This window comes from Cryobacterium sp. M91, assembly GCF_002929615.1.
GTDB classification, from domain to species: domain Bacteria; phylum Actinomycetota; class Actinomycetes; order Actinomycetales; family Microbacteriaceae; genus Cryobacterium; species Cryobacterium levicorallinum.
The window spans coordinates 1-46,422 of record NZ_PJJT01000070.1; the positions used below are offsets into that span (position 1 = coordinate 1).

The 46,422-nt window shown below is 61.3% G+C and carries 52 protein-coding genes and 1 pseudogene; 26 read left to right on the forward strand and 27 right to left on the reverse strand.

The annotated features are described in order from the left end of the window. Nucleotides 1-41 precede the first annotated feature (41 nt). Nucleotides 42-182: a hypothetical protein gene (locus CXY80_RS19355; protein ID WP_158251549.1), complete on the reverse strand. Its 141-nt coding sequence runs from the start codon at nucleotides 180-182 to the stop codon at nucleotides 42-44. An 11-nt stretch (nucleotides 183-193) separates the two neighbouring features. Between CXY80_RS19355 and CXY80_RS03195 the strand changes: the two genes are divergently transcribed. Further along, entirely contained in the window at nucleotides 194-1,210 is a 1,017-nt protein-coding gene (locus CXY80_RS03195; protein ID WP_104131578.1) for a zeta toxin family protein, read from the forward strand. A 105-nt stretch (nucleotides 1,211-1,315) separates the two neighbouring features. On the opposite strand, the gene CXY80_RS19055 is transcribed toward CXY80_RS03195, so the two are convergent. The 4 genes from CXY80_RS19055 to CXY80_RS03210 all read right to left on the reverse strand — a co-directional run bounded on the left by CXY80_RS19055 (nucleotide 1,316) and on the right by CXY80_RS03210 (nucleotide 2,573). Continuing rightward, entirely contained in the window at nucleotides 1,316-1,519 is a 204-nt protein-coding gene (locus tag CXY80_RS19055) for a DNA-binding protein (RefSeq protein WP_146070655.1), read from the reverse strand. Next, on the reverse strand, nucleotides 1,516-1,719 hold the full coding sequence (locus CXY80_RS03200; protein WP_104131579.1) for a hypothetical protein: 204 nt from the start codon (nucleotides 1,717-1,719) through the stop codon (nucleotides 1,516-1,518). The genes CXY80_RS19055 and CXY80_RS03200 overlap by 4 nt, the downstream gene beginning before the upstream one ends. A gap of 6 nt (nucleotides 1,720-1,725) precedes the next feature. Then, nucleotides 1,726-2,016 (reverse strand): glutaredoxin-like protein NrdH, encoded by a 291-nt coding sequence (nrdH, locus tag CXY80_RS03205; protein ID WP_104131580.1) that lies wholly within the window; start codon nucleotides 2,014-2,016, stop codon nucleotides 1,726-1,728. Between the two features lie 248 nt (nucleotides 2,017-2,264). Further along, a complete protein-coding gene (locus tag CXY80_RS03210; RefSeq protein ID WP_104131581.1) occupies nucleotides 2,265-2,573 on the reverse strand; it encodes a hypothetical protein in 309 nt (102 codons plus the stop codon). Nucleotides 2,574-2,754: 181 nt separating this feature from the next. On the opposite strand from CXY80_RS03210, the gene mobC reads away from it, so the two are divergent. From mobC to CXY80_RS03225, 3 genes are read left to right on the forward strand one after another with little or no spacing between them, the layout of a single operon-like run. Continuing rightward, the gene (gene mobC, locus CXY80_RS03215; RefSeq protein ID WP_104131582.1) at nucleotides 2,755-3,198 is read left to right on the forward strand and encodes a plasmid mobilization relaxosome protein MobC; all 444 of its coding nucleotides are present in this window, start codon (nucleotides 2,755-2,757) and stop codon (nucleotides 3,196-3,198) included. Then, nucleotides 3,195-4,832: a relaxase gene (locus CXY80_RS03220; protein WP_104131583.1), complete on the forward strand. Its 1,638-nt coding sequence runs from the start codon at nucleotides 3,195-3,197 to the stop codon at nucleotides 4,830-4,832. Before mobC ends, CXY80_RS03220 begins: the two co-directional genes overlap by 4 nt. Nucleotides 4,833-4,845: 13 nt before the next feature. Further along, nucleotides 4,846-5,706, forward strand: a complete 861-nt coding sequence (locus CXY80_RS03225; RefSeq protein ID WP_104131584.1) for a hypothetical protein — start codon at nucleotides 4,846-4,848, stop codon at nucleotides 5,704-5,706. Between the two features lie 170 nt (nucleotides 5,707-5,876). On the opposite strand, the gene CXY80_RS03230 is transcribed toward CXY80_RS03225, so the two are convergent. Continuing rightward, the gene (locus CXY80_RS03230; protein WP_104131585.1) at nucleotides 5,877-6,275 is read right to left on the reverse strand and encodes a hypothetical protein; all 399 of its coding nucleotides are present in this window, start codon (nucleotides 6,273-6,275) and stop codon (nucleotides 5,877-5,879) included. Nucleotides 6,276-6,448: 173 nt separating this feature from the next. Here CXY80_RS03230 and CXY80_RS03235 point away from each other — a divergent pair, with 173 nt between their 5' ends. Further along, on the forward strand, nucleotides 6,449-6,919 hold the full coding sequence (locus tag CXY80_RS03235; RefSeq protein WP_104131586.1) for a hypothetical protein: 471 nt from the start codon (nucleotides 6,449-6,451) through the stop codon (nucleotides 6,917-6,919). 165 nt (nucleotides 6,920-7,084) lie between these two features. Here the strand turns inward: CXY80_RS03235 and CXY80_RS03240 are convergent, their stop codons facing one another. From CXY80_RS03240 to CXY80_RS03280, 8 genes are read right to left on the reverse strand one after another with little or no spacing between them, the layout of a single operon-like run. Then, entirely contained in the window at nucleotides 7,085-7,498 is a 414-nt protein-coding gene (locus CXY80_RS03240; protein WP_233194893.1) for a DUF4913 domain-containing protein, read from the reverse strand. Beyond that, a complete protein-coding gene (locus CXY80_RS03245) occupies nucleotides 7,495-9,315 on the reverse strand; it encodes a type IV secretory system conjugative DNA transfer family protein (protein ID WP_104131587.1) in 1,821 nt (606 codons plus the stop codon). The genes CXY80_RS03240 and CXY80_RS03245 overlap by 4 nt, the downstream gene beginning before the upstream one ends. Next, on the reverse strand, nucleotides 9,312-10,988 hold the full coding sequence (locus CXY80_RS03250; protein WP_233194894.1) for an ATP/GTP-binding protein: 1,677 nt from the start codon (nucleotides 10,986-10,988) through the stop codon (nucleotides 9,312-9,314). The genes CXY80_RS03245 and CXY80_RS03250 overlap by 4 nt, the downstream gene beginning before the upstream one ends. Continuing rightward, the gene (locus tag CXY80_RS03255) at nucleotides 10,988-12,487 is read right to left on the reverse strand and encodes an SCO6880 family protein (protein ID WP_199182217.1); all 1,500 of its coding nucleotides are present in this window, start codon (nucleotides 12,485-12,487) and stop codon (nucleotides 10,988-10,990) included. The genes CXY80_RS03250 and CXY80_RS03255 overlap by 1 nt, the downstream gene beginning before the upstream one ends. A gap of 15 nt (nucleotides 12,488-12,502) precedes the next feature. Next, nucleotides 12,503-14,089, reverse strand: a complete 1,587-nt coding sequence (locus tag CXY80_RS19360; RefSeq protein WP_158251550.1) for a hypothetical protein — start codon at nucleotides 14,087-14,089, stop codon at nucleotides 12,503-12,505. Between the two features lie 2 nt (nucleotides 14,090-14,091). Beyond that, nucleotides 14,092-14,823 carry a hypothetical protein gene (locus CXY80_RS03270; protein ID WP_104131589.1) on the reverse strand — a complete coding sequence of 244 codons (732 nt, stop codon included), beginning with the start codon at nucleotides 14,821-14,823 and terminating at the stop codon, nucleotides 14,092-14,094. Between the two features lie 30 nt (nucleotides 14,824-14,853). Continuing rightward, the gene (locus CXY80_RS03275; RefSeq protein ID WP_104131590.1) at nucleotides 14,854-15,156 is read right to left on the reverse strand and encodes a hypothetical protein; all 303 of its coding nucleotides are present in this window, start codon (nucleotides 15,154-15,156) and stop codon (nucleotides 14,854-14,856) included. Between the two features lie 11 nt (nucleotides 15,157-15,167). Beyond that, nucleotides 15,168-15,788 (reverse strand): DUF6668 family protein, encoded by a 621-nt coding sequence (locus CXY80_RS03280; RefSeq protein ID WP_104131591.1) that lies wholly within the window; start codon nucleotides 15,786-15,788, stop codon nucleotides 15,168-15,170. 166 nt (nucleotides 15,789-15,954) lie between these two features. Here CXY80_RS03280 and CXY80_RS03285 point away from each other — a divergent pair, with 166 nt between their 5' ends. The 9 genes from CXY80_RS03285 (at nucleotide 15,955) to CXY80_RS03325 (ending at nucleotide 23,603) form a co-directional block, all read left to right on the forward strand. Next, complete coding sequence (locus tag CXY80_RS03285; protein ID WP_146070656.1) at nucleotides 15,955-16,233, forward strand: helix-turn-helix domain-containing protein; 279 nt, start codon at nucleotides 15,955-15,957, stop codon at nucleotides 16,231-16,233. After that, nucleotides 16,230-17,558 carry a cobalamin biosynthesis protein CobQ gene (locus tag CXY80_RS03290; protein WP_104131593.1) on the forward strand — a complete coding sequence of 443 codons (1,329 nt, stop codon included), beginning with the start codon at nucleotides 16,230-16,232 and terminating at the stop codon, nucleotides 17,556-17,558. Before CXY80_RS03285 ends, CXY80_RS03290 begins: the two co-directional genes overlap by 4 nt. Next, a complete protein-coding gene (locus tag CXY80_RS03295) occupies nucleotides 17,555-18,070 on the forward strand; it encodes a hypothetical protein (RefSeq protein WP_146070657.1) in 516 nt (171 codons plus the stop codon). The genes CXY80_RS03290 and CXY80_RS03295 overlap by 4 nt, the downstream gene beginning before the upstream one ends. Before the next feature lie 2 nt (nucleotides 18,071-18,072). Then, nucleotides 18,073-19,197 carry a M23 family metallopeptidase gene (locus CXY80_RS03300; RefSeq protein ID WP_104131595.1) on the forward strand — a complete coding sequence of 375 codons (1,125 nt, stop codon included), beginning with the start codon at nucleotides 18,073-18,075 and terminating at the stop codon, nucleotides 19,195-19,197. Between the two features lie 172 nt (nucleotides 19,198-19,369). Beyond that, nucleotides 19,370-19,789 (forward strand): helix-turn-helix domain-containing protein, encoded by a 420-nt coding sequence (locus CXY80_RS03305; RefSeq protein ID WP_104131596.1) that lies wholly within the window; start codon nucleotides 19,370-19,372, stop codon nucleotides 19,787-19,789. A 112-nt stretch (nucleotides 19,790-19,901) separates the two neighbouring features. Next, nucleotides 19,902-20,078 carry a toxin-antitoxin system gene (locus CXY80_RS03310; protein ID WP_104131597.1) on the forward strand — a complete coding sequence of 59 codons (177 nt, stop codon included), beginning with the start codon at nucleotides 19,902-19,904 and terminating at the stop codon, nucleotides 20,076-20,078. Between the two features lie 214 nt (nucleotides 20,079-20,292). Beyond that, entirely contained in the window at nucleotides 20,293-22,197 is a 1,905-nt protein-coding gene (locus CXY80_RS03315; protein ID WP_233194898.1) for a hypothetical protein, read from the forward strand. A gap of 160 nt (nucleotides 22,198-22,357) precedes the next feature. Then, nucleotides 22,358-23,236, forward strand: a complete 879-nt coding sequence (locus CXY80_RS03320) for a hypothetical protein (RefSeq protein WP_146070658.1) — start codon at nucleotides 22,358-22,360, stop codon at nucleotides 23,234-23,236. A gap of 97 nt (nucleotides 23,237-23,333) precedes the next feature. After that, the gene (locus tag CXY80_RS03325) at nucleotides 23,334-23,603 is read left to right on the forward strand and encodes a hypothetical protein (protein WP_146070659.1); all 270 of its coding nucleotides are present in this window, start codon (nucleotides 23,334-23,336) and stop codon (nucleotides 23,601-23,603) included. 57 nt (nucleotides 23,604-23,660) lie between these two features. On the opposite strand, the pseudogene CXY80_RS03330 reads toward CXY80_RS03325, so the two are convergent. Further along, nucleotides 23,661-24,859 (reverse strand): annotated as a pseudogene (locus CXY80_RS03330) (IS3 family transposase). 341 nt (nucleotides 24,860-25,200) lie between these two features. On the opposite strand from CXY80_RS03330, the gene CXY80_RS03340 reads away from it, so the two are divergent. The 6 genes from CXY80_RS03340 to CXY80_RS03360 all read left to right on the forward strand — a co-directional run bounded on the left by CXY80_RS03340 (nucleotide 25,201) and on the right by CXY80_RS03360 (nucleotide 28,619). Continuing rightward, nucleotides 25,201-25,416 (forward strand): hypothetical protein, encoded by a 216-nt coding sequence (locus CXY80_RS03340; protein ID WP_104131603.1) that lies wholly within the window; start codon nucleotides 25,201-25,203, stop codon nucleotides 25,414-25,416. Between the two features lie 327 nt (nucleotides 25,417-25,743). Further along, nucleotides 25,744-26,163, forward strand: a complete 420-nt coding sequence (locus CXY80_RS03345) for a DUF3846 domain-containing protein (RefSeq protein ID WP_104131604.1) — start codon at nucleotides 25,744-25,746, stop codon at nucleotides 26,161-26,163. Between the two features lie 285 nt (nucleotides 26,164-26,448). Continuing rightward, nucleotides 26,449-27,372: a ParA family protein gene (locus tag CXY80_RS03350; RefSeq protein WP_104131605.1), complete on the forward strand. Its 924-nt coding sequence runs from the start codon at nucleotides 26,449-26,451 to the stop codon at nucleotides 27,370-27,372. 185 nt (nucleotides 27,373-27,557) lie between these two features. Then, the gene (locus tag CXY80_RS20665) at nucleotides 27,558-27,764 is read left to right on the forward strand and encodes a hypothetical protein (RefSeq protein ID WP_369828612.1); all 207 of its coding nucleotides are present in this window, start codon (nucleotides 27,558-27,560) and stop codon (nucleotides 27,762-27,764) included. 30 nt (nucleotides 27,765-27,794) lie between these two features. Next, nucleotides 27,795-28,232 carry a hypothetical protein gene (locus CXY80_RS03355; RefSeq protein ID WP_104131606.1) on the forward strand — a complete coding sequence of 146 codons (438 nt, stop codon included), beginning with the start codon at nucleotides 27,795-27,797 and terminating at the stop codon, nucleotides 28,230-28,232. Beyond that, nucleotides 28,233-28,619 (forward strand): hypothetical protein, encoded by a 387-nt coding sequence (locus CXY80_RS03360; RefSeq protein WP_104131607.1) that lies wholly within the window; start codon nucleotides 28,233-28,235, stop codon nucleotides 28,617-28,619. 108 nt (nucleotides 28,620-28,727) lie between these two features. Here the strand turns inward: CXY80_RS03360 and CXY80_RS03365 are convergent, their stop codons facing one another. After that, entirely contained in the window at nucleotides 28,728-29,789 is a 1,062-nt protein-coding gene (locus tag CXY80_RS03365) for a hypothetical protein (protein ID WP_104131608.1), read from the reverse strand. A gap of 254 nt (nucleotides 29,790-30,043) precedes the next feature. Here CXY80_RS03365 and CXY80_RS03370 point away from each other — a divergent pair, with 254 nt between their 5' ends. From CXY80_RS03370 to CXY80_RS03390, 5 genes are all read left to right on the forward strand, one after another. Then, on the forward strand, nucleotides 30,044-30,604 hold the full coding sequence (locus tag CXY80_RS03370) for a hypothetical protein (RefSeq protein WP_104131609.1): 561 nt from the start codon (nucleotides 30,044-30,046) through the stop codon (nucleotides 30,602-30,604). A gap of 230 nt (nucleotides 30,605-30,834) precedes the next feature. Beyond that, a complete protein-coding gene (locus CXY80_RS19995; protein WP_233194905.1) occupies nucleotides 30,835-33,726 on the forward strand; it encodes a DNA methyltransferase in 2,892 nt (963 codons plus the stop codon). A gap of 89 nt (nucleotides 33,727-33,815) precedes the next feature. Then, a complete protein-coding gene (locus CXY80_RS03380) occupies nucleotides 33,816-34,793 on the forward strand; it encodes a hypothetical protein (protein WP_104131611.1) in 978 nt (325 codons plus the stop codon). A gap of 367 nt (nucleotides 34,794-35,160) precedes the next feature. Next, complete coding sequence (locus CXY80_RS03385) at nucleotides 35,161-35,721, forward strand: recombinase family protein (RefSeq protein WP_104131612.1); 561 nt, start codon at nucleotides 35,161-35,163, stop codon at nucleotides 35,719-35,721. Between the two features lie 267 nt (nucleotides 35,722-35,988). Beyond that, nucleotides 35,989-36,684 (forward strand): Abi family protein, encoded by a 696-nt coding sequence (locus CXY80_RS03390; protein WP_104131613.1) that lies wholly within the window; start codon nucleotides 35,989-35,991, stop codon nucleotides 36,682-36,684. Between the two features lie 267 nt (nucleotides 36,685-36,951). Here the strand turns inward: CXY80_RS03390 and CXY80_RS03395 are convergent, their stop codons facing one another. The 10 genes from CXY80_RS03395 to CXY80_RS03435 form a co-directional block, all read right to left on the reverse strand. Then, on the reverse strand, nucleotides 36,952-37,833 hold the full coding sequence (locus CXY80_RS03395) for an NAD(P)-dependent oxidoreductase (protein ID WP_104131614.1): 882 nt from the start codon (nucleotides 37,831-37,833) through the stop codon (nucleotides 36,952-36,954). Nucleotides 37,834-37,864: 31 nt separating this feature from the next. Continuing rightward, nucleotides 37,865-38,026 (reverse strand): hypothetical protein, encoded by a 162-nt coding sequence (locus CXY80_RS19370; RefSeq protein WP_158251553.1) that lies wholly within the window; start codon nucleotides 38,024-38,026, stop codon nucleotides 37,865-37,867. A 285-nt stretch (nucleotides 38,027-38,311) separates the two neighbouring features. Further along, nucleotides 38,312-38,626 carry a hypothetical protein gene (locus tag CXY80_RS03400; RefSeq protein WP_104131615.1) on the reverse strand — a complete coding sequence of 105 codons (315 nt, stop codon included), beginning with the start codon at nucleotides 38,624-38,626 and terminating at the stop codon, nucleotides 38,312-38,314. Between the two features lies 1 nt (nucleotide 38,627). After that, entirely contained in the window at nucleotides 38,628-39,260 is a 633-nt protein-coding gene (locus tag CXY80_RS03405; RefSeq protein ID WP_104131616.1) for a DAK2 domain-containing protein, read from the reverse strand. Next, complete coding sequence (locus tag CXY80_RS03410; protein ID WP_104131617.1) at nucleotides 39,257-40,261, reverse strand: dihydroxyacetone kinase subunit DhaK; 1,005 nt, start codon at nucleotides 40,259-40,261, stop codon at nucleotides 39,257-39,259. Before CXY80_RS03410 ends, CXY80_RS03405 begins: the two co-directional genes overlap by 4 nt. Nucleotides 40,262-40,374: 113 nt before the next feature. Then, a complete protein-coding gene (locus CXY80_RS03415; RefSeq protein ID WP_104131618.1) occupies nucleotides 40,375-41,199 on the reverse strand; it encodes an N-acyl homoserine lactonase family protein in 825 nt (274 codons plus the stop codon). A 39-nt stretch (nucleotides 41,200-41,238) separates the two neighbouring features. Further along, a complete protein-coding gene (locus tag CXY80_RS03420) occupies nucleotides 41,239-42,372 on the reverse strand; it encodes an ABC transporter substrate-binding protein (RefSeq protein WP_233194907.1) in 1,134 nt (377 codons plus the stop codon). A gap of 47 nt (nucleotides 42,373-42,419) precedes the next feature. After that, on the reverse strand, nucleotides 42,420-43,250 hold the full coding sequence (locus tag CXY80_RS20000; protein ID WP_104131620.1) for an ABC transporter permease: 831 nt from the start codon (nucleotides 43,248-43,250) through the stop codon (nucleotides 42,420-42,422). Further along, complete coding sequence (locus CXY80_RS03430; protein WP_104131621.1) at nucleotides 43,234-44,007, reverse strand: ABC transporter ATP-binding protein; 774 nt, start codon at nucleotides 44,005-44,007, stop codon at nucleotides 43,234-43,236. The genes CXY80_RS20000 and CXY80_RS03430 overlap by 17 nt, the downstream gene beginning before the upstream one ends. Before the next feature lie 8 nt (nucleotides 44,008-44,015). After that, nucleotides 44,016-45,194 (reverse strand): phosphotransferase, encoded by a 1,179-nt coding sequence (locus tag CXY80_RS03435; protein WP_104131622.1) that lies wholly within the window; start codon nucleotides 45,192-45,194, stop codon nucleotides 44,016-44,018. A 57-nt stretch (nucleotides 45,195-45,251) separates the two neighbouring features. On the opposite strand from CXY80_RS03435, the gene CXY80_RS03440 reads away from it, so the two are divergent. Further along, entirely contained in the window at nucleotides 45,252-45,995 is a 744-nt protein-coding gene (locus tag CXY80_RS03440) for a GntR family transcriptional regulator (RefSeq protein ID WP_104131623.1), read from the forward strand. Between the two features lie 40 nt (nucleotides 45,996-46,035). On the opposite strand, the gene CXY80_RS03445 is transcribed toward CXY80_RS03440, so the two are convergent. After that, on the reverse strand, nucleotides 46,036-46,422 hold a 387-nt coding region (locus tag CXY80_RS03445; RefSeq protein WP_146070662.1), incomplete at its 5' end, for an integrase core domain-containing protein.

Consider the following 46,422-nt stretch of genomic DNA (forward strand, 5'->3'; position numbering starts at 1 on the left):
ACAAACCTGCCGTCAAACCCATCGAGGATGAAGGGCTCGAACTAGCCGCCTAAACTCCCACTGGTCTCATTCGCCTTGACAAATTCCGGCCGGGTGAGGGCACGTGGTATGACGTCGAGGAGGCGCTGCAGCAGGGCCTGATCGATGGTGAGATTTACGAGGCCGCGCAGTTGCGCCGCCATGCTGGGAAGCAATGACGCCCGATTTGATTGAGCGCCATGAGAGCCACCTGAGCGAGTTTTCCCGCTCAGGTGGTTCTTTGTGTGCCGACGCACGGAATGCCACGATCAACAATCCGGCGTGGTTCATTGACGGTGACCTGACTTTTGAACGGCAGCAGTTTCATGCGCGCGTGCGGGCGGAGTTTCGTGAGGAACAGCCGAATGTTTTGACTGATCGTAAGGCGATTGTGTTGGCGGGTCCTCCGGGCGCGGGTAAGTCGACTGTGCTTGGCCAGGTGATCGCGGCGGCCGGAGGCAGCGCTGATCAGTGGCGGGTGATTGATGCGGATCATTTCAAGGATGTTTTGCTGCGTGAGGCGATCGCGGATGGAAGCTACGAGGGCTGGCTCGTTCCGGATGATGTGCGGGTGCTCCATGACGGGGGAGAGCGGTTCTATCCTCGAGAGCTCGCTTCTTTGGTGCACGATGAATCTTCGCAACTGTCGAAAGGCGCCAGGTCAGATGCGATTCGATCAGGCGATCGGATAGTTCTTGACACGGTCTTGTCGAACCCTGAATCGGCTGTGAAGATGGGGCAGCTGCTCGAGCGGGCCGGGTACGAAGTGACGGTGGTTGAGGTGGAAGTGGTCCTGGACGTGTCGCGTGATCGAACGCGTGATCGGTGGTTGCGCGGGTATGTCGAAGCTGAACGTGGCGCTGCGGGTTCTGAACTTGGCGGTCGGTGGGTGCCGTCGGCATATCCTGAGTCACTTTTTCCGAACGGTGCAGAGCAATCGACTTGTTTGGACGCCGCGACACGGTTGGCCACGGAGAGCGGCCACGTGACTCGGTTCGAGCGTTACCAGGTTGTGGATCCGAGCAAGCCGTCGCCGGAGAAGATTGATGTGCAGGTCCGGCTTTCGGCTGGCTCGGCGCTTCTGGACGAACGGGTTGCCTTGACTGCTAAGCGTGCTCTGGATGGGACTGCTAGCGGTCGTCCGCGACGAACGTCGCCACGGACGAACCGGGATTCCGGGCTTTCCCGGTAGTTCGATTCGAACCCCTATCGGGGTGCGAATTGAGCGCGGCAGCGCGACCGTCATGCGGGACTTGAAGAGGGCCGCTGACGATCGCACCGCAGCGGAGGCATCGGTTCAGGTTGTTGCGGTCGAGGAGGCGGACCAGGCCACGGCCGCTGCGGAGTAGCGGACTAGGTTTCCGCCGAGCGAATGGAATGCTGGCCCGGTGCCGTGTCGTCGCCAGTGGTGCAGCTCGTCGAGTGTTGCGCCGAGCGCTTGGCTCGTTTCCTCGGGTGTTAACAGAATCTGTGATGCTGCCGGGTTGGGTGTGGTGCTCATTGCTCTGTCTCCTTGGTCAGGGTGTCGATGATGGTGACGTAGTCGGTTTCCGTGATGGTGAGTGTGCTCGCCAGGATGCAGCCGAAACGCCCGTGGGCGCGTAGGTCGTCGAGGCGTTCCGCGACCTTCCCTGTTCGCGTGAGGTGCTCGGTGTCGCTGGCGGGCAGCGTCGTTTGTAGGGTGCTGAATTCCATCGTCATGGCGCCTTACTGGCCGTTCTCGCTCACCGGTTCGTCGACCGGTTCGTTGACCGGTTCGGGGACGCGTGCGGATGCTACGGCGGCGATTTTGTCGGGGCGGAAACCTGACCAGCTCGCGGCTTCGGTGATGACGACCGGGGCGGATGTGTGGCCGAGCTCCTTGACCAGGTTGACGGCTCGTTCGTCGTTTGCCAGGTCGACGAGAACGTAGGTCACTCCGGCGGTGTCGAGTGCTCGTTTGGTCATTGTGCATTGGACACAATTCGGCAGTGTGTACACGGTGAGTGGTGTGTTCATGGTGGTGGTCCTTTCTCATAACCCCATTGCCTTTTGGCGCACGCCGATTTACAGCGTCAGGGGTGAATTGGCAAGGGGCCGTGGAATACCGGAGGGAGCGCAGCGAGTGAGGATATGCCGCGAAAGCCCTTGCCAAGAGAGGAATGGTGCGTACGATAAACAGCCGAAAAGGCAACGCAAGTTGCACGAACAAGCCCCGCCGAGCTGTGCTCGACGGGGCTTGTTCGTTACAGAAAAGGAGCCGGAGGCTACACCTCAGTGTTTGGAACGGTGACCGGGGGAGTGGTGCGTCGTTTACGTGCCTTCGGTGTGGACTGGCCGGGGGCTTTGACGCCTGTAGCGCGGAGGTCCTTCTCGCTCCATCCGGAGGCTATCGCTGCACTCCACGCGTGTTCGTGCGCCGCAGTGGCGTCCTTCAGTTGTTGGTCTGCGACGTCGTACTCGTTGCCCGCATCCGCGAGAACGCGGACGGCTTCAACGCGGGCGTCCACGTTCGCTTCAATAATTGCCCGCGCACGGGCGGCCGCATCTTCTGGTTTCACATTCGCATCGTTCATGCCCTCAGATTAACAGGCAACTGCACCTCACGAACGTCGTCCTTTCGCATTTGCACGAGGAGCCGGTGCACGCGCGTTCGTTCCGTTTAGACGAAGTTGAAGCGGAGCAAGCTATACATTTACCGGTGGTAAATGGCTTTGAATTCTGGACGCTGCGCGTCGGAATTGGCATACTTGACGTATGTCCCCGTTTTTCGGGGTCGCTGCGCTGGGCCAGGAGGAGGCGAAACCGTTGACGGAGAAGAACGAGCGTCGTTTGTTTGGTCGTCAGCGCCGCGCCAATGTTGATGGTGGGCGGGAGAAGAGTTACCGGGTGTATGTGACGGCTGAGGAGGATGCTCAGTTGCGTGCTCGTGCGGTGGTTGCTGATGTGACGGTGCCGCGGATGTTGTTTGAGTCGGCGATGAACGCGAATATTGAGACGACGACGGATCGTAAGGGTGCGATTGCGGAGTTGTTCGTGATGACTCGGTTGATGGCGAACGTCTCGAACAACGTCAACCAGTTGGCGAAGTTCGCTAATACGGAGGGTGCGTTCCCCGACACGGCTGCCGCCGTTGTGGCTGAGTATCGTGTGCTCGCCGTCAAGGTTGAGAGCGTTATTGACAGGCTGGCCGAGTCATGATGCCCAACATTCGACGGGGCGGCCAAATGGGCGGCCTGATGGTGTACCTGGCTAGCGGTGGCCGGCACAACGAACATGAGGAACAGCACCTCGTCGCCGGCGATTCCGCGATCATGGCGCAGCACGGTTACAGCGTGTTGGACACCAACACAGCCCTGGCGATTGCGCGCAGCCTTGACGCTCCACGACGTGCGTTCGACGTTGAGGTGCTCCGAATGGTGAAGGATTCCGACGCGGTTACGGGCGAGGTGACGAGTAAACGTGTCGCCGGGGATGTGTGGCATTGCTCGCTGTCGTTGCGCGCGGAAGAGGGACAGCTCTCGGATGAGAAGTGGGGAACGATCGCGCAGGACTTCGCCGATCGGATGGGGTTTACCGAGAGCAGCGGAAAAGCCGCGTGCCGTTGGGTCGCGGTGCGTCACGGACTTTCCACGAACGGTAACGATCACATTCACCTGGCCGTGTCTTTGGTGCGCGAGGACGGTACCAAAGCGACGACACACAACGACTTCACGCGTGCCCAGGCGGTGTGCCGCGACCTCGAACGCGACTATGGGCTCGAGCAGTTGGAGAGCCGTGGGCTGGGACTCGGAGAGCGCGGCGTCAAGCCTGCCGAGCGCGAGCGTGCCGCGCGTTCGAGCTCCGCTGAGGTCGACGCTCACAAGATGGAGCGCACCGTCCGGGCCGCGGCGACCGCATCCGTTGACGAGGGCGAATTCGTTCGCCGGATGCGCCGTGGCGGTGTCCTCATCCGGCCTCGGTACGCCGCCGGTCGCGATGACGTTGTAGCCGGCTACTCTGTCGCGGTCCGGCCTCCGGCTGGCGAGAAGCCGATTTGGTATGGGGGTGGGCGGTTGGCCCGTGACCTCACGTTGCCGAGGCTTCGTGAGGGCTGGCCGGACAGCCCCCAGGCGGCGCAGGGAGCCGTCGATGAATGGCGGGCCACGGCGAAGAATCCATGGGAGTACCGACCTGTCGCACCGGGCCGGGAAGAGAGCACGCCGACTGCGAAGATGTGGAAGCAGTACAGCGACGAGATCGGGCAGCTTCGCAAGCAGCTCCGTGACGTTCCCGTGACGGATCGAGCCACCTGGGCGCACGTTGCCCGCGAGACTGCTGGCGCTTTCGCCGCGTGGTCGCAGCGCGTCGAGGCGACGCCGGGGCCGCTCGCGCAGACTTCTAGGGAGCTGGCCCGGTCGGCGCACCTTCGGGCATACCAGTCACGGCCGAAACCTGTTCAACTGGGGTCAGCGGCGAACGCCGCCATGATCCTCATGCAGGCGGCCAGCGGTAGCCAGGGCACGATGGCCGAGGCAATCATGCTCCGGCAGCTGGGCCGTGTCTCAGTGGCGATCCTCGACATGCACAGCGCTGTCGGAGACGCCCGCCGTGCCGAGCAAGTCACGGCAATGCTGCGCAACCAGTTCGCCGCGGTCACCGATCGACTGCCAGCAGTCCCGAGCAGGACCGCACAGCCGGACTCACGAACACAGACAGCTGACGTCCCTGGCGTCATGCGACGAGCTACCGACGGTCTCGCGGCGCCAGGTTCGCCGGTTCCGAACAAGCTGCAACCGACCAAACGCAAGACACCAGCCGTGCCATACGAGCGTGACGGTCTGGGCAGAGATTAGACGGAGGAAGATCATGGCCGAAGAGACTGATGGTGTTGGCGAGACGTTTGACGATTCGCTGCGCATCGCGCTCACTATCGCGTCGCAGTTCGGGGAACGCATCGCTCGACTGCGTGAGCAGCTGGCACGACAGCGCGAAGCGAGCGCAGTGCAGGAGGCGCGCGAACTGGAAGCACGCTTCGAGGCCGAGCGTGGAGCCGCACGAGCCAGTCTCGCGCCGGTCAAACACCCCGAGTGGTGGAACCAGGCCACCGCCGAGGACATCGCCGGCGTGCATGAGACCGCCACGGCCTGGCGTGACTTCGACGATGTTGCACGTGAGGCCGGCGACACCATTAATCACGAGGTGCAGGAACGCTATGGCATCGACATTGAAGCCCCTGGAGCGGATCCCGCTGTGATTGCAGCGGCGCTCCGGGATGCTGAGCGCGACCGTGCCGATGCCGCTATCGAGCGGCAGCGAGCTGGTGAAGACCTCACCGCGAGCCAGCTCCTCTTCGCCAACGCCGACCGTCACGGGCGCGAGGCTCAGGAAGTGGCCGACCGTGATTGGAACCACGGCGACGCCGACGAAGTCGACGTCAAAACCCGCGATGAGGACCGTAAGCAGGCCACCGAAGCAGCGGACCAGGCGCGCGTCGAGCGCGGTTCGGGGGAACTGGATTACGACAGCTCAGAGCGGCGCGAGCGATTCGCCGCGAGCCTTGAAGGCAAAGCTGATCAGAAGACGATCAACGCGCAAATCCTCGCAGACGGTGAAAACGCCAAGCACCCGCGAGAGGCAGTCATGACCCGGTCGGGCAAGGCCGCCAAACCACGCCACAGCAGCAAGGGCAGCGTGCAACAGCGCGACCGTGGCGGGCTATCACGATAAGAAGGAGTAGCCAAGAATATTTGCCAGGTCGCGTGTTGCAAAAGCCCAGCACCAGTGTTGCCCAAGGGAGTCAGGATTGACCTCCGGTGCAGTGTTCTTCCGTGATCCGGGATCATCGCCGCCCACTGTCCGAAATCCCCGCAGCAGCTCAATCGCCACTTAACTTCAGATCATTCGAGCACGGTGTACTTGATACCGCAGGCGTCCCCGGCGGTATCGATCGCGATCCGAGAGGCAAGTTCTTGCTTAGTCGAGAGTCCGCGGGTATTAGCGATCTCATCCGATGACATCGCGGCTGCCGACGACAGTTCGTAGAGTGCAATTTGTACGTCCGAGCCGTTGCCGGCATCCGAGGCTCGCTCGCCTGTATCAAAGGCAAGCGCCGTGTAGGCGGTAATGAAAGCTTCGGCTGGCGAACCGGTCGGAGCCGTCGCCATATATTTCTCCATATCGAGCTTGAATCCCTTACAAGCCTCGGTATCGAGGGCGGCCTGCTTGGCATTGAGGGCTTGCTGCGCGGTCTCCGCGGACGCCTCGCTCGTCGTTGGGGAATTCTTTTGTGCTGGCATATTTATCGTGCAGCCAGCCAGGCAAAAGGCTACCGCGACAGCGGCTATCGTGAGCGATACTCTAGCGTATGAGGGCACAGGACCAACCATACATGTGCCGTTTTATCAGGTGAAGCAGGCCGAGCTCTGATGGGCACGCGGTTGCGCTAGCAAACCGCCATTAGGCTCACGTTGTGATCCTCGCCGCTACTGTATCTGCTCTCGATCCCACTGCTCAGGTGCTCCTGACGATCTTCGGCGGAGCGCTCGTCGCGACTCTCGGTGGTTTGCTCGGTGTTTCTATTCAAGCGCGGCGTGACCACGCGAAGTGGGTGCGAGAGCGACGATACGAGGCCTTCATTACGGCGATCGTGCTCCTGCGGCAGGTGACTGTGCTGATGGAAGAGGCGAACAAGATTACCGCCGGGAGCACCGAGGGTACCGCGCGCGGCACCGACTTCACTGCTGTCGTTTCGAGGGCGAAGGAACTAAAGACAGGGTGGCCAGAGGCGTCGGCGCCGCTCGTGGTTCTCGGGCCGGACGGAGTCGACAAGGCGCTGGGCATCGCGGCGGAGGCGCTCGGCACCGACGACCCTGGGGCGCTACGTGCCGCAGAGCGGGCACTAGTGACCACCATGCGCAAGGCGCTCGCCATCAAAGAGTAGGCACGCCGACACACGGCGTCGAATCGAGCGCGGGCACTGCTCGCATGCTTCGCATCATGATTAACGGTCGATCCCCGCCCTCAAACCGGCACGACCAGCGGCCACCTAGTGAGTTCGCAGCGCACTAAATCAGCAAAAAGCCTGATCATATGCTCGTTCGTCCGTTCAGTTCTCCCGCATATCGGGGAACAGCCCTTCCGGTGGTGCCGTGTAGGGCAGCGGCTCTCCGGGTTTGTTCGTGTCCTCTGACTTTGCGAACGGTCCTTCTGTGCTCATCAGAATCGGCATGTGGTGGTCCGCATGCTCAATCCACCATGTACTTGACCCGGTAGCGCCGTCGAGCCTGAGGTGCTCCCAAGCTCGCCAGAGGGCGTCTATGCGTGCGAGAGCTTCCGGGTAGTTCCACCAGTTCGCCGCCCATCGGAAGCTGGCGTTACCGGGACCGACCCGGCGGGAATACATGTGCCGGAGTCGGTCACGCATGAACTCGTCGGACGAACCGTAGAACAGCTGCGGTGCGGCCTCCTCAGTCGCTTCTGTTTCGTCGTCATCGTCACGGAGTGCATCGAACTCACTCACAGGTCATCCTCTTGTTTCGGAGTCGCATTCACCCAGGCTGGAGTGCCTCTGGCCGGTGTTGCTGCTACGGGGGACTCATCGATGGGCAGAGCGAGGCTCGACGGGTCGTGTGCGGCGATTGACGCGCGTACGGCGTCGGCTTGAGGGCCACGCATCCAGGGCACTGTTTCGATCAGCGTTGCGGGTGCACCGGAAGCGAACACTACGGCGCGGCCGCGGGGCAGAGCTCCGAGATCCGCGACGTCCAACGTGCGCTCGCGCTGTACTTGGTGAGATATTGACCGGTTTCCTCGGCCGACGCTCGTCGAGGTCGTGTGTTTGTCGTAGTCGCCGACCATCTGCGACAGCTCGTTTAGGAATTCCGGTTCTTTGACGCCGCCGCCATAGACGGCGATGTTGGAGGCTGACCAGAGCTTGCGCATCCCGTCTCTGCCCCACACTTCGGCGCCCTGTGACCAAGACTGCAGAATGGTCATGAGGACGATTCCCCGAGAGCCGTAGTGCGAGTAAAGGTCGGGGAGGCCGTGCCAGCGGCACACGTTTGCTGCTTCGTCAAGAACGCCGAGCAGCGGAACGGCCAGACGCCCGCCGGGCTGGGTTGTGGCTAGCTCTTCTGCCGCTTCGACAGTGGCTGCGGTGAGAGCTGTGACGAGGGGGCCAGCGGTTCCTTTGCCTTCCTTGGAGAGGCTGTAGAGGGTGTCGTGGCTGCGCACGAACGCGTGTGGGTCAAACTGTGGTCGGGAATCTCCGGCCAGGTTGCCGCCCATAGGTGTCACCCACTGCCCGATCGCGCGGACCTTCAAGCATGACGCCATCTGCGCGGCCGTCCCATAGACGCTGTCGCGGCGTCGCGGTTCGCCGTTCACTTGGCCGTCGACGGCGTCGGCCATCTGGTCGTAACCGTGAGCGCGCAGAATGTCGACGGGAGTTTCATCGCCGGGTGTTGTGGTCCAGGTGAACACCTTGGTGATGGGTAGACCGGCGACGGCTGCGGCCAGGAGGAAGCCGGCCAGGAGGTCTTGGCCGGCGTTGTCGAAGTACGGGTCGGCGCGCGAGTCGCCGGCGCGAGAACCGGTTGCGAAGTGCTCGGCGAGCTTGGCGGCTTTCACGTCGTCGGTGACGTAGCTGAGGGGGTTCCACCACCAGGTTGGTTCTTCCAGCGCGATGCGTTGCGGGTCGAACGCCCACACGCGGCCACCGCCTGCGGCTCGCACATCGCGGGTCGCGTCTAGGACGTCTCGCTTGTTTGACGTGGTGAGGACGGCGCCTGGAGCGGACAGGATCGCTGGGATTGCACGGCTGGTGGATTTTCCGGTGCGGGGTCCCCAGATGTCGACGTGCATATCTTCGGGTGATCCGTAGAGCTTGTGCCGGCCGGCAACGGTGATGCCGATGGGGACGCCGAGCCAGTCGGGGACGCCGAGACGCTGCGCGGTCGCCTTCGCGCCCGTGGCCGACAGCGCGCGAAGATCGCGCCCCTTGCCCATGTACGTCGCTGCTCCGTCGACATTGCTTCGACGACTCCGACCACGCGAGACCGACACGGCGACGAGGACGCCCAGAACGAGGACCACGACGAGCGTGGCTGCGAGAATCCACGTCCCGGAGGCCGGCCAGGTCACGGAGCCTCCCAGCACGCCGAAAAACAGTCCGAACGGGTCACCGGTCAGGTCGGGGTTGACCTCGTCCAGCTGTGAGCCCCACGTCACGGCCACCCACACAGCGCCTAGGGTTACGGCGACGAGCGTGAGGCAGACGATCAGCATGATCGTCTGCCCGCCGAGGCCGTTTTGGTTTCGCCTGTTCGATGCGCTCATGCTGCACTGTCCTCTTCGTCGGCGGTGCGGTCGGCTTCGCCCTCGACGTCGTGCCGGGCGTCGTCGGCGTTGCCCCGTCCGATAGTCGGGTTGGATTCGTCGGGTTCGGGGAATGAGGATGCGGGGTGCCAGAGTTTGTTGGTGTCGTTGATGGCGCGTTCTGATTCGATCAGTTCGACCTTGACGGGGATGCCCGGGTGGCCGCCGACTTTGATGAGGAATTTGCCGCGGCCGGGAGGGTCGGATTCGCGCCCCAGCCCGGTATCCCAGGTGCCGGGATCTTGCCAGGACGTGAGCAGTTCTTGTTCGGCGCGCGAGAGTGGAACGGCGCTGGTGAGCATGGGCATTTCTGCGCCCGGTAGGCCGCCAGCGATGACCATGCCGGATCGTTCGACGAAGCCGCGTGCCTTCATCCGGTCGGACTCGCTCGGCAGGGAGAGGAGGTCGCTCATCGTGTGTGAAATCATTGCGAGGCCGACGCCGCGTTGACGGTTCAATCGGGTGAGGGCGTCGACCCGGTCGACCATGCCCGCTCCCGCGCGCAGTGCCCGCCAGAGTTCATCGAGGACGACGAGGTAGTGGCGGCGTGGTTCGAGGCCGGCGTCGGCGAGGGCGTTGGCGATGTTCACGGTGCCAAAGCCGGCCGACCAGCAGGCGAGGAGAATTGCGGCCTGCATGTCGGTGTCGGAGTCATCGATCGAGGACACGTCGTAGACCACGGGGCGGTCTCTCATCATGGGAACGTCGGTCGGGTGGGCGAAGGTTTCGCCTAAACGTCCACCCGAGGTGAGGCTGATGAGTGAGGCCTCCAGCTCCTCCGTGATTTTCTTGTACCGCTCAAGGTCGCCACGGTCCAGGGCCACCGCGCGCACTTCCGCGGGGGCTTCCTGAATCACCCGCAGTAAGTCGCCCAGCACCGGAACGCCCTCGTTGCGTTCGTCGAGCACGGTGAGGGCCCGGTCGATGATGGATTCCTCACGGGCCGACGGTGGGTCTTTGCGGAGGATCGTGAGCAGGGCGGACACCATCGTTTGCCGGCGGCCGTGAGCATCCGCGAGCACCATTTGACGCTCCTTCTCCTTACCGGCGAGGCGCAGCCGTTCGGCGGCCGCGGTTGCTTCGCCGGGATCGAGGATGTTCAGATGCCCGCGGCCACGGCCGAGGGTGATGACTTGCCCGCCGAGAGCGCGAATCATGTCAACGTAGTCGGGTTTCAGATCGCCCAAAACTAGCGGCAGGTTTCCGAATCCTGCGCCGCCGGCGGCCATCCTTCGGATGAGTGTTGACTTGCCCAGGCCTGGCAGGCCGAGTACGAACACGGAGGGGTTCGAGATGAGGCCGGCGTCTTGGAACCAGGAGATGGGGTCGGCGCATACGGTCGCTCCGGTGAAGAGTTGGAGGCCGATGGGTACGCCGATCATCGGGGTTCCGGTTCCGACGGAGAAGGGGTGCATGCCGCACACTTGCACGGTCGTTCCGCGCCACTCATCTGCCGGCTGGATGACGTTGGCCTCACCGCGACCGCGGCCCAACCAGCCGCGAGGACCGGGGCGACGGACCTGGGGCTTCTTTTCCGTGTCGGCCTTCGTCTGCTTCGGCCTGGCCAGCTCGCGCGGCTTCGACGTGAGTTTCGAATTCGCGGCCTTGTGCCGGTTGGAATCAATGGCGGGCATTACAGCTGCTCCCTAACCTCAGATGGAATGCGCAAATGCTTCGGCAGGACTAGGCCGAGTGGAAGTGCGGCCGCGAACGCGGAGTCCTGTGAGCCGTGCACGATGCGGAGCCGCAACCGGGCGGTAGCGGAGAGGTTGTCGATTGCGGCTTTCGCGTCGGCTTCGTGGGCGGCGTCGATCACTGTGGCGGTGACGAGCATCCCGAAGTTGACTAGGCCAGCGCCCGATGCTTCCTCCTGCGCCGTGGCGAGAGCGGCCCGTGTCGCGGTCATGCTCCGTGCTGTGGGCTTGTTCGAGGATTGGACATTGAACGTCGAGGCGCGCACGTCTGCCTCGACGATCGCCGCGGCCTTGGCCGCATCAATCAGCCGGTAGAGCAGTGTGACACGCTTCCGTGCGACGTCGCGATGCGGTGCCAGCAGGCGGGCCAGAATGCTCGAGGGGACGTTGCCGCGCGGGGCGCCGCTCATCATCCACGTCACGGACAGGGCCGAATCGTGCCGGTAGGTGTCCCAGTTTGACTGGTGGGCTGTGGGGCCGACCTCTGGCCAGTAGAGTTCCGGTGGCTCACCGGCTGCGTTGGCGTCGTCGATGAGTCGTGCTGCGGCCGGGTCGTAGGCGACGCGGATGACTTCGCAGAGTTCTTGGGCGCTGAGGGGGCGTGTTGCTCCCGCGCCGGTCGAGGACAGGCTTTGCGTGAGGCCGGGCAGGCGCGAGGCCAGCTCGCGGCCCATTTCATCGGGGGTGCGCTTCTTCCCTCCGACGCGGGCAGCGGCGTTGAAAGTGATTGCGACATAGGCCTTGATGGTCGCGGAACCGGCCGGGTACTGCCGCACCAGGTCGTGCAGGATGCTTCTGGCAAATTCCGGGGCGTCTGGATCAATCCGGCTGTTCACTTCGCGGCGGAGCCGCGTGCCCGTGTCGGGAGCTGTTTCAATCGTCACGGATACGGTCTCGATGCCGGGTTCGTCGCCGAGGCTGGCGAGCCACATGCCCCACTCGGCAACCCACACGTCGACCTGTTCGCGGTCGACGAGCGCTGCGCCGTCGGGCTCCGTAGCGATGACGACGGTGTAGTCCGACGTCGTGGAGATCTGCAACAAGGCGAACGGACGGTTGTAGCTATCGTGCCACTCCGTCAATCGTGAGCCCGCTGCCAGGCCCGGCAGTTGCGCCGTGCCCCACTCTGCCCGGCCGAGCGGACCCGACCGGTAGATATGCGTCCCCGTACTCTTGGTCACCATCCACCCGACCCGGGTGGTGGCCCGCATGAGCAGGCTTTGACCGTGCTTGTCTTTGACCGCGACCGTCAGCAGAAAAATTCCGAAAACGAGCGCCGTGACGACGCCGTTCAGAATGTTTGAGGCCATCGTCACGATGACGCTGAAACCGGCACCAACGAACAGAATCGCCGTGCCGATCGAGCCCAAGCCCAGAAGGCCAGCGGTCTTTGGTTTCGTCCAATTGCCGTAGCTGCGCGGTGCGCTGTTCGTTGTCATCGAGGAATCTCCTGCTTAGGAACCGCTAGGTCCGGTTGAGTCTTCGGTAGCCGACTGCACGGCGCCCTTCGCCGCGTTGGCCGCGCCCTTCACTGCATCGCCCGCCATCTTTGCCCCCATCACAATCGGTGCGGCAGGCCCGGCCGCAGCAGCGGCCCCACCTGCCGCGGCCCCGCCAGCTGCAGCACCGCCACTTGCTGCAGCGCCGCCCGCGGCAGCTCCACCGCCGGCCGCAGCACCAGATGGTGCGCTGGACGTCGCGGCCTTACCAGCGGTCTGAGCGCCGGCCCCGCCGGTGGAAACAGCTCCATTTGGCGCGTCGGTCGACGAGCTACCGCCGCCGCTCGACGCCGAGGTTGAACTACTCATGCGCTTGACAGCACCCGTGGCCATTTCGCCTACCGCGCCGCCCGCAGCACCGGCGAGAGCCATTCCGGCGGCACCGCCGCCGGATACCGCACCAGTCATCGGCGCCACGAACCGCAGCAACGCCGGCAAAGCGATCAGGGCCATGAGCATCAACGCCAGACCGGTCAGGATAGTCCAGATGCCGCCGCCGTCATCCTTGAACGCATCCGTGCCGGTGAGGCTGAACGCGGCCGCGTAGATCAGGGCAGCGGCTGGTTTGTAGAGGATGAACGCGATTGTCCAGCCGATCACTTTCCCGAACCACTGCTTACCCATCTGCGTATTCGTGAAGCTCGCCGTCAGCGGCAACACGCCAGCCAGGATCACCAATAACCCGCCGCGTACCACCATGAGGGCCACTTGTACGTAGGTCATCAGCAGCGCGATTGAGCCGAGAATCAGGATTCCGATGACACCTATTCCGGACTGTGCGGAGAGAGCAACCATCGCTGCGATGTTTGTTCCAAAGCAGTTGGACTCTCCAGCGACCGACACGTCGCAATCCGTCGCGCCGTTGAGAATCCAAATCGAGAACGCATCGGCAGCGGTCGTCGCGAGAGTGATGACCGCGAGCCCTGTTCCCGAGACCACAACGAGCGTAATGAGCGACTGGATCAGATCCTTGCCCGGCTGCGCGCGTTGCTCCCACGCCATCCGAATGCCCCCGATGATCACCGAGAAGATAGCCAGGCCCCCGACGTAGTACCAGAGCGAGTTCTGCAAGAACCCGACGGTCGTCGAGGACCCTTCGGGCGCATTCGCTCCCAAGAGCCCACCCACGAGCGCGGACGCGCCAGAGATGAGCAGGATCGCTATGAAGATCACCCCGAGAGTGCCCACATGACGGAACCCCTCACCCCGACGGCTCCGAAGAGCGATCATCGCGCCGAGGGCAATTATCGAGAGAATCGCGAGGGCGAGACCGATGTACGTTACGTACCCGAGGATCGTCGAGAACTGTTCTGAGCCAGGGTTATTCGTGGGGAGCCGGGTCGTGCCGTCGCCAGCGGTGAGAACGGGGGTCGGCACGGCGACCCACATCGTCCCAATACTCGCCAGAGCCTTCCCGAAACCTTCCAGAACGCTGTTAGCCAACTCCTGAACGGCATCGTTCGACGCATTCGCAACGAAGTCGTTGGCTCCATCAGAGACGCACGCAATAGGGTCGGTCAGCCAATTGCAGTCGCTGGCCACTATCAGACTCCTGACCAGGGGATATATCCCCCGAGGTTTTCAAGTGGCGAAGATGCAAAAGGTGGCTGACCCTCATCGGAAAGCGCGATTTTCCAATCCCCGTCGACCCAGTGCAGAACGGTAGGAAAACTGACCAGCGCTCCGCCCTGAGAAGTTACGGCCCAGGCCACGTCGATAACGGCCTCCTGGCCGTCGAATGAGTTGACTTTGAAGCCGGCTACTTGCAGTCGCGCGCTGGAAGGTGTCGGTGTTCCGCCCGACGCGGCTATCGCTGCATCCTTGCCCGCACCTGGTTCGATCAGTTCGGGAAGCTTGGGAACATTCCGACTATCGGATCCCAACGCTACGTATGTGACGGCAGCAAAGAGCGCCCCTTCAGCGGTGTGTGAATAGCAGGTGCGGAATCCATCTTTGATGACTCCGGGCCCGGCTCCCTTGGGAGCGGTTGGTGCGGCTACCGTGCCAACGAGCTCCCACTCGTTACCCGGGGCGGTCGTGAGGGAACTCGACTCTTCGTACCCAGAGAGGCCGCACGCGCTTTTGTCAGCGGCGTTCCCTCTGGGCTCAGCCGATGTTGAGGGGGCTGTTGTCGGTTGTGCGGTGTTATCGCCTGAGCCGCGGTTCAGTGACGTCACGAGGACGATGATCGCGGCGAGGACGATGATTCCGACGATGATGGCGGCGGCGATGAATCCGCGTCTGGAGAACGGGTTTCTTTGTTCGGTGTTCGTCATGCCTCAGTCCTTCGCGCGATAGATCAGTGTTTAGGAGCCGGAGATGAATCCGACGAGTGCGGTTGCTGCGCCGATGATCATGACGCCGACGAGGATGCTGACAAATGTTTTGACGTGTTCGCCGCCTTCGCCGCGGCGGGAGTTGAACATGAACATCACGGCTACCGCGATCAGGGACAGGATCGCGGCGATCAGACCAACCCATTTAGCCCAGGCGAGGATCGTGCTGACTGCTTCGAACCCGGGTGGGGCCAGTGGTTCCGGGTCGGGAAGAGCGGTGAGTAGTTGGCCGACCGTGGTGAGCGCGTGTGCGGCGGCGAGGGAGAGGGACATTGAGAGACCTTTCAGTTGTGAGTGGGAGCGCCTGTCGGTGCGAGGGAGAGGTCGGTGAAGAGTGCACGGAATTCTTTGGGAAGCGGCGCCGTCGCGTCCGGGGGTCCGAGGCGCCACGCGTTGACCCAGGGCAGGTTCCACACATGGGGGACGCCGCCGGCAATGACCTGTTCCAGGTGCTGGAGATGCTTGGGTCGGCGCCCGGGGGCGTCGGCGATGAGTGCCAGGCCGGCGAGTTGTACGCCGTCGCCCAGTGTGTTCGCTGCCCATTCTGTGGCGGCGTGTTGTGCCTTGATTAGGCCGGCGTAGTTCGTCCGTGCCACCAGTACGACGCGATGCGTTGTGCCGGTGGTGCTGGGAATTGGCCAGGCGTGATCGCAGGGCCGAGTGCCGGCTGTGAGGGCGGCGAGGGTTGATTCGCCTGCGCCGCCGTGGACGCCGAGCCACCAGATCGTTGCTGGCCAGGCGGCGTCGCGGCGGGGCAGCCGGTCAATTCTGTCGGGGAGCGGGATGCCAGTTTGCGGCGCGGTCGCGCCGTGACCTTCGTCCCGTCGCGTGGGAACGGGCGTGGAGCATTCGGGTTCTTCGGACGGGTTGGGGCCAATGAGCCACCGGTTCACACTCGTGCTCATACGGCTTCCCCCTCTGTCCTGATTCATGCTCATTCGTGTCACTCACATAGACTCGTCTTCTACCCCGCATTAAGGGTTCTCAGCGCCTTGTATTCATAGTACCTGTGTGATGCGTAAATATACTTTTATGCACTCATCTGCCTCATTGTTCGGTTACGCTCGGAGGGTGGACGAGACAACAGCGCTGATGATGTGGCCCGACTCGATGCTGCGCCGCTATGGCGACATGCTCAGCGTGGCCGACGTCTCGTGCGTGCTGCGGTTGGAGCCGCGGAACGTTCGCTGTTTGCTCACGAGTAGTGATGCGGCCATCAGGTTGCCCGGGGTGAAGATCGGCAAGAGCTGGCGGATTGCGCGCGATCAGCTGCGCGCGTACCTGATCGGTCATCACAACGAAGACTCCGCACTCAGTTCAGAGGACGACGAGAGAGGCCCTACGTCATGATCGACACCGTTCCCACCTTCCCCAGAATTGAGGCCACCGTTGCGGCCGATGCGACGGGAACCGTCGCGATCAACGGAGCGATGCGGTCTCTGTCCGGCGCGGATGAACAGGCGGTGCGGGCGGAAATTCTCACCCTCGTCACGGTGACGGCCACCGACATGGGTCGCCCGGTTCGTTTGAATACCCGTGACCCGCTCGGGGAACAACTGCTCGCGGTCTACCCCGACGGTCACGTAGAAGCACTCTCGGATCTCGATGCTGCAGCAGCGGTACGCGCGCCCCTTTCCGCTCCGGTACCTGGCCCGCGCACTCCGGCCGTGGAACCGGACCTTAACATTGCTTCGCGCCCTGAGCACCCAGAGCCTCCGGAGCGCCCAGGGGACCCACCTGGACGTCTGACACTCAAGGACTTTCTGCAAACTCAGCCAGCTGCCCGGGTCGGGCCGGCCGAGATGGGTTGGCAAGGCACCGTGCGCCGGCTGACGGGCGGCCTAGTCTCGGTCGGTCCTGGCGTCGCGGAACTCACGCACCGGAGCGCGATTGATCGCGTCCAGCAGAGCCTGCGTGGGCCCCGAACCGTCGTCGTCATCAACCCCAAGGGCGGCGCCCACAAGACGACCGCGACGCTCCTGCTCGCGGCGACGTTTGGCACCTATCGCGGTGGCTACACGCTCGCGTGGGACAACAACGAAACCCGTGGAACGCTCGGATGGCGGGCACAGCCCGCCCGCCACAGCAACACGGCCGTCGATCTGCTCCGCGATCTGGACCGTTTCAACGACCTCCGCAGTGCCCGGGTGGGTGACCTCGATAATTACGTTCGCTCGCAGGGATCCACCCAGTTCGACGTGCTCGCCTCCGACGAGGATGCGGCCGCATCCTCGACCATTGACGGCCAGGCGTTCAACGAGCTGCACACCACCCTGAGCCGGTTCTACCGGGTCATTGTTGTCGACACCGGCAACAACATGCGGGCCTCCAACTGGGAAGCCGCGCTCGACGCCGCCGACCAGCTCGTCATCGTCTCCACGATCCGTGAGGACACCGCAGCTAGCGCCGCGTGGCTGGTTGATGGATTGTATGAAAAGGGTCACGAGGAGAAGGTGCGGAATGCAGTCACCGTTCTCGCGTCCCCGTCGAAGGTGGCGGACCCGCAGCTGAACCGCCGGTTGCACGGCCACTTCGCGTCCCTGACTCGCACCGTGCTCGACGTGCCGCACGACTCGTCACTGGTCGACGGGGGAACGCTGAGCTATGACGCTCTCGCCCCGGCGACGCGTGAAGCGTGGCTGCAGGTCACCGCGGCCGTCGCGGACGGGCTGTGAAGCGCGCACTGGTCGCCGCTGTGCCCCTCACCCTGGCCCTCGCTCTCACTGGATGCGTCGGCGGCGCCGCGGTGTCGCCGACCGTTGCCCCGTCGACGGGCGCGAGTAGCGCACCGTCGACGCCGACAGGAACCGCAGTACCGCGGGCTCCCACCGACGATGCGAGCGTGCTCCCTGTGCCCGAAGCGGGAACGGACAGTCGGGCCGACGCGATCAGCGCAGCGGAGAAGGTCGTGACGACCTTCGGGCAGCCCACACTCGATGCGTCGACGTGGATGAACAACCTGTACCCGCTCCTTACCCAGGCGGGCGCGGCGGCGTATGAGGGCACTGATCCGGCGAAGGTCCCCGTTCACCAGGTCGCTGGTGCTGGCATCATTCTGGAAGGCTCCACCGAGGTTGCGTTGATCGTTCAGGTGCCCACGGACGCTGGCCTGTATAACGTCAGCTTGAGCCGTACGGGCGCGTCTGCGCCGTGGCTCGCTGACCGAATCCGACCCGCACAGGGGTAAGGGTGGCTGACGCAAAAGGGAAGGGCGCGCTGATCCTCATTGGTGCGCCCGTCGCGCTGGTCGCGACGGTGTTCCTGCTGATCGTTCTCGTGTTCTCCGGCACGGCAGCGACCGCCGTGTGCACGGGGCCACCCGGCACGGTCGACCCCGAGACGGTGCCTACCGAACCTGTTGCCGGTTACTCCGGGGATCAGTTGAAGAATGCTGCGTACATCATGAACGCGGCCAGCACCCTCGAACTCGACCGCACCGCCCAGGTTCTCGGGGTGATGACGGCACTGGGGGAAAGTTCACTCGTGAACGTCGGCTACGGCGATGACGTGAACGGCGTCACCAACCCTGACGGCACCCCCACCTGCTCACTGGGCTTGTTCCAGCAGCAGTGGTGCCTGGGCTCCTGGGGAACCCCGGGCGACGTGATGGACCCAGCCCATGCGGCGACGGCGTTCTTCGAGCGCCTCGTCGGCGTTGCCAACTGGCAGAGCCTGGAACCCACCATCGCCATTCACAAAGTGCAGGGCAACGCCGACCCGTTCCACTACGAGACGTTCTTCGGCGCGGCAGACCACATCGTGACCGCTCTCGCCGGGGACGGTGCCACGGGCGGTGGCTGCGCCAGCGGCACCATCGCCATGCCGCTGAGCCCCGGTTTCAACATGACCGACGACTACGGCCCCCGGGAGAGCCCGATCGCAGGGGCGAGCAGCTGGCACCCCGCCTCTGACCTGCAGCATTACCCGAACCCGTGCGGTGACCAGATCTACGCCATTACCGGCGGAACCGTCACCCTCATTTCGGGCTACCAGGTCTCTATCAAATCACCGGACGGTTACACCGTCTCCTACCTCCACATGAAACTTTCCGACGTGTCGGTCAAGGTCGGAGACGCCGTCACGCCTGGCCAGCCGATCGCGCTCGTTGGCAACGAGGGACCCTCCACCGGATGCCATTTGGACCTTCGGATCAACACGGCGGGCAGTACGAACGAAGCCGTGAACACCCTCACAGCTGGTGAGGATCTAGGCGGCCCACCGGCATCGACGGGGTTTGTGAACCCGGAGGATTACTTCACGCTGTTCGGCATGGAACTCTGTCCCGCCGATAGGTGCACGAGGCAGGATTCATGACTCCGAATCAGGCGCGCAGCCTCCCTGGCATAAAAGCGGGGGTGACCTGCTGGAATAATGCCATAAGTGGTTCAGATAACGATGCTGATATCCCTGACACCAGCCCGGCCCGACCCGTTGACCGTTTACCGTATATCCGAACCGGATTTCCTATGAAAAGACACCGCCCCTGATGGACGATGAATACTGGGACACCTACCCAGAAACTTTGACGACCGCCGACGTGGCGAAGATCCTCCGCGTCGGGAAACCCGCCGTGTTCGCCCGACTTCAAAGCGGCGTCATCCCGGCGCACCAGGTTGTTGGATCCTGGATCATCTTCAAAGCCGAGGTTCGTGCGTGGCTTGACTCCACCAGCAACCAGGTGCCTGACGGCCCACCGGCCCCCGTCGACGTGCTCGCCGCCTACGGTGACGAACTGAGCTTCCGCGACCTCATGGTCCTCTTCGACAAGACGAAGCCCACCATCTACCGATGGCTACAAACCGGCGAGATACCCGCGTACCACGTCGGAATCCGCTGGATCATTCACAAGACACAGTTACGCCAACGACTCCGCGAAACCAGCAACCAGCGTGTCGACGATGAATAGCATCCGACACGCCGGAGCAGATGTCGTTTCCTTTAACGAAAGCATGCGCTTTACTGGACCCATGGCACGGATAAACCGAGGGCGACCTAGCAAGGGTGATCGCGACGCGTTCATGACCAAGCCTGCGCGTCCAGTTGGTGACGCTATTCGGCACAACGCCGAAGAGCTCGGCATGACTTACGGCGACTACATCGCCTCAATTCTCGCCCACGAGCTCGGCATGCCCGAGCACGCGCCGATGCCCCCACACTCCAACGACGAGGAGCTGCCCATCAACAAGGCCAGTTAAACGAAAGAGCCCGCCGCTTCCGCGACGGGCTTATCCAAGTTTCGTAGCTCAAACCCTCACAAGCTTCCAGGCAACGAGGTTCGAGCTAATCAAAATCACCAGCCCTCACGGGAGGTTCTTTTGCGCCCCCAAGAGATGAATCGAAGGAGATGACCCCATAGTAACCGATGTATACCGTTTTGACGGTGATTCCGCTATTGGAACTCCGTTGGGCGTGTCTTCCGACCGGTGGACTGCCTGGGATTTGACGCGCCGCATCAGTCCGCGCGACCAGGTTCGCGTCATGGTGCGCGAGGCCGACGGCCAGTTGCACATCAACCAATACCCCCGTTTGTACCGGGTCGGGCCGGACGCACCCACGACGCCGTGGTGTATCCGCCTGGCCGATGCCGCGCACCAGTTCCGGTTGCTCTGCTTCGACTTTGACGCGAAGACTCCGGACGCCGTGGAGAATGCCGTCGACGACTGTGACGCCCTCTCCGGTGTTCTCGATGAACTCTCGATCGTCCACGTCGTCTGCCAGTCGTCGGCGGGCGGTGGCCGACATGTCTGGATCGGCGTTGCTGGTGGGGCTTCCCCCGCGATCGTCGCCGCTGTGGCGAGAGAGGCCCACGCGACCTACGACACCCTCGACCACGGCATGTTGCTGAACCCGGCCGAGGGTGCCGCGCGTCCACCCGGAGCTCCACACCGGGACGGCAGCACCTCAACCGTGCTCCGCGGTCGCGCCGACGTCCTCGCGGCGCTTACAACGACGCCTGGAGAACTGGAACGGCTTGCCGTGGTGCTCGGAGAGCGTAAACCGGCTCTCCGGCATGTTGACACACGGCCCTCTGGCCCTGTCGATGGTTCGCACCGTACTCACCGGGACCTCAGCAAGACGGGGGAAGGCCACATGGCCACCATTGATGGTGGTAGCAACCCGTCGTGGACGGGTTTCATGTGTCTGTTGACGGCGGCCAGCGCCGGATGGACGCTCGGTGACGCCCTGCACGCTGCCAAGACTGCCCCCGGTATGGAGCACTTCCGCACGAAGAACACGGGGCGCGGCACGCGTCGGCCTCGCAGCGTGGGCGAGGCCCTTGAGCGTCTGTCCCGTCAGTGGGCCAAGGCGCAGCAGTATGCGGCGCTCCAGCGCCCGCTCCCCGCCGCACGGGAACCCCAAGACCTCACCGAGCTGGGCGCGATCGTCACCGACGTCGACGACCTCCTGACCCGCCTCCGCGTCAACGGCGGGCGGTGGGGACGCACCGAAGCGGCCATTTCCCAGCGCACCATCCTGATCGCTCTGGCCTACCTCACCTTGCAGACCGGGAAGCACGCTGTCGCGGCGTCCATCCGCGACCTGGCCCTGATGTCAGGCCTGGGCCGGACGACCGCAGCAGACGCCCTCCACGCCCTCAGCGAGGCCGGATTCATCCAGGAGGTGCGAAGTTCTGATGGCGGGAATGCCGCCGAATGGGAGCTAACCGGAAAGTTTTCCACAGCCTCTGGCACAGTCCGGTCACAACCATCTAATAACCCCCGCCCCCCTCCCGAACTCTTCACGCTCCGGGCCGAACTGGTGCGCACTATTGAGAACCAATTGACCGACCAGCTCCACGACCTTTTCACTCGTCGGGGACTGGGTCACCTCGCTGGCAGGATCTACACCCTCCTCCGCGAGCACGCCGCCCTGACGATCGACGCTGCTGCTCGGCTCCTGGGGGTTTCCTCCCGCCACACGGCCACGATCCTGAGTCGACTCCGCCGACACCGACTCATCATCAAACACGTGGAGGGGTGGGCTCGATCACGCCGGGACTTGCGCACCCTGGCGGCTCGGGTTCTGGGTGTGGAGGGGATGCTGGACGCCCGGCGTGATTTGTATGAGGCGGAACGGGTGGTGTGGGCGTGGTGGCAAGCCGAATACGCCACGATGACCAGCACCCCGAGGCAGCGGCCGCGCCGGCCCCACGTGTCGAGCCGACCACTGTTTGAGGCCAGCACACCAGGTGAACGGGTCTGGCCCCGCTATCCGCGCTCACCGGATGGTCGGGCCGACCACCACCAGGCCCGCGAATATGTCGACGAAGGGGTCCTCAACCCGGAGAACCGCTGGCAGCTCTCCGCCGCATAAAACTCGGGGTCTGACCAGTTGGAACAGTGGTTGGCGCTAATCGAGTTCAGGGGGTGCAGAGACGATTACCGATCTGAGGGCGTGCGATTACGGGAACTCTTAGCGTGCTATTTATTCCGTTTCGTGAGCTGGCTCCAATGTCTTCACTATGGTGAGGGTCATGACATCTGTGGTGGGCCGAATCAGGGAGACTAGACAGCCGCGCGGCGGCTACATCCATCCCCGAGCAATGGAGGCGATCCAGCTTGGGGACGGCGGCACTCAACCGGTCAACCACAAGCTGGAGAATGTTCGCCCGGCCACGGTGGGGTCGGCGGTCGACTACCTGTCGCGTCTCGCGAATGGTACTGAGCCGGGAGACGCCTTTCGTATCCCGATCCTAGGCACCATAGAGCTGCATTATGGCGCGTTGATCAGCAACGGGCTTGATGTTGAGAGGCTGAGTCGATGGGTCGACGTTGACTATCTGCGCGGTGAACCTTCAGTCGAGCAAATGGAGCACCTTTCCGACGCTCTGGCTCGGTTGGAGGCCCTGCGGCCGGGCGTTATTCCTGAGGATGACGCGATCTGTGCGGCTGTGCACTTGGTGGGTTACGACGTCGCGAAGCGCGATCCGGATTTCTATGAAGGCAAGCACGCGGTTCCTGATGCGGTCACGATTGCACATATCCGCACCATGGTGGAAAGGGCTGTGGCTTTTTTCGCCGAGTATGGTCCGGTCACCGAAGACGGCTTCAGGCCGGTCAACGTGTTGTCGAGGACAGAGCTGGTGGACTCGGGCGACGGTGACTTCCTCACCGCAGACACGCTGTGGGACTTCAAGGTGTCGGTGAGCCCGCCGACGAAGGACCACACATTGCAGCTGTTCATGTATCTCATCATGGGTCAGCGCTCGGGCCAGGAACAGTTCGAGCAGATCATGCACCTCGGGATTTTCAACCCCCGGTTGAACACGGTGTATCAGATTGCACTCGACGAGGTTCCCCCCGAAGTCGTGCGAGAAGTTTCCAGCGACGTGATCGGCTACGCGTACGCATAGGGGTGGCTTGTGAAAAAGTGAAATATCCGACGCTAACATTCCCCTCGGGCCGTGCACACGAGACGCCAAGTCCGCAACAACCGCTAGCATCGTGGCCATGAGCGACGAAGCAGAGCCGATGAGTATGACGGTGTACCCGAAGGTGGACGGCACTTGGTGGGCCCGCGTCTGGAGCGCTTCAGGCGAGGTCATGTATGAGGCGCCGACCAGATGGAACGGGGAGGGCGGATTTTACAATACGGGACTCGATTTCGTGGTCGCGCACATCCCGCCCAGGTATGCATACAAGGGCTCAGCGAGCTGGGAGCAGCTCGACGACGGTTCCTTCACCACCGTCCTGCATCGACTACTCCCGGGCTTCAGCTAAGGATGCTCATCGTTGCGGCAGAATTGCCTGGCCTTGACCCCGGAGAGTGGACACGGGTTAAGCGGCGAGTTGGATCTCTGCGGCCTGTGACGAGTATTGCAGCTCGAAGTCCACAGGCGTGACGTGCCCGATCGAGGAGTGGCGACGGCGGCGGTTGTAGCAGTCCTCGATCCACGCCGCGACGTCTCGAATCGCCCGATCCCGGGTGGGCCAGATCCGTCGGTAGTAGAACTCCGTTTTGAGGGTCGCGAAGAAGCTCTCGGCCATGGCGTTGTCCCAACAAATTCCGGTGTATCCCATGGACCGGGTGATGCCATTCGCGGCGGCGAATTCGGTGATCTGTGCCGAAGCGTATTGGGTGCCACGGTCGGAATGGAAAATCACCGTCTCCGGGCGGTCCCCGCGCAGCACCATGGCCATCGTGAGGGCATTCTGGATGAGGTCGGTGCGCATATGGTCGGCGATAGCCCAACCGATGACTCGGCGACTGTGGGCGTCGATGACGGTCGCCAAATACACCCACCCCTCCCACGTCCTCAGGTAGGTGATATCGCCGACCCAGACCTGGTTCAGAGCGCCGGTATCCCACTTCCGTTTCACGGCGTCCACTGGGTAAGCGTCAGCGTGGTCGATGATGGTCGTCGACTTCCATTTCTTCGGGCAGATCCCCGCCAAACCCAGGCGTTTCATGGTTCTGGCAACGGTCTTGCGGGAGATGATCTCCCCGTCAGCACGCAGGTCGACGAGGATCCGCGGTGCCCCGTAGACCTCGTCAGAATCGCCGTGGAAGAAGGTGACTTTTTGCTCGATATGTTCCCGCCGGATGGCCGCCGGCGAGGGCGCGCGGTCCATCCACGCGTAGTAGCCAGAGCGGGAGACCTCGAGGAGACGGACCATGCGGGTGATGGTGAAGTTGGTCTTCTCCGCCAGCATCAGTTCGAACGCTTGCCGTTCGTATCCGATGCTTCCTGGGCGAAGAAGATGGACGCTTTTTTTAGAAACGCCCTGTCCATCTTCAGATCCGCGTTTTCCTTCCGCAGCCGCAGCAGCTCCGCCCTCTCGGACTCCGTCACCTCCGCTTGTCCGGTCTCGTTGCGGGCCTTGAACGCGGTCACCCAGCGGCCCAACGTAGCCTCGTTGATGCCGAGCTCGCGGGCGACGGTCGCGACCGCTCTGCCGGTGGTCATCACCAGCTTCACGGCCTCGTCTTTGTACTCAGGGGTGAAGTCCCGACGTGATCTTGCCATAGTGAACATTCTCTCTTGTGAGGTGTCCACACAACGGGGTCAGGGCCAGCCCCGGTTCACAGCCAAGACGTTGATCGCGCATGTGGGGGTGTCTCTCCATGGGAGGAAACCTTTACTTTGGCGCGTACAAGGCAATTGATACAAGGTGACCCTTGTATTTCCGGGCTACGCGGAATCTCAAACTGGCGTCTTGTGAACGATCGTTACCGAACGTCACACGCCACAAATCCTTAGCGTCGGATATTCGATGAATTCACAAGCCACCCCTTCTGGACCGGCACCGCGCCGAGCTGGCTGAGCTCACCGACCAGCACGCCTACTGGGAAGCCGTTAGAGCCGCGCAGATCGCCATGGGCCAGGCGACTGGCCACAGCCGCGACACGATCAAGAAGGGCGACCGGGTGAAAATTCGCGGTCAGTGGCGCGAAGTTGTGCGCGCCAACCCCAAAACAGTCAGCGTCACCACCGGCTACAGCTGGACCGACACCACGCCCTACGCGGAGATCCAGGAACACCAACGACCCCGGCTCGCTCGCCCGCGGTCGGCCCCGCAGGACCGGCCGTGAGGGGGACGGCGCCCCCTCACACTCCCCCACCAGGTGAACCCAGCCGACGGCCGGCCCCACAGGGAAGCGGCTGCGCCGCTGGCGTTCCCATTCAAGACTTTTCTTCCCTTGGTGTCCGGTCATCGTAGTTCGCTCCATGCCTACGCACCCGCACTCTCGGACGCGGGCGCACTCCCTTACTTCGCCCGAGACTGCGGGCGCTGCGGCACTCCCGCTCTCAATCGATTCTCTCGCCACCAAGGGCAGAAAAACGGTGGACGACAACACAACCACTGCCCACGAGAGCCGGAACCCCGCGCAACTCACCAACTCAGGAGAGAGAACCCCATGACCACCACCATCCGCAGCGTCAAGATCAACCCGACCGAGACCATCACCACCCTGAACCTGACCCCAAGCAGCATCGGGGCAGGCATCAGCGCCGCCATTGGCTGCTCCATGTTCGACGTCGTCGGCTTGACCGACAGCATCGACTTGTTCGTCGACGACGAAGGACTCATCAACGGCTCACCACTGAACCTGCCCGCAACAGTGCTCGCCCACCTCCTCGGCAGCCCCACCGTCATCTTCGGCACCGCCATCGCCGTCAGCGTCACCCCCGACGGCGAAACCATCGGCCTCACCGACTCCCAGTTCACGAGGATCCAAAAGGCACTCGCTCAGAAACCCGACGACAGCACCATCGACACACTCGTCGAGAGCTTGTCCCCCTTCCCCACAGTGGTCGGCATGCTCCGCAACATCTAGCCACAACCACCGGCTGGCCCGCGAGGCCAGCCGGTGAGGGTGACCCCTCACACTCCCCCGGCGCCCGCCACGGACAGCGATTGGTGCTGGGTGTTTCGGGCTTGTGCACGCGTTGAAATGACAGTATTACGGGTAATAACTGTATTACTGCTTTTAGCAGCAATAATGGCGATAGTGTTAATGCTGCTATTGTGTGTAATGTCAGTAAAACAGTATTGCCATTTATGGTGTTAATGACAGCATTAACGGTATTGTCAGTATTGACGTCAAGAGAAATGAGCATGTATGCCTCCGGCACTCGATCGCACCGCGTTGGAACGCGTTATCGCTGTCATCAACGGCAAGGGAGGAGTCCTCAAGACAACTCTCACCGCCAACATCGGCGGCATGCTCGCGAACAACGGCTACCGAGTCCTGCTCGTGGACCTCGACCCGCAGGGCAATCTCGCTGAAGACCTCGGGTACACCGACGATGAGAGAGACGACACCGGACGAGCACTCGCACAAGCGCTCATGTTCGGCGGGGGAGCAGCACCCATCAGAGAGGTCCGGCCGAACCTAGATGTCTTTGCCGGAGGGCCTGCGCTCGACCAGGCCACGGCAGGACTCTCTGCAAAGGCAAACAAAGACCCAGACGGCGCCAAGCTCGCCGTCGCGCATCTACTCGCCCCGCTCGCCGGCGACTACGACATGATCCTCATCGACTGCCCACCCGGCGACGAGACCCTCCAGACCGCCGCCGTCGCCGCTGCCAGGTGGGCACTCGTGCCTGTGAAGAGTGACAAATCAAGCCGCAAGGGACTCGGCGCCGTCGCTGCACGCCTCGACGCCGTCCTGGGAGTCAATCCGACCCTCGACCTGCTGGGCGTCGTTCTCGTCGACGTCGGCACATCCGCTCACGTCGTCCAGCGCGAAGCTCGCGAACACATCGCGGAGCTCTTCAACGCTGACAACAACGTCGTCTTCACCGCCACGGTCCGTCATAGCGAAGCAACCGCCCAGGCCACAAGAGAACGGGGCCTCCTCGTCCACGAACTCGACGCGCAGGTGCGAAAGGGCCCGAAGTGGTTCGAGATCCGCCGAGGCGAAGCCCAGGCACAGGCTCTCGCACCACGGACAGCCTCATCAGTCGCAGACGACCTGCAAGCCATCACCCAAGAAGTTGTGGCCCGAATCACCGCGGCCGAGAGCCAGAAGGCCCTCGCATGAGCGACGACACCCCCAACCGACAAATCGGCGGCCTAGCGCACCGTGCCAGGACTCCCGACTTGAGTCGTCTGCAAGCAAGGAACCGAACTGAACCCACACCGCAGCCCGTTCAGCAGCCCAAGGTGTCCAAGCCTGCTGCGGCTCCGGCACGGAAGTCTGCCCTTGTGGTAGAACCGACCGCGAGGATGACCACGTACTTGTCTGCGCAGACCAGATATCGTGCGCGCGCAACGTACCGGGCTACGAGCCACCTCGAGGGCGACAAGAGTTGGTCTGACTTTGTCGAACGAGCGATCAAAGCCGAAGTGGAACGCAGAGAACTCCTGCACAACGCAGGGGAGCCATACGAAGGCGATAGCTCGCCGCTGCCGGTCGGGCGACCGCTCAGCTAATCAGATGTTTATCTGATGTAGTGTGTGGGTATGAGTACCGCGACATTCACTGACCTTTTGCGTAAGCCCAAGGAGGTCTTGGCTCACATCGATGAGGGTCAGGTCCGGATCACCCGCCGTGATGGTGACGATCTCGTGATCCTGCGCGGGCACGATCTCGACGTCCTCGAGAACGGTGTCGCCCTGTCGAGTCGCCTCATTCGGGCGATCGGCCGGAACAAGGGCGACGTCGCGGCCGCGCTGACTGATCTTTTCGCTTGGACGGGGGAATTCACCCCGGGGGAGCTCGCCGCGTACGCGGCCGAGATCGAGCAGCTCGTTTATGCCGCTAGCGAGCTGGGCACGTTCGAGCGTCTGCTGCGGGCGCAGCAGGAGTGGCAGGAAACGGCGCTGGCGTACGCGATGGGCATGCGACTCGTCGAGCCCATCGAGCTGCCCGCCGCCCCGGTCCGCGTAGAACGCCCGTAAATGGCGGGGAAGCGTGGCATCGCGGTTTCGCGGCCGATCAAGGGCACCGAATACGAGATCTTCTTCGGCAACACTGCAGCCCAACGCGGGTGGACCGATTTGAAGGCGTCCGCGAAGAACGCCCTCACGGACGCCTATGACTATCTCACTGCGCATCCCGCGCAGTACGACCCTGATCGCTGCTACCAACTCCGAGGAGATCTCTCCACAGTCCTGGTCGATGGCGTGGCCCTGCCGCAGTGGCAGTACAAAGTCACTGACGGTGCTCGCCTTTGGTACGCCGTTGACGAGCCCAACGCGAAGGCGAAGACGCCAGGACGCGTGTACATCACGAAAGCCGCGACCGGCCACCCCAACGAGACGGACTCGAAGAAGAACTTCCGCTAGCCGCCACGAAACGCCAACACCGCCGGCGCCAAGATCCACCAGGAGCCCGGCCTGTCGACGAATCCTCGCCGCGACGTGGGGGCGCAGTGGGGGATTTGGGCTGGCGGTCTACTTCTGCTTGGGGCGTGCCGTCTGTGCTTCGGCGCGGTCGGCGCGGGTGCGCTGGTCACGTTCGCTCGTGCGTGACTGGTCCAGGTCGGCGCGCAGCTGGGTGAGTTGCTGCTCGAGGGCGTCCCGCACGTCGGTGACGCGCTGCTCGGCGTAGGAACGCTCCCTGGCGGCCTCGGCCGTGGCACTGTCGCGTTCGCTGGTGACCGTGGCTAGGCGCCCGGTGAGTACGAGCGTTTCCGTCCGGGCGCTCTCGCGCTCCGTCCGGGTCTGGTCGAGCAGGTCACGGGTGCTCGAAGCGTCCGTCTCTGCTCGCTCGGTGCGCGCCGCGGCGGCGTCGGCCTGCGCGGCCGCGGCGCGCGCGGCTGCCAGGGCCTCGTCCTTGGCTGCTGTGGTCGTTGTGACGAACTCTTGGGCCTCGGCGAGCTGTGCCGTCGTGGTCGCGTTCTCGACGGTCAGAGCGTCCATCTGGGCAGCCAGGCTGGCAATCTCTGCGGTCGCGCGCGTCTCGTTCTCGCCCGCAACGACCAGGTCTCCCTCCAGGACGGCTGCCCGCTGCTCGAGCACGGACAGGGTCGTGCTGAGTTCGTCGACGTGGGCGGCTGATTCCTCGGCCGCCGCGTCGGCTTCGGCCCGCTCGGTCTCGGCCTTACGCGTGGCGGTCTCGGCACGGTTGGCGCGGGCGGCCGCAGACGCGACCTGCTCGGCCGCGTCAGAGGTGACGGCCTCGATCTGTGCTTCTGCTGCGTCGGGATCCGCGACCGTGCGGATCTCGTCGACGAGGCTGACGAGCTGCTGCTGGAGGTGCTCGACCATGCCGGCGACTTGGGCCCGCAGCACGCTGGCCCGCTGGCGGGCGGCATCGACGGGGAGCTTGTCGTCCTCGACTGTGCGCTCAACCCGGCCGGACTCGGCGCGGCGGGCCCGCCACGCGGCGGCACGGTTGTGGGCGGGGTTGGTGCAGTAGCCGGCGGGCCGGCCGACGCCGGGCGTGGCGTCCACGGGCTCGTCGCAGCCGGGGAAACCGCAGGTACGCGCGCCGGTGATCTCGGGGATACTCATACTCATATAGTACCACTCGCACGCAATACTTAAACGAAAAACGATAACGAATTACGAAATTGGGGGATCTCACTACGGTGGTGTCATTTTCCGTTCACGATTGCACAGATGTCCGTTCACGCCTGCACACCTGGTTCGGAGATCGACTGACGCGTTCTGTTCTGCTCGGTTAGCCTCTGGATTGGTCTTTGAGTCGACGTCGACAATGAGTCGCATCACAGCGACTGACGTAGCGCGTCGGATACGCTGGCGGAGTGGAGTGGACGAAGGCCTGGTTCGAAGCGCGCGGTTTCGAGGGCTGGAAGCCTTGGTGCGGACTGACAATCAACGATTTGCCCCACGAGCGCGGTGTATACATAGTCGTCGGTGACGCGGAGCGCCCCAGCTTTCTTGCCGAGAGCGTTGGCGGCCCACACAAAGGCGTCCCCCTCACAACGGACGTGACCACGCTCAACGCCGCATGGACCGGCAGCGAGGTCCTATATATCGGAAAAGCGAACGCCGGCCGAGGCCTTCGCGATCGCCTATGGGCATACGCGCGGCAGGAGCGTGGGAGCAGCGCAGGGCACTTTGGCAGACGCTACCTCTGGCAGCACCCATCATCAAGTCCCAATCTACGTGTGGGATGGAGGGAGACTGGCGAGCTTGATGCAGGCGAAGTCGAAGAAGCCCTCATCGCACTCTTTATCGAGAAGTATGGCGACCGCCTGTTCGCAAACTTGAAAGACGGCTACCGGTTCTACTCCATCGGAGGCGCGCGAGTATCTAGAAGGCTGGTTCTAGGGCACCGCCCTTCTTGTGCAGAGGAGTCGTGAGTAAAACGGTAATAATGCAGGGGAGTACGGAAAAACCAGTGTTCAACACTCGCCTGCACAACCCCGAAAACACGCAGCGCATTGTGCAAACGAGTACGGAAAATGACACTGGCGATGCCGGTCATGCGACCTGGTCAGCATGATGTGAGACGGCTGCCAAAACGACGGCCTATTTCGTAGTAGATAATCAAAGTGAGCCGTACACGCGACTTGTTTCGGGAGGGATTCACGTGGCCGTACCGTCCAAGGTGAGTGTAAAGCCGCTAAGCACGACCGAGATGAACGCGAGGGCCTCAGCGTTCGTCGCGAAGTGGAGATACGAGAGTCGCGAGCACGCCGAGTCGCAGACCTGGTGGAACGAATTTTTCGCCATCTTCGGTGTCGACCGCTACTCCACAGCAGTATTCGAGCGTTGGGCGAAGCGTGCTTCGACCGGGCACCAGGGCCGCATCGATGTCTTCATGCCGGGCGTGATGATTGCCGAGCACAAGTCGCTCGGCAAGGACGGCGGTAAGGCCGAAAGCCAGGCCGAGGACTACCTCGCGGGCGGCGACATATCAGCGGCCGAGATGCCCCGTTACATTGTGAGCACAGACTTCGCGGAAGTGCAGATTACGGACCTAGCCTCGCCCGCCGACCCGCCGTTACGCTTTCCCATCACGAAGTTGTCGCGGTACATTTCCCGCTTCGCGTTTCTCTCCGGATACAAAGCCCCGGTTCGCTCGGTCTTGGAGCAGACAGCCGTTTCCGTCAAAGCGGCCCGGCAGATGGGCAAGCTGTACGACGCCTTGCTCGGCGATCTCGACGCGAACGGCGAAGGACACGATGCCGAGCAAGCTGCCATTTTTATGACGCGCATCCTCTTTCTGCTCTATGGCGACGACGCCGACGGGCTCTGGGAACCGGACGCGTTCCGCAATTTTGTCGAGCATGCGACGGTGCCGGATGGTTCGGACACGGGTTCTCAGATTTCCCTTCTCTTCCAAATCCTCGACACTCACAAGACGAAGCGTTCGGCCCGGCTCGACGACCATTTGGCAGTTTTCCCGTACGTGAACGGTGGCCTGTTCAGCGAGCGCGTTGACATTCCGGTCTTCGACCATTCGATGCGCGAAGCGCTCCTGGCCGCAGGAAGGTTCGAGTGGAGTGATGTTTCGCCGGCCATCTTCGGAAGCCTGTTCCAGGGGATGTCCAGCCGTAAAGAACGCCGTGAGCACGGCGAGCACTACACAACTGAAATCAACATACTGAAGACGCTCCGTCCGCTTTTCCTTGACGAGATGGAGGAGAGGTTGCAGGCGGCATGGCCGTCGGTCGCAGCGCTCACCACCCTTCACAACTCGCTCGCGGAGTTTCGCTACCTGGACCCGGCGTGCGGGAGCGGAAATTTTCTCATTGTGGCTTATCGAGAAATGCGAGACCTTGAGTTGCGCCTACTCGTGCGTCTGCGTGAGCTTCAAGGCCAGGTCGACTACGCTCTCGATGGAACTTGGGAACTCAAGGTCACCCTCGACCAATTTGCCGGCATCGAAATCAACTGGTGGCCGGCGAAAATTGCCGAGACGGCGATGTTCTTGGCTGACCATCAAGCGAACCAGAAGATGGCTCTCGCCCTTGGCTCGGCACCGCAACGATTGCCCATCACGGTCGCTGCAAACATCGTTCACGCGAATGCACTGCACGTCGATTGGGCCGACGCGGTTACACCCAACGGCTCAACGATGGTCTTCGGCAACCCGCCCTTCGTTGGCCAGAAGGAGAAAGCTGCTGACCAGACAGCAGACATGCGCTTGGTTTGGGGTGCCGACTATAACGGCTATCTCGACCTCGTGACAGGGTGGCACGCGAAGGCATTGAGTTTCCTACAGGGGTCCCGCGGTTCGGCGTTCGCGTTTGTAACGACGAACTCCATCACGCAGGGGCAGCCAGTCGCTCCGCTTTTCAGGGCGATTCTGCGTGAGGGCTGGCGCATCGCGTTCGCTCACCGCACCTTCGAGTGGCAGAGCGAATCGACAGGGAAAGCGGCCGTCCACTGCGTGATTATCGGCTTCGACCGCCGGCGCGAATCGACCCCGCGACTGTTCGATTACGCGACAGTGAAGTCCATTCCGCACGAAGTGACAGTGTCTCGTATCAATGGTTACCTCCTCGACGGCCCCGACGAATACGTCGACAAGCGCCCCAAACCGCTATCAGCATTGCTCCCCGCAGTGCGCCGCGGGTCACAGGCGAGCGACTGGGGGCACCTGACCGTAATGCCGGAAGAGTTCAACCAGGTTTCGGGTGACCTGAGAGCGAAAAAGTACCTTCGTCGCTTCGTAGGCGGCGACGAGCTCATCAATTCGCTCGACCGTTGGTGCTTGTGGCTCGATGAACTTGACGCCGCAGACCTGAACGCAAGCCCGCTATTGAAGGATCGGCTCGGGAAGGTGCGCGCCGAACGCTTGGCCAGCGATAAAGCGGCGACGAAGAAGCTCGCCGACACACCGGCTCTTTTCGCTGAACGCCGGCAGCCAGACGTCGACTACCTAGGCATCCCGAACACGTTCAGCGAGACCCGCCGCTATATGACCGTCGCGCGCCTCCCGAAGTCCACAATCGCCGCGGTCAAGCTATTCACCGCGGAGGATTCCGACGGTTTCCTCTTCTCGCTCATCAGCTCGACCATGGCCCTGACTTGGCAGAAGATGGTCGGCGGCCGCATGAAGTCAGACCCCAGCTTCTCCAACACCATCGTGTGGAATAATTTCCCGCTCACTCAGCTAACAGCTACTGACCGAGAGCGCATCATCGCTGGAGGCTTAGCGGTCCTTGCCGCCCGAGCCTTGCAACCAGGCAAGAGCCTTGCATCGCTCTACAACCCGCTCGCGATGGCGCCGGAGCTAATCAAGGCCCATGACGTTCTCGACAAAGCGGTGGACAAGGCGTTTGGCTTCGCGAAGACCCCGACCACTTCGCAACGGCAGCAGCGGCTTTTCGAGCGTTACGTCGAATTGGCGCAGGCCAACCAGCTCATCGTGACGCCCACTTCCAAGCCGCGTCGCAAGACTGCAGCTGTCGCCGATCCTGTCGGAGCAGTAACCGCTACTGATAAGCAACGGCTACCATTGCGGCTCTCCTGACGTAACCTTGGGTCCGCTGGGAGAGCCCGTTTTTCCTTGATTGGTCGCGCTGATTGATGGGGTGCCGGACAGATGGGGGAGACTGAGACATGGCCCGCGCACAGATTCCAGTCAGTCGTTACGAGTTCCAGAACTTGAACGAGCGGTTCTATCGGATGGCCCCGTACCGGTACCTCGACACTCGGCTGCGTTCCCTGATCCTTACAGTGAGCGACACCGTCGACACCGCCGCCATCTGGGATGCCGGGGTTGGCTACAAAAACCTACGAATCACGGATACCGATGGTACCGATCGTAAGGAACTAGACGAGTACCTGGTACTCGAGTCGACCGTACTGCTCCACCATGCATGTGAAGCGATGCTGCGGCTCTACCTCGCACACGCATACAGGGCTGAGTGCCCATGGCTGAATCTGTCGAGCACAACGAGTCCGCGTGATTTCAAGCTCAAGGTAAAAGAGCTGGGGCGCGAACTTGACGATCCGAGCCGGGTAGCCGATGTGCTCGAAGTCTTCTCATACACCCCTAACTCCGAGGGCTTCGACGGTATAAACGAGGAGGCGTGGGAGAGCCATACGAAGGGTCTTGTTCGACTCCTCCGGCATGCTATCGAGGAGATCACGGGAAATGCCAACGCCTACAACGCAGCCAAGCATGGTCTGGCTGTCATGGCGACCGAACTCGGCGTCAAGTTCGGGGCAGACGGAGAGAACCCTCTGATCGATCACCAGGGTCCGACGATCAACTACCTCGAGATGGCAGGCAATACCGACGACCGGCACTGGCGGCTGAACTCGACTTGGGTCGACCCGATGGTGAACATGGGCGTGGGCTTCCTCGTGATGGCTCAGATCAAGAGTCTCTGGACCGTTGCTCGGGCGCATCGAAAAATTGACGAGCCCCAGATATTCCACCCGATCTCTATCGACAAGGTCGAGGCGGTATTGGAGCTCAACGCCAAGATAGGGTTCAATCTCACCGGGCTCTATGAGCGGTTGCACAGTCCGGAAGACGAGAGCCATGAGCCTGCGGAGCGCGACGAGCGCTTCATGCGACCGCAAGGTTGAGGAGACGACATCACTTTCAATCAGCCGTCTTCATCCCGGTCAGGGAGAATACCGACGTCGATAGCCGGGTGGGGCAATGCGGTGCACGTTCTACGCTTCCATTTGAAGCGTGACTGCGGGTGCCCGTAAACCGTTCGTGGCGCTATGCGCAGCCGGCGCTGTTGTTTTCAGAAGTCGTCTGCACAAGTGTCAGTATTCGTCTGCACGATCCTTACGGACGCATTCGAGATGTCCGGTTGAGGTGTACCCCAACTAGGCGTCAGGCGCTCATATCGAATATTGTCAGGATAGGGTCATGTTTTGATTGGTGGACACCCCTCCTGGCGGGGTCTTAGACTTCAATCTGACAGAACAGGGGAAAAGTCACATGACGGGTCAACGAGTTGGATATGTGCGAGTCAGCACCCTCGACCAGAACACCGTCCGTCAGCTTGCTGACGTCGACGTCGACCGGGTGTTTGAGGATAAGGCGTCGGGGAAGGATCAGAACCGGCCCGAACTCGAGGAGATGATCAAGTTCGTCCGAGATGGCGATACCGTTCTCGTGCATTCCATGGACCGCCTGGCCCGCAACCTGGATGACCTCCGCTCGATCGTGCGCCGGCTCACCGCGAAGAAGGTCCGGGTCGAATTCGTGAAAGAGCAGCTCTCCTTCACCGGCGACGACAACGCGATGGCAAACCTGCTCTTGAACGTCATGGGAGCTTTTGCTGAGTTCGAGCGATCTTTGATCCGCGAACGTCAGCGCGAGGGCATCGCCCTGGCCAAGAGGCGTGGCGTCTACCGCGGCCGCACCCCATCATTGGACGCGGCCCGCGCCGCGGAGCTGCGCGAGAAGGTCGCCGCCGGAGTGCCGAAAGCTGCGCTCGCTCGACACTTTGGGATCAGCCGCGAAACCGTTTACGCCTACCTCCGCGCCGAGGTTTGAAGGACTCTCCCCTGAGGCAGGCACCATGCCTGCAGCTAGGGGAGTGGGCGAGTTCGCGGTGCCTCGTCTACTGGCGCGGAACACGCGCCAGGGCCAACGCCGCGTAGGGCATCGCCGAAGGGCTGGCACGGCTGGCGGAGTGCAGGACTAATGAAAAACTCCGGGTCCGCCAAGGCGAAGTACCGGAGTTCCCAATTCGTGGCCCAAGTAACATGAGACAGCGGTCATCAAGGGCTTGCAGATCAATCTTAGCTCGGAGGGCGTCCTGTGGCAACGACATCGAGCGACGGGCTCTGGATAGAGGAATGGCTCAGCACCGGCCGGTTCTCCACCTACCTCACCGCCGCCGGAGGATCTCGCTCACGCGCGCTTGAGCTCTATGAGTGGAACGCAAAGCTGAGCGCGGCTTTCTTGCACGATCTGAGCCATCTGGAAGTCGGTCTGCGTAATGCGTGCGATCGCCAGCTTGCAGCGGCCACGCTCCCTGGTGACGCGCACTGGACGGATCCGGCGACACTGCTGACATTGTTTCCCGTCGTGATGAGAAAGGACCGGGCGACCGGCCGCTTGCGCGACGTCAATAAGATCGCTCGTGGCAACGTTGAGCGGGCGCGGATCAACGCAGCGACGTCACCACACACGCCGCCGATACCGGGCAAAGTCGTCGCCGAACTCATGTTCGGCTTCTGGACCTACCTCTTCGCGGACGCTCATGAGAAAACCATCTGGGTTCCTCATCTCCACAAAGCCTTCCCACCAGGGACCGACAGGAACCCGCTCAATGACGCGTTGGCCGCGCTTCGATATTTCCGAAACAGAGTGGCGCACCACGAGAACATCCTTTATGGCTCTGAAAGCGAACGTCGCCGAATTGTCTACGTCATCCGGTTGCTCTCTGCTGACGCGCTCGCTCACTTCAAAGCCAACAGCGAGGCAGCCATGATCCTGGCCGGCCGACCGTAGGGAAGCTTCTGAGACTGTCGATGAGGACGGCCGGATTGAGGCTATGTGTCCAGGAAATCCCATTCGCTACCCAAAACCCATCGCAATGCAGAGAGTTTGTCGTGCAGCATGCCCAACTCGAAGTCAGAGTAGGGGCCAATCTCTCCAGGCTCCAAATAGGTGGCTTCAACCCGGCGGCGCCCTGACCCTGCAATTTTGAGAAGCTCCTCGACCGCTTCTGGCCGTCTGAGCTAAGGAAGTTAGGACGTAGAGGTGGAGAGTCGAGGGCTACTCCGCCAGGTTTACGCCGGCGTCGGAGGCGAGCACCTTGATGAGGGCTGATGCATTCTCTTCACCATAACCCGCACTAAATGCTCGCTCGAGAGTTGAAACGGTGGCCAACGTGGCTGGCACGTGGACGCCCAGACTGTCGGCGAAGTTCCTCACCAGGTTGCCGTCCTTGAGCATGAGCTTGAGTGCGAAGTTCGGAGAATAGTCATCCGCAAGCACCGCAGAGCCTACGCCGTTAAAGATGGGCGAACGAAAATCGGTAACCTCAAATACGCCCAGCACGTCGTCAAGATTGAGTCCAGCCTTTTTTGCGAGCGAAAGTGACTCTCCAAGTGCTTCAAGCTGGGCTGCAACGACAAGATTACCCACCAACTTCATCTTCGCGCCGTTTCCGGCCGGTCCCATATAGTGCAGCGTTGCGCTGATCGGTTCCAGAACACTCTTGGAACTTTCGAACGTCGCCTCATCGCCGCCAACGACAATCCACAGGCCTCCGTTAGCGGCTTCCTCCTTCGACCCGAACACGGGCGCATCAAGAAAGCGCACTCCCCGGGCGGCAAAGGCAGCCGCCTCGACTGCGCTGGTCTCAGGGGAGATAGTCGACAGATCAATCACGATGGTTGACGCGTCGACGCTCGCCGCAATCCCCTGCGGGCTGAGAGCCACATCGTGTACAGCGACGTCGTCAGCCAGGGCGTACATAACGAACTCGGCTCCCGCTACTGCCTCCGCGATGCTCGCAGCAAGGCGAACTCGCTCCAGTACGTCGTGCGGCAGAGGACTGCGATTCCAAACCGTGATTTCGTGCCCAGCAGCCACCAGATTGAAAACCATGCCTTGGCCCATGGTGCCCATACCAATAAATGCAATTGCGCTCATGCTGGTTCCATTCGTTCGTTAAAGATCTGATTTACAGTGCTTCCCCGATCGTCGGCTCGCGGATGATGGGGTCGAAGAGATCGTCGGTGATTCCCGCTGGCATCTGCGCGAGAGAAAAAAGTTGAAAAAGCGTCTGGCGCTCAAACTCGGAGCTATCGGCAACGAGAAAGGATGATGTCGCGATCGACAGCATTCGTGCGCTTGAGATTCAGTTCGTAACCGTCGGTGTTCAGGGGTCTGGCCATGGACAGTGAGGCGGGGTTCTGGTTTCGCGGAATCTCGGGGTTTTTGTTTGGTGCAGCCTGTTAATTTTGCCCAATTTTCGATAAAATTGATTTATACAAACAGACGTTTCAAAGAAAGACGGAAGGTGGATTTCATGACGACACAACTTCCCTCCCGTTCGCACAGTGCAGGTTTGAGTTGCCCCAAAATATACCCGAGACGCCCATGTCAGGACCACTGGGACCTGTGAAGACTATTCGATTTTCTCGCAACTGATGCTGATCAATGAACTTTCGACCGCGAAGCGTGGCCACTCTGTCGAGACTTTCGAGAACGCATCCGAAGAGAGAGTCTCTTGCCAGGCATCCCAGCTTTCGACGCTAATGTCTTCCACCACGTTGTAACTGACACCGTCTCCGATCCCTTGGTTGACGAGGAAAACTTCGAAGCTGTTGCATGTGGGCATCGAGTTGCAGATTGGCTGGTCTACGGTTCGAGACCATTCCTTGAATTCTTTAAGATTGACACCGGGTCGAAGGTTGTAAAAGGTAAAGATTCTCGTTGACATGTTAGGCATTCCTTGTGGTTGTAATGGTTGAACTAAGCGCTTCCAGAAACCTGAGATAGGCGGTGGCACCAGCGTCGGCCTGGCCAATTGATCGGTCCCCGGCCCAAGCGGCTCGACCTTTTCGAGACGAGAGGGTCTTGGTAGCCTCAATGCCCTCTCGAGCAGCAACTGTCATGGCGTTTAGGACATCGGTGCCTGTGGCATGTGCTTCGTGACCGGCTGTAACGCTGGGAACGAGAGCATCGAGAATTGTCTTGTCGCCGATCCCCGATTTTCCTGCATGGGATAGCGCCCCTGCTGCTGACTCCGCAAACTGTAGAAGTGTAGATGACGATATCTCGGAATCTTCGTTGAGGAGTTTGGTAGCTTTCGCGATCGCGATCGATACGAGGGCCGCGAACGTCGAAGGATTCGCGACGCTGATCGTCTTTCCCGTCAACACGAGTACCTCACGAGGCGATATGCCCGGATCGAGCTGTCCAAGCGAGGAACGGATCGCTCTGCTTGACTCGCGGATCGTTACACCTAGATCGCCGTCGCCGACCACAGCATCAAGTTCTCTTAGTTCCTCTTCGCTTGCCTCGAGCTTCGCGAACGCAGCCACAATGTGCCCCGAGAGCTCCTTCCCGTTCATAGCTTGCTCCGTATGAATGGCGACAATGCTTCGTCGGCGAGCAGCGGACGAAGCACATCGTCCAGGTGCAACACGGTTATAGACGCTCCAGCCATTTCCAGACTTGTCGAATAATCGCCGATGTAGCTTCGCTCGATTTTGAGCCCAGCATCCGCAGCCAGTAAAGAGAGCCGACGAAACATTAGATAGAGCTCTTCCAACGGTGTACTACCAAGCCCATTGATGAGAACGGCTATAGAATCACCATTCTCAAGCTTGAGGTCATCCGCGATTCCCTGAAATAGTTCGGTGGTGATCGAATCCGCGTCAAGTAGCGGTGTTCGACGAGTGCCTCGTTCGCCGTGGATACCAATTCCGATCTCCATCTCACCCGGTTTAAGGGTGAAGGTAGGTTTTCCAGCCGCGGGGAGAATCGCCGGGGAAAGACCCACTCCAAACGAAGCCATTCGGTTCACCGCATGGGTGGCAATCTCGGTAACTTCTTGAAGGGATGCGCCGCGCTCGGCAGCGGCCCCAGCAACCTTATACGCGAATACGAGCCCCGCTACGCCTCGGCGCGTCTCTCGACGGTCGAACGGCGCCGATGCCAGATCGTCTGTCACAACGACGGTTCGTACTGCGATTTCTTCTTCTGCGGCTGCTTCGGCGGCTTGGTCGAAATTGAGCACATCTCCGCCATAATTTCCGTAGATATAGAGCACGCCGGCTTTGCCGTCAACAAACCGTGTTGCTTCAAGAATCTGCTCCACTGACGGAGACGAGAAAACATTGCCCACTGCGACAGCGGAGCACAGGCCCTTCCCGACATAGCCAAGGAACAGTGGAAGGTGCCCGGAACCGCCGCCAGTGACGATCCCGACCCGGCCCAATAATGGCGCGTCGGGTCGAACCAAGACTCGCTTGTCGTTCGTTATGGATTTCAGTTCGCCAGGATGTGCCGCGAGGATGCCTTCAAGGACTTCGTCGACGAAATCGTCCGGCCGATTGATGATTTTTTGCATAGCTCTAGCTCTAGCTCTCTGATCGCACTAAATTGCGACCTTCGGGATGCCTTACATGTGAGCCGGGGGTGGACCTTTTCGAGAAGTCCATCCCCGGCCACCCCGGCGCTGAATCAGCCGATGGTGCCACTAGGGAAGAGCTCGCGCACCTTCCAGTCATGTTCCGGCACAATGATGTCGGCCTCCGCGTGCACTCGGTCGAATCCAGCCATGAGATCTGGGAGGTCCCAGAATGATCCAGTAGGCCAGTTGAGTTCGAGGTTCTTGTAGTTGTACATGACGTCGCTAGTTAAGCAGACGGTGCCGATGTCGGTTTTCACCATGACGACCATGCATCCAGGGGTGTGCCCACCGATCTTGACCAGTTTGACGTTGTCGTCAATTTCCACATCTCCGTCTACGATCTGCAGCCGGTCCCGGACGGCGTCAATCTTTCGAATGTATTCGGGGTAGTAGTACATGCAGAAAGTCGGCGGTTGTTCGCCGTTCGGTAGCTCGTCTTTCTGCACGATGAAGGTGGCATTCGGGAACAACTCGTTGTTCCCAATGTGGTCAAAATGCAGATGGGTAAGGACGACGATGTCAATATCTTCTGGGGTCACGCCATATCGGGCGAGGCCTGCAACCAGGTCCTGATCCTCAGACTTCGTGGTCAGCACATCGACGCCATACCGCTTCTGCATCTCGGCGACTTCTCTTGGATCGCCAAGACCGGTGTCGATCAAGATCGTCTTGTCCGTCCCTTCGAGGAGCCAGACCGGCACCGGCACCATGACCCCATCTTCGATGTCACCGTTCTCTCGAACGATGTCGTGACGGAAGCCGAAGGGCAGCCTGTCCTCATGAGCAACATCAGGATGTTCGGCCTCGTTGAGCAGCGACACACGAAGCGAGTTCTGCAGCTCACCGGTCACAATGTGATGGATTTTCACACTCATTTTATCCCATTTCCTTTTCTGTTTGATGTCCAGAGGGCGTCAGAAGCCGGTTTCATCGATGCCGTACTTCGCCACGTACTCGTCCCAGACCTCTGGCATGAGGAAATGTTCCGCTGATTCGACCTCTGCAGGAATAGCCCCGGTCTCGACGAGATACTTGTTATCTCCGTCCCAAGTCGTCTTCCAATACGAAATGCCATCCTTGGACAAAGCCATATCGCTGGATTCTTGCGCATTTGAGGCATATAGCTCTAGCTTCTGCCAGTAGTCCTTGAACGCCTCCACAGTGAGGCCGCCAGCCGTTTCCTCGTTCAGTCGGTCGGTGATGATTTTCCCGCACTCGTCGAGCTCCGCGTCGCAGAAACGGATAATTCTGTGCATCACGTTGACGAACGCGAGGACATCATCCTTGTTGCTCTCGAGGTAACTACGCTTCATCACGGCACCGTTAATGACAGGGGCACTCAAGTCGACTCCCGTAATGGCCGCCACCATGCCGTTCTTCAGGGCGGTGGCTCGCTGAGCGATACCACCAAGATAAGCGTCACCAGTTCCGGCGAGAAACGCCGCGAGCCCAGCATCCGTGTCCATATCGATGAGCTCGACGTCGTCCTGGGTCAATCCGACTGACTCGAGAGCGTCGACGACGGTCTTACCCATATCGGTTGAGAGCGTGGTGACGATGGTCTTTCCCTTGAGTTGCCGAACGGCGGCGTCGCGGGCGGCGTCACGGTCGGTCGACTCGTCTTCGAGGTCCTCGACGGACTTGATGCCGCCGTCCGGACGGACCATCATGGCGGCACCTTCGGTGAAGAAGTTCCATGCGTATGCGTAGACGACTTCGGGATCGGCATTTGCCGTGGCGACGACACCGGTAGTTGCGTAGACGGCAAGGTCGATGTCACCGGAAGCCACGACAGGCATGACTGCGTTCCACGCGAGAGACTGGAACTGCACATCAAGGCCGACTTCCTCGAACCAACCTTTCTCAGTGCCGATTATCGGCAGGTAGGTGTCCTGAAAGGGTGAGATTCCAACCTTCATCGTCGTCAATCCGGCGCCGTCCTGTGCGGAGCCGCCGGTGGCGCCGTCCTGTGCGGAGCCGCCGGTGGCGCATCCCGTCAGCGCCACGAGAAGCGCTGCCGGGATGGCAGCCATCTTTATTACTTTCATTGCGTGTCTCACTTTCGTGTTCAGAGTTTGGAATCTATGAGGCAGACTTAAGATCTGTTCGCGGACCATCGAGTGACTCGTGCGCTCACCCGCCAGATGACCTGGTCCAGGAGGACGGCCAAGATCGCGATGACGATCGTGCCCAGTAGCACGACGCTGGTGTTCAGCGTGCGGCTGGCCTGCATGATGAGCCGGCCGATGCCGTCGTTGGCGCCGAGGAATTCGGCAGCAACAATGACTGCGAACGCTAGGGCGCTTCCGATTCGGAAACCAGAGAGAAGCTCTGGAGTGATCGCCGGCAGGATGACGGTGCGGTAGATCCTGGATTCGCTTGCTCCGAGTGACCGCGCGGCCTGAGTGTAGACGGGCGGGACGTTGGACACGGCGACGGTCGTGTTGACAACCATCACCATGAAGCAGGCGAGCGCCCCAAGGAATATCTTGCCATTGTCGCCGATGCCGAACCAGAGTATGACGAACGGAATGAGAGCCACGGGCGGCACTGGACGCAGTGCTTCGATAAGTGGCGTTAGCGCGAAACGTAGAACTTGGCTTCGCGCCATGGCTAGACCTGTCAGAATTCCGAGAATGGATCCGGCCGCCCACGACACGATGACACGCATTAGCGTTGCTAGCGCATCGTTCAACAACTGCATCTTCAGAGTGGCTACAGCCGTGAGCAGCGACTCTGGCGAGGGGAAGAAGAGACCGGGAATGAGCTTCGTACCGGTAGTTAGAACCCACCAAAGAATCAACAGCGCGACAATTGCGGCAGCGCTGATGAGCGGTCCGCTGATGGAACGTCGGGGCGGCTTGCCCCCTATGCTCCCTATGCTCCCAGTCTCCTTCGGCTTTTCCAGATTAACTGAGGTCGCCATTATTCACCTCCATGAGTGTGCGAACGATATCGAGGCGCATTTTTTGGAATTCCAGGTCTGCGCGGAGCTCCAAACCCCGGTTTGACCCGAAGGGAACGTCGATGATGCTGTGCACTCGCGCGGGCCTCGGCGTCATCACGACCACACGGTCTCCCAAGAACAGAGCCTCTTCGATATCATGAGTGATGAAGAGAATGGTCTTAGGTTCTGCGGCTGCGACCTGGCGGAGGGCCAACCACATGACCTCCTTTGTGAAATGATCCAATGCTCCAAAGGGTTCATCGAGCAAGAGAATATCCGGGTTACTCGCGTATGCACGTGCGATATCAACTCGTTTGCGCATTCCACCCGACAGCTCCTTGGGGTAGGAATTCGCAAATTCGCTTAGACCGACCAATTCGATGAATCGAGCGACACGTTCATTACGCTCAACAGCGGATTTCCCCTGAGCACGAAGGCCGAAGCCAATGTTGTCCCTGACTGACAGCCAGGGGAAAACGGCATCGGACTGAAACACCACCGCTCGTTCCTGCGAGGGGCCTCTCACTCGCGAACCTCCCACACGAATCTCACCGGTGGTTGGCATTTCGAAGCCGGCGACTAGATTTAGAAGCGAAGTCTTACCACAGCCGCTGGGACCAACCACGCATACGATCTCTTCCGGGGCGATGGTCAATGCGGCGTCATTCAGCGCAACAGTTCTGCTTCGCTTGGATTCGAACACCTTTGACACTTGGTCGATTACTATCTCTTTCATGTTGCGTCCTACGCGATCTTTCTGAACTGGGTTGAGAGGGCAGGGTCTTTTAGTGTCATTGGCACGACGCCCCAATAGTCGTCGAAGGTCCTCGGTGAGGGGGCATCGGCCCAACTAAGCCAAGTGTCAAAAATTCGCTCTTCTGCATCACGTTTGTGTTGCGCCGGGAGAGTCTCGAGATCGCTGACCGGAAACACGCCGTGAGTTCGTCGGAATAGCTCCATGGCCGCAAACCAGCTTGTTTCCTGCAGCAGTTGCTCTGTAAGGCGCTCAATCCATGCTGGAGATTCGAATATGTCAGGAAGCGCTCGCAGGAACCCGTGCCATAAGTCTTGAGCCTGTTGGTCGAGGTACACCATGCCTTTTCGGTCGCCGAGAACGTGAGCGCGGATTTGGGCAATCTTCAAGTGAGCCAATATGACTCCGATATCGAATGACACGGGGCCGTAGTTGGCGAACTCGAGATCTATGACCTTGATCGAGCTGCTCAGCGGGTTCACGAGCACAGCCCCAGTGTGTAGGTCACCGTGCAAAAGACAATCTCTGCGAGTCGTGAACAGCCAGCGGGTTCTCTCCGCAAGCGCGAATGCGATCCTCTCGACGTCTTGACTGGTTTTTAGCGACGGTCGAGAAGTCCAAATCTTCTTCGAAAACGGAGCGACAAAGATGACATTCTCGCTGAACGACCGCATTGCAATATTTCCCAAGGTCGCGGCGACGTCGACGGGCACTCCGGAACGCGGATAGTCGGGTCTCGTCTTGCGCATTATCTGCGCGAGGTACAAGCCCAACGTAGATCCGACTCCAGCGACATAAATTCCGGCACCGAGTTGTTCGCGCCAATCCGAATGGCCGCGAAGATACTCGATGGCCATCATCGTTTTCGTAGGGTCGAGAGAAAGTAGCTGCGGAAGCAGGCCGGGAGCGACGAGTGAGTGTACCTGTAAGGCCAATGCTTCGCTCTGCAATCGACCAACAGTCAGTGGCGAGCTAAGCCCGAGCTTGCGGACAAAAGGAACCGCCATCTTTATGACAACCTCGCCCGCTTCCGCGCGAGCAATGAAAATCCGATTGATGTTCCCGTGACTGACCTCTTCGAGGGAGTGAACTCGGCCACCCAGGACTGCACGGCCGAAAGACATAACTTCCGGCTCTTGGTCGTCGGCGACCCGTGCTAGTTTTTCCATGAGTCAATAGTCAACTGCTAGGCGTCAACTGTCAATAGCCAGGATACGATTGGCATCATGGCCGCTACAGAGAAAAGACGAATGCAAAGCCGGACTGGATTACTGGTCGCCGAGTTCTCGAATCGCATTCGACATGGAGAGTGGGCGGGTCTTGAAAAGCTTCCCACTGAGCAGGACCTATGTGCCGAGTTTGGGGTATCGCGAGTCACGATCCGCTTGGCCCTGAATTCGCTGGAAGCGCGCGGGCTTGTGGTCTCCAAGCAAGGCAAAGGAACGTACATCTTGCGCCGGACTCCCGGTGTTCGCGCCGGCCTTCAAGAGTTAACCTCGATCAGCGCGACCATCAAAGAGATGGGCCTCGAGCCGTCAACGATCTATAAGATGAAACAGGTGAGGGCCTCGTCAAGCGAGGAGGCGAACAGCTTCGATCTGGAGCACGGAAGTAGCGTTCTCGACATCCAACGAACGATCAAGGCGGACGGTAAACCCGCCGCGTACGTCGACGATGTCATGCCGTTGTGGGTTTTTGGTGCGCATTTTAGCCCCTCTAGCCTGACGGGTTCGGTGTTTGACTACCTTCATAAACACACGTCGGTGCAGCCGCGTTATGCGGTTGCACATGTGAAGGCACGCAATACACTTCCGGATCGATGGGTTGGTGAGCATTCGTTGGTTGCGCCGGGCGGGCCATTTCTACTTCTTGATCAGATGCAATTTGACGTCGATGATCGTCCCTTCATGCACACGCGGGTCCACTTCGTGGACAATAACTTCGATTTTATGGTCCTTCGTGTCGTGTAGCGACTGAAGGGCGCCAGCTCTACCTGAACCGTCCCGGGTTTCATGCCGCCGTTTTGTTGGCGGCTTCGATATTTATCGGGCCGTTTGTTGCAGCGTAGTAGTTGCGTTCATATTCTTCGGGCGGCATGTTCCCGAGTGCGCTGTGCAGGCGCCGATTGTTGTACCAGTCCAGCCAGTCGAAGGTGAGTTTTTCGACGTCAGCGAGGGTCTTCAACGGGCCCGTCACGAAGGGTGAGTTCTTCGCCACGGCCTCGTTTTTGTAAAGCCCCATGACGGTCTCCGCGGCCGCGTTATCGTAGGCGTCGCCGATGGTTCCGATCGAGGCGATGAGGCCTTCGAGAGCGACAGTCTCGGTGAATTTAATCGATGTGTATTGAGATCCGGCATCGCTGTGATGTATCAAACCGGGCCGTACGGCGTGGCCGGC

Bases quoted from the DNA above. Each gene is read 5' to 3' on its own strand.
- CXY80_RS03400 (WP_104131615.1), bottom strand. From the start codon at position 38,626: ATGTCAACGAGAATCTTTACCTTTTACAACCTTCGACCCGGTGTCAAT.
- CXY80_RS03350 (WP_104131605.1), top strand. From the start codon at position 26,449: ATGCCTCCGGCACTCGATCGCACCGCGTTGGAACGCGTTATCGCTGTC.
- CXY80_RS03405 (WP_104131616.1), bottom strand. From the start codon at position 39,260: ATGAACGGGAAGGAGCTCTCGGGGCACATTGTGGCTGCGTTCGCGAAG.
- CXY80_RS03385 (WP_104131612.1), top strand. From the start codon at position 35,161: ATGACGGGTCAACGAGTTGGATATGTGCGAGTCAGCACCCTCGACCAG.
- CXY80_RS03360 (WP_104131607.1), top strand. From the start codon at position 28,233: ATGGCGGGGAAGCGTGGCATCGCGGTTTCGCGGCCGATCAAGGGCACC.
- CXY80_RS03255 (WP_199182217.1), bottom strand. From the start codon at position 12,487: ATGACAACGAACAGCGCACCGCGCAGCTACGGCAATTGGACGAAACCA.
- CXY80_RS03380 (WP_104131611.1), top strand. From the start codon at position 33,816: ATGGCCCGCGCACAGATTCCAGTCAGTCGTTACGAGTTCCAGAACTTG.
- CXY80_RS03310 (WP_104131597.1), top strand. From the start codon at position 19,902: ATGACCAAGCCTGCGCGTCCAGTTGGTGACGCTATTCGGCACAACGCC.
- CXY80_RS03305 (WP_104131596.1), top strand. From the start codon at position 19,370: ATGGACGATGAATACTGGGACACCTACCCAGAAACTTTGACGACCGCC.
- CXY80_RS03245 (WP_104131587.1), bottom strand. From the start codon at position 9,315: ATGAGCGCATCGAACAGGCGAAACCAAAACGGCCTCGGCGGGCAGACG.
- CXY80_RS03200 (WP_104131579.1), bottom strand. From the start codon at position 1,719: ATGACGATGGAATTCAGCACCCTACAAACGACGCTGCCCGCCAGCGAC.
- CXY80_RS03280 (WP_104131591.1), bottom strand. From the start codon at position 15,788: ATGAGCACGAGTGTGAACCGGTGGCTCATTGGCCCCAACCCGTCCGAA.
- mobC (WP_104131582.1), top strand. From the start codon at position 2,755: ATGTCCCCGTTTTTCGGGGTCGCTGCGCTGGGCCAGGAGGAGGCGAAA.
- CXY80_RS20000 (WP_104131620.1), bottom strand. From the start codon at position 43,250: ATGGCGACCTCAGTTAATCTGGAAAAGCCGAAGGAGACTGGGAGCATA.
- CXY80_RS03415 (WP_104131618.1), bottom strand. From the start codon at position 41,199: ATGAGTGTGAAAATCCATCACATTGTGACCGGTGAGCTGCAGAACTCG.
- CXY80_RS03345 (WP_104131604.1), top strand. From the start codon at position 25,744: ATGACCACCACCATCCGCAGCGTCAAGATCAACCCGACCGAGACCATC.
- CXY80_RS03395 (WP_104131614.1), bottom strand. From the start codon at position 37,833: ATGAGCGCAATTGCATTTATTGGTATGGGCACCATGGGCCAAGGCATG.
- CXY80_RS03340 (WP_104131603.1), top strand. From the start codon at position 25,201: ATGGGCCAGGCGACTGGCCACAGCCGCGACACGATCAAGAAGGGCGAC.
- CXY80_RS03195 (WP_104131578.1), top strand. From the start codon at position 194: ATGACGCCCGATTTGATTGAGCGCCATGAGAGCCACCTGAGCGAGTTT.
- CXY80_RS03210 (WP_104131581.1), bottom strand. From the start codon at position 2,573: ATGAACGATGCGAATGTGAAACCAGAAGATGCGGCCGCCCGTGCGCGG.
- CXY80_RS03220 (WP_104131583.1), top strand. From the start codon at position 3,195: ATGATGCCCAACATTCGACGGGGCGGCCAAATGGGCGGCCTGATGGTG.
- CXY80_RS03270 (WP_104131589.1), bottom strand. From the start codon at position 14,823: ATGACGAACACCGAACAAAGAAACCCGTTCTCCAGACGCGGATTCATC.
- CXY80_RS03410 (WP_104131617.1), bottom strand. From the start codon at position 40,261: ATGCAAAAAATCATCAATCGGCCGGACGATTTCGTCGACGAAGTCCTT.
- CXY80_RS19355 (WP_158251549.1), bottom strand. From the start codon at position 182: ATGGCGGCGCAACTGCGCGGCCTCGTAAATCTCACCATCGATCAGGCC.
- CXY80_RS03440 (WP_104131623.1), top strand. From the start codon at position 45,252: ATGGCCGCTACAGAGAAAAGACGAATGCAAAGCCGGACTGGATTACTG.
- CXY80_RS20665 (WP_369828612.1), top strand. From the start codon at position 27,558: ATGACCACGTACTTGTCTGCGCAGACCAGATATCGTGCGCGCGCAACG.
- CXY80_RS03435 (WP_104131622.1), bottom strand. From the start codon at position 45,194: ATGGAAAAACTAGCACGGGTCGCCGACGACCAAGAGCCGGAAGTTATG.
- CXY80_RS03230 (WP_104131585.1), bottom strand. From the start codon at position 6,275: ATGCCAGCACAAAAGAATTCCCCAACGACGAGCGAGGCGTCCGCGGAG.
- CXY80_RS03430 (WP_104131621.1), bottom strand. From the start codon at position 44,007: ATGAAAGAGATAGTAATCGACCAAGTGTCAAAGGTGTTCGAATCCAAG.
- CXY80_RS03275 (WP_104131590.1), bottom strand. From the start codon at position 15,156: ATGTCCCTCTCCCTCGCCGCCGCACACGCGCTCACCACGGTCGGCCAA.
- CXY80_RS03325 (WP_146070659.1), top strand. From the start codon at position 23,334: ATGAGCGACGAAGCAGAGCCGATGAGTATGACGGTGTACCCGAAGGTG.
- nrdH (WP_104131580.1), bottom strand. From the start codon at position 2,016: ATGAACACACCACTCACCGTGTACACACTGCCGAATTGTGTCCAATGC.
- CXY80_RS03365 (WP_104131608.1), bottom strand. From the start codon at position 29,789: ATGAGTATCCCCGAGATCACCGGCGCGCGTACCTGCGGTTTCCCCGGC.
- CXY80_RS03290 (WP_104131593.1), top strand. From the start codon at position 16,230: ATGATCGACACCGTTCCCACCTTCCCCAGAATTGAGGCCACCGTTGCG.
- CXY80_RS03420 (WP_233194907.1), bottom strand. From the start codon at position 42,372: ATGAAAGTAATAAAGATGGCTGCCATCCCGGCAGCGCTTCTCGTGGCG.
- CXY80_RS03320 (WP_146070658.1), top strand. From the start codon at position 22,358: ATGACATCTGTGGTGGGCCGAATCAGGGAGACTAGACAGCCGCGCGGC.
- CXY80_RS19370 (WP_158251553.1), bottom strand. From the start codon at position 38,026: ATGCTGTCGATCGCGACATCATCCTTTCTCGTTGCCGATAGCTCCGAG.
- CXY80_RS03225 (WP_104131584.1), top strand. From the start codon at position 4,846: ATGGCCGAAGAGACTGATGGTGTTGGCGAGACGTTTGACGATTCGCTG.
- CXY80_RS19055 (WP_146070655.1), bottom strand. From the start codon at position 1,519: ATGAGCACCACACCCAACCCGGCAGCATCACAGATTCTGTTAACACCC.
- CXY80_RS03355 (WP_104131606.1), top strand. From the start codon at position 27,795: ATGAGTACCGCGACATTCACTGACCTTTTGCGTAAGCCCAAGGAGGTC.
- CXY80_RS03250 (WP_233194894.1), bottom strand. From the start codon at position 10,988: ATGCCCGCCATTGATTCCAACCGGCACAAGGCCGCGAATTCGAAACTC.